At 66.2% G+C, this 56,790-nt stretch carries 51 protein-coding genes, 1 tRNA gene and 1 riboswitch (2 of these 53 cut by a window edge); of the genes, 23 read left to right on the top strand and 29 right to left on the bottom strand.

Annotated features, from left to right (window positions below; all coding sequences use genetic code 11):
• The 4 genes in view from ABIC17_RS15635 to ABIC17_RS15620 are tightly spaced (at most 3 nt apart) and all read right to left on the bottom strand, a layout consistent with a single transcriptional unit that may run on beyond the window.
• On the bottom strand, positions 1–472 hold the 5' portion of the coding sequence (locus tag ABIC17_RS15635) for an ABC transporter substrate-binding protein (protein WP_354283304.1). Its footprint begins 338 nt before the window's first position; 472 of the gene's 810 nt are visible here — the first part of the coding sequence; its start codon is at positions 470–472; the stop codon falls past the left edge of the window.
• Positions 469–1,083, bottom strand: coding sequence for a cob(I)yrinic acid a,c-diamide adenosyltransferase (cobO, locus tag ABIC17_RS15630; RefSeq protein ID WP_354283302.1), 615 nt, complete (start codon positions 1,081–1,083; stop codon positions 469–471). The genes ABIC17_RS15635 and cobO overlap by 4 nt, the downstream gene beginning before the upstream one ends.
• Positions 1,080–2,093, bottom strand: coding sequence for an aminotransferase class I/II-fold pyridoxal phosphate-dependent enzyme (locus ABIC17_RS15625; RefSeq protein WP_354283300.1), 1,014 nt, complete (start codon positions 2,091–2,093; stop codon positions 1,080–1,082). The genes cobO and ABIC17_RS15625 overlap by 4 nt, the downstream gene beginning before the upstream one ends.
• 3 nt (positions 2,094–2,096) lie before the next feature.
• Positions 2,097–4,031, bottom strand: coding sequence for a TonB-dependent receptor plug domain-containing protein (locus ABIC17_RS15620; RefSeq protein ID WP_354283298.1), 1,935 nt, complete (start codon positions 4,029–4,031; stop codon positions 2,097–2,099).
• Between the two features lie 133 nt (positions 4,032–4,164).
• Positions 4,165–4,369, bottom strand: a riboswitch (cobalamin riboswitch).
• Between the two features lie 27 nt (positions 4,370–4,396).
• Here ABIC17_RS15620 and cobU point away from each other — a divergent pair.
• On the top strand, positions 4,397–4,912 hold the full coding sequence (cobU, locus tag ABIC17_RS15615) for a bifunctional adenosylcobinamide kinase/adenosylcobinamide-phosphate guanylyltransferase (RefSeq protein WP_354283296.1): 516 nt from the start codon (positions 4,397–4,399) through the stop codon (positions 4,910–4,912).
• Between the two features lie 193 nt (positions 4,913–5,105).
• Here the strand turns inward: cobU and ABIC17_RS15610 are convergent, their stop codons facing one another.
• Positions 5,106–7,208: a TonB-dependent siderophore receptor gene (locus ABIC17_RS15610; RefSeq protein ID WP_354283295.1), complete on the bottom strand. Its 2,103-nt coding sequence runs from the start codon at positions 7,206–7,208 to the stop codon at positions 5,106–5,108.
• Positions 7,209–7,247: 39 nt separating this feature from the next.
• On the opposite strand from ABIC17_RS15610, the gene ABIC17_RS15605 reads away from it, so the two are divergent.
• Entirely contained in the window at positions 7,248–8,450 is a 1,203-nt protein-coding gene (locus ABIC17_RS15605; RefSeq protein ID WP_354283293.1) for an acetyltransferase domain-containing protein, read from the top strand.
• A 66-nt stretch (positions 8,451–8,516) separates the two neighbouring features.
• Positions 8,517–9,362, top strand: a complete 846-nt coding sequence (locus tag ABIC17_RS15600; RefSeq protein WP_354283291.1) for an amidohydrolase family protein — start codon at positions 8,517–8,519, stop codon at positions 9,360–9,362.
• A 125-nt stretch (positions 9,363–9,487) separates the two neighbouring features.
• Here ABIC17_RS15600 and rlmN read toward each other — a convergent pair whose 3' ends face one another.
• The 3 genes from rlmN to ABIC17_RS15585 all read right to left on the bottom strand — a co-directional run bounded on the left by rlmN (position 9,488) and on the right by ABIC17_RS15585 (position 13,919).
• Entirely contained in the window at positions 9,488–10,696 is a 1,209-nt protein-coding gene (rlmN, locus tag ABIC17_RS15595) for a dual-specificity RNA methyltransferase RlmN (RefSeq protein ID WP_354283289.1), read from the bottom strand.
• Positions 10,697–11,319: 623 nt separating this feature from the next.
• A complete protein-coding gene (gene opgC / locus ABIC17_RS15590) occupies positions 11,320–12,432 on the bottom strand; it encodes an OpgC domain-containing protein (protein ID WP_354283287.1) in 1,113 nt (370 codons plus the stop codon).
• A gap of 725 nt (positions 12,433–13,157) precedes the next feature.
• A complete protein-coding gene (locus ABIC17_RS15585; RefSeq protein ID WP_354283286.1) occupies positions 13,158–13,919 on the bottom strand; it encodes a PEPxxWA-CTERM sorting domain-containing protein in 762 nt (253 codons plus the stop codon).
• Positions 13,920–14,117: 198 nt separating this feature from the next.
• Here ABIC17_RS15585 and ABIC17_RS15580 point away from each other — a divergent pair, with 198 nt between their 5' ends.
• On the top strand, positions 14,118–14,366 hold the full coding sequence (locus ABIC17_RS15580; RefSeq protein ID WP_354283284.1) for a hypothetical protein: 249 nt from the start codon (positions 14,118–14,120) through the stop codon (positions 14,364–14,366).
• Positions 14,367–14,570: 204 nt separating this feature from the next.
• Here the strand turns inward: ABIC17_RS15580 and ABIC17_RS15575 are convergent, their stop codons facing one another.
• Positions 14,571–15,116, bottom strand: coding sequence for a hypothetical protein (locus tag ABIC17_RS15575; RefSeq protein WP_354283282.1), 546 nt, complete (start codon positions 15,114–15,116; stop codon positions 14,571–14,573).
• Positions 15,113–15,787, bottom strand: coding sequence for a histidine phosphatase family protein (locus ABIC17_RS15570; RefSeq protein ID WP_354283279.1), 675 nt, complete (start codon positions 15,785–15,787; stop codon positions 15,113–15,115). Before ABIC17_RS15570 ends, ABIC17_RS15575 begins: the two co-directional genes overlap by 4 nt.
• Positions 15,788–15,938: 151 nt before the next feature.
• On the opposite strand from ABIC17_RS15570, the gene ABIC17_RS15565 reads away from it, so the two are divergent.
• Both ABIC17_RS15565 and dnaN read left to right on the top strand, forming a co-directional pair.
• Complete coding sequence (locus tag ABIC17_RS15565) at positions 15,939–16,613, top strand: outer membrane protein (protein ID WP_354283277.1); 675 nt, start codon at positions 15,939–15,941, stop codon at positions 16,611–16,613.
• A 172-nt stretch (positions 16,614–16,785) separates the two neighbouring features.
• Entirely contained in the window at positions 16,786–17,898 is a 1,113-nt protein-coding gene (gene dnaN, locus ABIC17_RS15560) for a DNA polymerase III subunit beta (protein WP_131530146.1), read from the top strand.
• A 34-nt stretch (positions 17,899–17,932) separates the two neighbouring features.
• Here dnaN and ABIC17_RS15555 read toward each other — a convergent pair whose 3' ends face one another.
• Genes ABIC17_RS15555 through ABIC17_RS15545 form a run of 3 tightly spaced genes read right to left on the bottom strand, consistent with a single transcriptional unit; the run spans position 17,933 to position 21,323 of the window.
• Positions 17,933–18,247, bottom strand: a complete 315-nt coding sequence (locus ABIC17_RS15555) for a hypothetical protein (protein ID WP_354283275.1) — start codon at positions 18,245–18,247, stop codon at positions 17,933–17,935.
• Entirely contained in the window at positions 18,244–20,694 is a 2,451-nt protein-coding gene (ctaD, locus tag ABIC17_RS15550; protein WP_354283273.1) for a cytochrome c oxidase subunit I, read from the bottom strand. Before ctaD ends, ABIC17_RS15555 begins: the two co-directional genes overlap by 4 nt.
• Entirely contained in the window at positions 20,691–21,323 is a 633-nt protein-coding gene (locus ABIC17_RS15545; RefSeq protein ID WP_354283271.1) for a cytochrome c oxidase subunit II, read from the bottom strand. The genes ctaD and ABIC17_RS15545 overlap by 4 nt, the downstream gene beginning before the upstream one ends.
• 42 nt (positions 21,324–21,365) lie before the next feature.
• Here ABIC17_RS15545 and ABIC17_RS15540 point away from each other — a divergent pair, with 42 nt between their 5' ends.
• Positions 21,366–21,881: a DUF2231 domain-containing protein gene (locus tag ABIC17_RS15540; RefSeq protein ID WP_354283270.1), complete on the top strand. Its 516-nt coding sequence runs from the start codon at positions 21,366–21,368 to the stop codon at positions 21,879–21,881.
• Here ABIC17_RS15540 and ABIC17_RS15535 read toward each other — a convergent pair.
• Both ABIC17_RS15535 and ABIC17_RS15530 read right to left on the bottom strand, forming a co-directional pair.
• Positions 21,851–22,342: a CopD family protein gene (locus ABIC17_RS15535; protein ID WP_354283268.1), complete on the bottom strand. Its 492-nt coding sequence runs from the start codon at positions 22,340–22,342 to the stop codon at positions 21,851–21,853. The two genes, ABIC17_RS15540 and ABIC17_RS15535, sit on opposite strands and share 31 nt — an antisense overlap.
• Positions 22,339–23,028, bottom strand: coding sequence for a cytochrome c oxidase assembly protein (locus tag ABIC17_RS15530; RefSeq protein ID WP_354283266.1), 690 nt, complete (start codon positions 23,026–23,028; stop codon positions 22,339–22,341). Before ABIC17_RS15530 ends, ABIC17_RS15535 begins: the two co-directional genes overlap by 4 nt.
• 64 nt (positions 23,029–23,092) lie before the next feature.
• Here ABIC17_RS15530 and ABIC17_RS15525 point away from each other — a divergent pair, with 64 nt between their 5' ends.
• Positions 23,093–24,025, top strand: a complete 933-nt coding sequence (locus tag ABIC17_RS15525; RefSeq protein ID WP_354283264.1) for a sulfite exporter TauE/SafE family protein — start codon at positions 23,093–23,095, stop codon at positions 24,023–24,025.
• On the opposite strand, the gene ABIC17_RS15520 is transcribed toward ABIC17_RS15525, so the two are convergent.
• Genes ABIC17_RS15520 through ABIC17_RS15510 form a run of 3 tightly spaced genes read right to left on the bottom strand, consistent with a single transcriptional unit; the run spans position 24,016 to position 26,175 of the window.
• On the bottom strand, positions 24,016–24,366 hold the full coding sequence (locus ABIC17_RS15520; protein WP_354283262.1) for a cytochrome C nitrite reductase: 351 nt from the start codon (positions 24,364–24,366) through the stop codon (positions 24,016–24,018). The two genes, ABIC17_RS15525 and ABIC17_RS15520, sit on opposite strands and share 10 nt — an antisense overlap.
• Positions 24,363–25,592 (bottom strand): molybdopterin-dependent oxidoreductase, encoded by a 1,230-nt coding sequence (locus ABIC17_RS15515; protein ID WP_354283260.1) that lies wholly within the window; start codon positions 25,590–25,592, stop codon positions 24,363–24,365. Before ABIC17_RS15515 ends, ABIC17_RS15520 begins: the two co-directional genes overlap by 4 nt.
• Positions 25,585–26,175: an NADPH-dependent FMN reductase gene (locus ABIC17_RS15510; protein WP_354283258.1), complete on the bottom strand. Its 591-nt coding sequence runs from the start codon at positions 26,173–26,175 to the stop codon at positions 25,585–25,587. The genes ABIC17_RS15515 and ABIC17_RS15510 overlap by 8 nt, the downstream gene beginning before the upstream one ends.
• Positions 26,176–26,412: 237 nt before the next feature.
• Here ABIC17_RS15510 and ABIC17_RS15505 point away from each other — a divergent pair, with 237 nt between their 5' ends.
• Positions 26,413–28,551, top strand: a complete 2,139-nt coding sequence (locus tag ABIC17_RS15505; RefSeq protein ID WP_354283256.1) for a transglycosylase domain-containing protein — start codon at positions 26,413–26,415, stop codon at positions 28,549–28,551.
• Positions 28,552–28,766: 215 nt separating this feature from the next.
• Positions 28,767–29,678 (top strand): GTPase Era, encoded by a 912-nt coding sequence (gene era / locus ABIC17_RS15500; RefSeq protein ID WP_354283254.1) that lies wholly within the window; start codon positions 28,767–28,769, stop codon positions 29,676–29,678.
• Positions 29,679–29,820: 142 nt separating this feature from the next.
• Here the strand turns inward: era and ABIC17_RS15495 are convergent, their stop codons facing one another.
• Positions 29,821–30,519 carry an NAD-dependent deacylase gene (locus ABIC17_RS15495; RefSeq protein WP_354283252.1) on the bottom strand — a complete coding sequence of 233 codons (699 nt, stop codon included), beginning with the start codon at positions 30,517–30,519 and terminating at the stop codon, positions 29,821–29,823.
• Positions 30,520–30,577: 58 nt separating this feature from the next.
• Between ABIC17_RS15495 and dapB the strand changes: the two genes are divergently transcribed.
• The 8 genes from dapB (at position 30,578) to gyrB (ending at position 38,030) form a co-directional block, all read left to right on the top strand.
• On the top strand, positions 30,578–31,306 hold the full coding sequence (gene dapB, locus ABIC17_RS15490; protein WP_354283250.1) for a 4-hydroxy-tetrahydrodipicolinate reductase: 729 nt from the start codon (positions 30,578–30,580) through the stop codon (positions 31,304–31,306).
• Entirely contained in the window at positions 31,303–31,989 is a 687-nt protein-coding gene (gene nth, locus ABIC17_RS15485; protein WP_354283248.1) for an endonuclease III, read from the top strand. Before dapB ends, nth begins: the two co-directional genes overlap by 4 nt.
• Positions 31,990–31,992: 3 nt before the next feature.
• The gene (locus ABIC17_RS15480) at positions 31,993–32,361 is read left to right on the top strand and encodes a hypothetical protein (RefSeq protein WP_354283246.1); all 369 of its coding nucleotides are present in this window, start codon (positions 31,993–31,995) and stop codon (positions 32,359–32,361) included.
• 73 nt (positions 32,362–32,434) lie between these two features.
• Positions 32,435–32,511, top strand: a tRNA-Arg gene (locus ABIC17_RS15475).
• 96 nt (positions 32,512–32,607) lie between these two features.
• On the top strand, positions 32,608–33,393 hold the full coding sequence (locus ABIC17_RS15470; RefSeq protein ID WP_354283244.1) for a Coq4 family protein: 786 nt from the start codon (positions 32,608–32,610) through the stop codon (positions 33,391–33,393).
• Positions 33,394–33,486: 93 nt separating this feature from the next.
• On the top strand, positions 33,487–34,545 hold the full coding sequence (gene recF, locus ABIC17_RS15465) for a DNA replication/repair protein RecF (RefSeq protein ID WP_354283242.1): 1,059 nt from the start codon (positions 33,487–33,489) through the stop codon (positions 34,543–34,545).
• An 84-nt stretch (positions 34,546–34,629) separates the two neighbouring features.
• Entirely contained in the window at positions 34,630–35,415 is a 786-nt protein-coding gene (locus tag ABIC17_RS15460; protein WP_354283240.1) for an OmpA family protein, read from the top strand.
• Positions 35,416–35,510: 95 nt separating this feature from the next.
• The gene (gene gyrB, locus ABIC17_RS15455) at positions 35,511–38,030 is read left to right on the top strand and encodes a DNA topoisomerase (ATP-hydrolyzing) subunit B (protein ID WP_354283238.1); all 2,520 of its coding nucleotides are present in this window, start codon (positions 35,511–35,513) and stop codon (positions 38,028–38,030) included.
• A gap of 111 nt (positions 38,031–38,141) precedes the next feature.
• On the opposite strand, the gene ABIC17_RS15450 is transcribed toward gyrB, so the two are convergent.
• From ABIC17_RS15450 to ABIC17_RS15440, 3 genes are read right to left on the bottom strand one after another with little or no spacing between them, the layout of a single operon-like run.
• Positions 38,142–39,182, bottom strand: a complete 1,041-nt coding sequence (locus ABIC17_RS15450; protein ID WP_354283236.1) for a glycoside hydrolase family 43 protein — start codon at positions 39,180–39,182, stop codon at positions 38,142–38,144.
• Positions 39,164–40,645, bottom strand: coding sequence for a glycoside hydrolase (locus tag ABIC17_RS15445; protein ID WP_354283234.1), 1,482 nt, complete (start codon positions 40,643–40,645; stop codon positions 39,164–39,166). Before ABIC17_RS15445 ends, ABIC17_RS15450 begins: the two co-directional genes overlap by 19 nt.
• A complete protein-coding gene (locus ABIC17_RS15440) occupies positions 40,642–41,583 on the bottom strand; it encodes a Gfo/Idh/MocA family protein (RefSeq protein WP_354283232.1) in 942 nt (313 codons plus the stop codon). The genes ABIC17_RS15445 and ABIC17_RS15440 overlap by 4 nt, the downstream gene beginning before the upstream one ends.
• Before the next feature lie 558 nt (positions 41,584–42,141).
• Between ABIC17_RS15440 and ABIC17_RS15435 the strand changes: the two genes are divergently transcribed.
• Genes ABIC17_RS15435 through ABIC17_RS15425 form a run of 3 tightly spaced genes read left to right on the top strand, consistent with a single transcriptional unit; the run spans position 42,142 to position 45,377 of the window.
• The gene (locus ABIC17_RS15435; RefSeq protein ID WP_354283230.1) at positions 42,142–43,317 is read left to right on the top strand and encodes a glycoside hydrolase family 43 protein; all 1,176 of its coding nucleotides are present in this window, start codon (positions 42,142–42,144) and stop codon (positions 43,315–43,317) included.
• A complete protein-coding gene (locus tag ABIC17_RS15430) occupies positions 43,314–44,333 on the top strand; it encodes an arabinan endo-1,5-alpha-L-arabinosidase (protein ID WP_502958475.1) in 1,020 nt (339 codons plus the stop codon). Before ABIC17_RS15435 ends, ABIC17_RS15430 begins: the two co-directional genes overlap by 4 nt.
• A gap of 12 nt (positions 44,334–44,345) precedes the next feature.
• On the top strand, positions 44,346–45,377 hold the full coding sequence (locus ABIC17_RS15425) for a glycoside hydrolase family 43 protein (RefSeq protein WP_354283228.1): 1,032 nt from the start codon (positions 44,346–44,348) through the stop codon (positions 45,375–45,377).
• Here ABIC17_RS15425 and ABIC17_RS15420 read toward each other — a convergent pair.
• A complete protein-coding gene (locus ABIC17_RS15420) occupies positions 45,366–45,893 on the bottom strand; it encodes a hypothetical protein (protein WP_354283226.1) in 528 nt (175 codons plus the stop codon). The two genes, ABIC17_RS15425 and ABIC17_RS15420, sit on opposite strands and share 12 nt — an antisense overlap.
• Positions 45,894–46,124: 231 nt before the next feature.
• On the opposite strand from ABIC17_RS15420, the gene ABIC17_RS15415 reads away from it, so the two are divergent.
• Positions 46,125–49,136, top strand: coding sequence for a TonB-dependent receptor (locus ABIC17_RS15415; RefSeq protein WP_354283224.1), 3,012 nt, complete (start codon positions 46,125–46,127; stop codon positions 49,134–49,136).
• 86 nt (positions 49,137–49,222) lie between these two features.
• Positions 49,223–50,329, top strand: a complete 1,107-nt coding sequence (locus ABIC17_RS15410) for a cellulase family glycosylhydrolase (protein WP_354283222.1) — start codon at positions 49,223–49,225, stop codon at positions 50,327–50,329.
• 78 nt (positions 50,330–50,407) lie between these two features.
• Here ABIC17_RS15410 and ABIC17_RS15405 read toward each other — a convergent pair whose 3' ends face one another.
• The 6 genes from ABIC17_RS15405 to ABIC17_RS15380 form a co-directional block, all read right to left on the bottom strand.
• On the bottom strand, positions 50,408–51,199 hold the full coding sequence (locus tag ABIC17_RS15405) for a ThuA domain-containing protein (RefSeq protein ID WP_354283220.1): 792 nt from the start codon (positions 51,197–51,199) through the stop codon (positions 50,408–50,410).
• Positions 51,200–51,373: 174 nt separating this feature from the next.
• On the bottom strand, positions 51,374–51,646 hold the full coding sequence (locus ABIC17_RS15400; protein WP_354283218.1) for a hypothetical protein: 273 nt from the start codon (positions 51,644–51,646) through the stop codon (positions 51,374–51,376).
• 99 nt (positions 51,647–51,745) lie between these two features.
• Positions 51,746–53,566: a methyl-accepting chemotaxis protein gene (locus tag ABIC17_RS15395; protein ID WP_354283215.1), complete on the bottom strand. Its 1,821-nt coding sequence runs from the start codon at positions 53,564–53,566 to the stop codon at positions 51,746–51,748.
• On the bottom strand, positions 53,556–55,595 hold the full coding sequence (locus ABIC17_RS15390; protein ID WP_354283213.1) for a TonB-dependent receptor plug domain-containing protein: 2,040 nt from the start codon (positions 55,593–55,595) through the stop codon (positions 53,556–53,558). Before ABIC17_RS15390 ends, ABIC17_RS15395 begins: the two co-directional genes overlap by 11 nt.
• A gap of 1 nt (position 55,596) precedes the next feature.
• Positions 55,597–56,094 (bottom strand): YfiR/HmsC family protein, encoded by a 498-nt coding sequence (locus ABIC17_RS15385; RefSeq protein WP_354283211.1) that lies wholly within the window; start codon positions 56,092–56,094, stop codon positions 55,597–55,599.
• 186 nt (positions 56,095–56,280) lie between these two features.
• Positions 56,281–56,790, bottom strand: partial view of an ATP-binding protein gene (locus ABIC17_RS15380; protein ID WP_354283209.1) — the 3' portion only. It continues 306 nt past the right edge of the window; only the last 510 of its 816 coding nucleotides appear in the window; its start codon lies beyond the right edge, outside the window; the stop codon is at positions 56,281–56,283.

The raw sequence follows: 56,790 nt of genomic DNA, 5'->3' as shown, positions 1-56,790 counted from the left end.
ACGCCGAGACCGGCGTAGCGCGCGATGGCGTCGCCGCCGCCGCGATCCGCGCCGCCAGCGCCGCCCCGCGCTCCGGATGCCGCACGGCGGCGGCGATGTCGCGCACTTGCGTGATGCTCTCCGCCACGCTCTCGGGCACCTTATATTGCACCAGCGTAATGTGCAGCCGCTTGAGCGCGGCGACGGTCGCGGGCTCGGTATGCGGGCCGGTCAGCACCATGTCGGGGCGCAGCGCGACGACCTCTTCCGCGGTTCCCGAGGTCGCATGGAAGCGATTGGCGATGCCGAGCGGGATCGAGGTCGCGCGCGGGTCCTGCGAATAGTGGCTGATTCCGGCGATCTGCGCGGGATCGGCGACGCGCACCAGCACCGCATCGATACACGGGTTGATCGACACGATCCGCGGCGGGCGCACCGGCGCGGCGGAGGTCAGCAGCGCCGCCGCAATAGGCAGAGCGAGCAGACGGATCAAAACTCGACGCCCTTCTGCGCCTTGAACCCGGCGTTATAGGGGTGCTTCACTTCGGTGAAATCGGTGACGAGGTCGGCGATCTCGAGCAATTCGGGCTTCGCGCCGCGCCCGGTGATGCAGATATGCTTGGTCAGCGGGCGATCCTTCAGGAACGCGACGATCTCGGCGATCGGCAACGTATCGTCGCGCAGCACGATGTTGAGTTCGTCGAGGATCACGAACTCGATTCCCGGATCGAGGATCATTTCCTTCGACCGCTCCCATGCGGCGCGCGCGGCGGCGATGTCGAGTTCTCGGTCCTGCGTGTCCCAGGTGAAGCCTTCGCCCATCACCTCGAAGGTCGCGAGATCGGGGTAGGCTTCGAAGAAGTTGCGCTCGCCCGTCTCCCACTTGCCCTTCACATATTGCAGGATCGCGACCTTCATCCCCCAGCCGATGCTGCGGATCGCCATCCCGAACGCGGACGAGGACTTGCCCTTGCCGTTGCCGGTGTGGACGATCAGCAGCCCGCGTTCGAGCGTGCGGCGCGCCTGCATCCGCTCGCGCGCGGCGGCGATGCGCTTGCTGCGCGCGTTGTGGCGGGCGAAATCTTCCGGGGTTTCGGTCGTCATCGGGGGAACTCCTCGAGCGCGGTGGCGAGACGGACGAGACCTGCCGCACCGCGCGGCAGGCCGATGCGCAGCCGGTCGGGCTGGTCGGCGAAGGGACGAGTCAGGATGGCATGATGCGCGAGCGTTTCGAACAGCTTTGTCGCACCGTCGCATGCAATCAACCGGAACAGCGGCGCGCTGCCGACGACAGGGAGGCCCGCATCGCGCAAGACTTCGTCGAGCAAGCCGCCCGTCTCGGTGATGCGCGCCTGTTGTCCGCGGTGCCAGTGCTGGTCGCGATACGCCGCAGTGCCGATCGCGACTGCCGCGGACGACACCGGCCAGTCGCCGAGCAACGCGCGCAGTTGCGGGGCAAGATCGGTTCCTGCGATGACGAACCCGAGGCGGACCCCGGGGAGGCCGTAGAACTTCCCGAACGAACGCAACACGACGAGGCGGTCGTCGGCATCCGGGCACAGGCCCGGCGCGGGGTCGGCATAGGCTTCGTCCACCACCACGGTCATCCGCCCCGCGAGCATGCGCAGCAGCGCGGGATCGGTGACGCGTCCATCCGGGTTGGCCGGGCTGGCGAGGACGAGCATGTCGGCGTCCGCCACGCCGCCATGCTCCTGCGCGGGGGAACCGCTCGCAAGGCCACGCATGGCATCCGGTGCCACGGCAACCGCGTCAGGCCATGCCGCGAGATGCCCCGCATAGCCCGGCCGCACCACGCACGGTCGCCGCGCAGCGATCACCCGCGCGAGCAGCCGCATCGCGAGGTCGCTCCCCGGCACCGCGACGACCCGCGCGGGATCCGTCACCCCGAACGCCTCCGCCGCCGCGGCCTCGAGCGCCGCGATCGCGCCCGGCTCGGGAAGCTGCTCCCACCCGAGCGGCACGCCCGCGACCGGCCACGCCCAGGGCGCGATCCCGGTCGACAGGTCGATCCAGTCATCCCCGCCGAACGTCGCACGCGCGGCGTCCACGCGCCCGCCGTGCGCGTGGAACAGGGCAAGATCGCGCGCGTGCAACGCTCAATACGTCAGGCGGACGCCGCCAAAGGCAGCGCGGCCGGGCTGACCATATTGGTAGATCGTCTGGTATTTCGTATCGAACACGTTCTCGACCCGCCCGAACACCTCGACCTTCTTCGTAACCGGGAAGGACGCGCGCACGTCACCCAGCACATAACCATCGAGCCGCCGCGCGTTCGATGCGTTGTCGAAACTGTCCCCGACCGACGTCAGCGTCGCGCCGGTCGTCAGCCCGAAGCTCCAGCGGTAATCGGCGTTGACCGTGATGCTCTGGTCCGGCCGCCGTGCCAGCTTGCGCCCGAAGGTGGCGGTGCCGGCGGAACGGTCGACCGCATCGAGATAGGTGTAGCTCGCACTCACCGTCAGCGGCTCGACCGGACGCAGCAGCAGCGTCAGCTCCACCCCCTGCGCGCGAGTCCGCGCGATATTGTCATAGGTGCCGAACGGGCGATCGGCACAAATTCCCGTGAGCGGTCCGTCGCACGACACGAAGGTGATGAGATCGGACGAGTTGCGGTGGAAGTAGGTCGCGCTCGCTTCGACCGCGCCGTTCAGCGCCTTTTGCGTGACCCCCGCATCCCAGCCGTGCGAGCGTTCCGGGCTCAGCGCCGTGTTCCCGTATTCGCTCTGCAACTGGTACAGCGTCGGCGCCTTGAAGCCTTCCGAATAGCTCGCGCGCAGCGTGGTCGCGCCGCCATTGGGCGAATAGACGCCGCTGCCCGAAAAGGTCGTCGCGCCGCCGAACACATTGTGATCGTCATGCCGCACGCCGCCGGTCGCGGTCAGCCCGGTGACGGGCGTGACGGCCAACTGGCCATAGACGCTGAACAGCCGCGCCCGGCCCCGCGTGACCGGCCCGCCGTAGCTCGACGAGGAAAAGCGCGACACTTCCCGCTCCGCGCCGAAGGTCGCGAACACCGCCGAGGTGACGTTCGCGGTCCCCTGATATTCCAGCCGGTCGTTGCGCCCGATCCCCCGGAACGTCTCGGTCGGGTCGCCATCGGGGTCGATGTTGCGCCGGTCGGTGTCGGTATGCGCGTAACCAAAGCGATTGCGCAGACGCCCGTCGAACAAGGCGGCGTTGAGCCCGGCATAGCCGAGCCATTGCTCCACATCGCCATATTCGCGCGTGTCGCCGAAGGTGAAGTTGGGGGGCGGGAAACCGTCGATGTCGGTCCGGCTGTTGGTATAGAAACCGCGCAGGTCGACCGAGACGTCGCGGGCCAGTGCGATCCCCAGGCTGCCGTTCGCGGCATAGTTGCGGTACCCGTCGCGCTCGGTGCCGGGGGCGTAGGCCGAGATCCCGTCGGTGCCGTAATAGCCGCCGCCGATGCTCGCCGAGACCGGCCCGACCTTGCCCGAGACGTTGGCGAAGCCCTGCGCGGTGCCATAGCCGCCGCCCTCGGCGCGCGCGTTGATCGCGATCTGCTCGGTCGGCTGGCGGGTGATGAGGTTGACGACGCCGCCGATCGCCTGGCTGCCCCACAGCACCGATTGCGCGCCGCGCAGCACTTCGATCCGCTGGATGTTGCCGATCAGCAGATTGCCGAAGTTGAACCCGCCACCGGGAGCGGAGGGATCGTTGAGCTTGATCCCGTCGATCAGTGCGACGGTCTGGTCACTGTCCGCGCCGCGGATGCTGACCGAGGTGGTGGTGCCGATCCCGCCGTTGCGCACCACGGTGACGCCGGGCGTCTGGCGCAGCAGGTCGGACACGACGACCGCCTGGCGCTCGGTGATCGTCGCAGTGTCGAGCACCGTGACCGACTGGCCGACGGTATCCGCCGGGCGTGCCGCGCGGTTGGCGGTGACGACGATATCCTGCGATGCAGCGGCGGCTTGCTCCAGCGTGGCGGTGGATTGCGCGCTTTCGGCGAACACGGGCGCGGCGGCGACAATGCTCGGCAGCAGGATCAGATAGGCACAGGTCTTCACGGAATTCCCCTTCGCAACAGCTACGGGGGCACGCACGACGCTGACTCGGAATTCCGCTTTCCGCCCCGCGCACGACCCCAACCACGTCGTCTCACGAGGAAAACCCCGATCGCGCGGCACACCCCGGCCGGACGAAGGACAACCGCGACAGGCAGGTCTCCTGGCTCCCGGGTCGTCGTCTGGCTCGGCCTTCCCGGATCCGGGGATCCAGTGGCACACGAATGGAGCAAGACTCGCCGGTCACAGTTGCGGGGACAGCCCCGGATGACGCGCGTGCCCGCGCGCTTCCGGGTTCCCTTTTCATCCCATCTCTGGGAACCTGTCGCATCGGCGCGTCTAGAGCGCGCTTTGGGCAAGGGCAAGATGTGACACGGACGACACTATTCCTGGGCGGTGCCCGCTCGGGCAAGAGCCGCCTCGCGCAGCAAACTGCCGAGGCCTGCGCGGGCCCGCTCGCCTATCTCGCAACCGCCGAGTGCCGCGACGGCGAGATGGAGGACCGGATCGCGCGGCATCGCGCGGACCGTGGCGAACGCTGGCGCACGGTGGAGTGCCCGCTCGCGCTGCCCGCGGCGATCGCTTCGGTCGAGACGGGCGCGGTGCTGGTCGATTGCCTGACGCTGTGGCTGTCCAACCTGATGCTCGGCGAGCATGACATTGCGGGGGCTACGGAGGATCTGCTGGATGCCATCGCCGGGAGTCCGTTGCCAATCGTGATCGTGAGCAACGAGGTGGGAATGGGGATCGTCCCCGATCATCCGCTCGGCCGCACATTTCGCGATGCGGCGGGGCGGCTCAACCAGGCGGTGGCGGGGCAGGTCAATGCGAGCTATTTCGTCGCGGCGGGGCTGGTGCTTCCGTTGCAGCGGTTTCCCGGCTGAAAAGACCACTTTGGGAGTTCGGCCTCTCCCACTACCGTTCGCCCTGAGCGAAGTCGAAGGGCCTCTCGCCACGCAAACCGACTTTTGCGAGGAGAGGGGGGCTTCGACTTCGCTCAGCCCGAACGGGTAGGGCAACCGAACCGCCCCAACCGACCGAACGGCATCAAGCGACCAACCCGAAACCCAATCCCCCCTAGCCGTGGACATGCACGCTGAACCGCACCGTCCGCGGCGAACCAGGAAACACCCAGACCGGGCTATACGAACTCTGCGCATAACGCGCATCGAACAGATTGTCGGCTTCGAGCCGAAGCGAGACATGCCGCGACACGCCATATTCGGCGGACGCCTTGGCCTTAACGTAACCCGGCAGCACCAGCCCGCTCGCGTCGATCGCGCCGGCGCGATCGCCGACATAGGCCAGCCCCGCGCTTCCCGACAGGCCGAGCCCGGGCGTGGTCCCGAACCGCCCGAGCACGAACATCCCGCCGCTATGCTCGGGCACGTTGAGCACGCGGTCGGTCGCGAAGGTGGCGTCGTCGGTGCGCGCGCGAGTCCAGGCGTAATTGGCGACGATCTGCCAGCGCGGCCCCAGCTTGACCGATCCGTCGAGCTCGATGCCCTTGCTCGACAATTGCCCGACCGGCGCGAGATAGCCGGGGTCGGTCGGGTCGTTGGTGAGGATGCCGCGTTTGGTGATGTCGAACCACGTCGCCGCGACGTCGATCCCGCGCCAGGCCCCCGAGACCCCGACTTCATAGCCCTTGCCCGTTTCCGGCCCGAAACCCGTGCCGAACCGGTCGGTGCCCGAATTGAGCAGGAAGCTCTCCCCCCAATTGGCGTGGAGCGCGACATGCTCCGCGACCTGATAGCGCGCGCCGACCCGGCCGTTCACGGGCGCATCGACGCGCCGCACGGTGAGCCCGGTACGCACATTGGCGAGCCGCTGGCGGTAGGGATCGACACGAAGCCCGCCCGACAGCGTCAGCCGCTCGGTCGCTTCCCACATGTCCTGGACATAGACCGTCCCCGCCCAGCGCTTTTCGCGATTGTCGACGAAGGGAACCGGCGTGGGGGCGGGGCCGCCATAGACCGGCGCATAGACGTCGATCGCATAAGGCGCGGCGGCGGTCGGGGTGCGGCGGAGGTAGCGGTCCTGATAGTCGAGATGATAGCCCTTCACCCCGACCGCGACGCGATGCGCGCCGATCCGTCCGGACAGTTCGGCGCGGGCGGACAGGTCATCGACCGCATAGTCGCGCTGGCGGCGCTGGCGCCACAGCGTGCGGTCGTCGGGGCGGAGCTGGACGTGATCCGACGAAAACCCCGTCAGCGTTCCCGTGCGATAGGCGATCCCACCGTTTAACGACCAGCCGTCCCCAAGCCCGAACACCCCAGTCACTTGATGCCGCTGGTTGCGGAAGCGCGTCAGACCGTCGCCGGGCTCGCCATAGAAACGGGTGCGCGGCACGGCATTGGCGTCGCCGCGGATCGCGGGGATCCCGCGGTCGAACGGCGCGTCGAATCGGGTGATCTCGCCGACATAGGTCAGCTGCGCGTCGGCGGACGGCGACCAGCGCAGCGACGGCGCGATCACGCGGCGGCTGAGCGTCACGAAATCGCGCCAGCCGTCGCTATCTTCGCCCGCGACCACCAGCCGCGCCGAAAGCGTGCCGGTGAGCGGCCCGGTTGCGTCGAGTTCGACTCGCCGCGTGTCGAACGACCCGTAGGTGAAGGTCGCCGATGCGGCGGCCTTGGATTGCGGGGTCTTGCTGACGATGTTGACGCGCCCGCCCGGATCGATGTCACCGAAGATCGCGCCCGACGGGCCCTTGAGCAGCTCGATCCGTTCGGCCGTCGCGGGATCGCGCGGCGGCGCTAGGCCCCGGTTGGCGAGGAAGCCGTCGACATAATACTCCGCCCCGCCGTCGGGCGTGCCGAGAAACCCGCGGATCGCGAAATTGTCGAGGAAACCCCCGCGATTGTTCTGGTTGCTGACCCCGCTGACGAGCTCCAGCGCGTCCGCCAGCCGATAGGTGCCCGCGGCGCTCAGCAGGTCGCGTTCGATCGACCGGCTCGATGGCGACATGCGTTCGGTGATCGCGTCCGACGACAGCGCCCGGTCGACACTGGTCCGGCGCGTGCCCAGAACGACGATGTCGGCGCTGCCATCCGCGTCCGCACCGTCCCTGGTTTCGGGAACAGAGGTTTCCACCGGCGGTGCCTCGCGCGGTTCCGCTTCGGCGGGCGCGAACGGGAGCGACGACATCGCTGCCGCCAGGAGATGATAGCGCAAGGCTTGCCTTTCGGGATATGTTGTACCATCCCCTTTCGCATGAACCCTAGTCTGTCAAGCGCGTCGCGCGATCCCGCACCGATCGCGCAAGTCCCCGTACCCCAGGCGCTATCGTCTCATCGTATCGGGTCGATCGATGCGTTGCGCGGGCTGGTGATGCTGCTGATGCTGGTCGATCACACGCGTGAGTTCTTCTATTTCAACGCGCAGGTGAGCGACCCGATGACCCTTGCGACAACGCCGCCCGAGCTGTTCTTCACGCGCTTCGCCGCGCATTTCTGCGCCCCGGTGTTCCTGATGCTGACCGGGCTCGCGGCGTATCTGTACGGGGCCGCGAAAGGCGGGGCGGGCGCGGCATCGGCTTTCCTGTTCAAGCGCGGGCTGTTCCTGGTCGCGCTCGAACTGACCGTGGTCAGCTTCGCCTGGTCGTTCGATCCGACCCCCGGATTGATCTACCTCCAGGTCATCTGGGCGATCGGCGTGGCGATGATCGCGCTTTCGGGGTTGCTGCATTTGCCACGGTGGGGGCTGATCGCGCTCGGGCTGGCGATCGTGCTCGGGCACAATCTGCTCGACGGGATCGAAGCACCGGCCGGATCGGCGTGGCATGCCCCCTGGGCGATCCTGCACGATCGCGGCTTCATTGACCTGCCGTGGGGCGCACAGGCGCGGACGTCCTATCCGGTGCTGCCGTGGATCGGCGTGATCATGCTGGGTTATGCGATCGGGCCGTGGTTTGCGCGAGCGGTGACGCCTGCGATGCGCGGGCGGCGGTTGGTCGGCGTGGGGGTCGCGGCGCTCGCCTTGTTCGCGCTGCTGCGCGCCACCAACGTCTATGGCGATCCTACCCCGTGGGTGAGTGGGCAGGATGCGCTGTCCACCGCGATGAGCGTGCTCAACCTCACCAAATATCCGCCGTCTGCCGATTTTCTGCTGGTGACGCTGGGGCTGGGCTTGCCGTTGCTCGCTGGTTTCGAGCGGTGGGGCGGGGGTCTGGGCAAGGGGCTTGCGGTGTTCGGTGCCGTGCCCTTGTTCTTCTACGTGGTGCATCTGTACGCCCTCCACGGTCTCAATCGCGCGATCGGGCTGATCGTGCCGCACGACGCACCGCTGGTCAGCGTGGACAACGTCGCGAGCCTGTGGCTGATCGCGGCGGCGGTCGCGGTGCCGGGGTGGTTCGCGTGCCGCGCGTTCACGCAGGTCAAGCGGCGGAGCGGACAGGCGTGGATGCGCTATTTGTAAAGTACGCAGGGCTGGCCTCCGGGCTGCGCAAAGGGCATCCCGGCGAAGGACTTGCACGGGAACACGATGATGACGCGATGGATCGATGCGCACCAGCATTTCTGGTCGCTGACGACGCCCGGGCATGAATGGCCGACCGTCGCGGAAGCGCCGATCCACCGCGACTTCGGCCCGGACGACTTGCTGTCCTCACTCGACGGCCTCGACCTTGCGGGAAGCGTGCTGGTCCAGTCGCAGCCGACCGATGCTGATACCGACTGGATGCTCGCGCTGGCAGAGCGGACGCCGCTGGTGCGCGCGGTGGTCGGCTGGGTCGATCTTGCCGATCCCGCCGCGCCCGATCGTATCGCTGGGCTGGCGGCGAACCCGCTGTTGCGCGGCCTGCGCCCGATGCTGCAGGCGATCGAGGATAGTGACTGGTTGCTCGGCGAGGCGCTTACCCCTGCGATCGCGGCGATGCAGGCGGCGGGGTTGCGGCTCGATGCGCTGGTCCAGCCGCGTCATCTGCCGATGTTCGCGCGCTTCGTCGAGCGCTGGCCCGATCTGCCGATCGTGATCGACCATGCCGCCAAGCCGTTCGCCGCGACCGGCACGCTCGACCCGTGGCGCGGCGACATCGCGGCGCTCGCCGGGCTTGGGGTGCAGTGCAAACTGTCGGGGCTGCGGACCGAACAGGCCCCCGGCCAGCCAGCGGACGCGCTCGCGCCTTATGTCGGGCACCTCGTCGAGGCGTTCGGGCCGCGGCTGATGTGGGGGAGCGACTGGCCGGTCGTGCGGCTGTCGGGGGACGACTGGCGGCGCTGGCACGACGATGCGCTGCGGATGGCGCGCGCGGCGGGCGCGGACATCGACCGGCTGTTCCACGGTGCGGCGGTCGACTTCTATGGGCTGGAGGGGGAGGGCCCGGCCTGATCCCCCCACCCCGTTCGCCCTGAGCGCAGTCGAAGGGCCGCCTCATTAGCTGGGTCGCGTGGGGGGAGAGGGGCTTCGACTTCGCTCAGCCCGAACGGGGGGTGTTAGTCCCCCCCAGAGCAACCCTAGCCCAGCGCCGCCTGCTTCTCTTCCGCCAGCCGGTCGAGCTCGGCGCGGGTCTTCTTCTCGCTCGCGGTCTTGAGCTGCCCGCACGCCGCATCGATGTCGCGCCCGCGCGGGGTGCGGACCGGGGCGCTGATCCCGGCATCGAACACGATGTTCGAGAACGCCTTGATCCGTTCGGGCGTCGAGCATTCATAGGGCGCGCCCGGCCACGGGTTGAACGGGATCAGATTGACCTTCGCCGGCAGGTCATAGAATTTGAGCAACCGCACCAGCTCGCGCGCATCCGCGTCGCTGTCGTTCTTGTCCTTGAGCATCACATATTCGAACGTGATCCGCCGCGCATTGTTCGCGCCCGGATAGTCCGCGCACGCCTGCAGCACTTCCTCGAGCTTATACTTGCGGTTGATCGGCACGATTTCGTCGCGGATCTCGTTGGTGACGGCATGGAGCGACACCGCGAGGTTGACCGAAATCTCCTCCCCCGCGCGCGCCATCAGCGGCACCACGCCCGAGGTCGACAGCGTGATCCGCCGCCGCGACAGGCCGATCCCGTCGCCGTCCATCACGATCTTCAACCCGTCGCGGACATTGTCGAAATTATAGAGCGGCTCGCCCATCCCCATCATCACGATGTTGGTGAGCATCCGCCCCTCGGGCTGGCTCGGCCATTCGCCCAAAGCATCGCGCGCGAGCATCACCTGCCCGACGATTTCGCTCGGGCTGAGGTTGCGCACCAGCCGCATCGTGCCGGTATGGCAGAAGCGGCAATTGAGCGTGCAGCCGACCTGGCTCGACACGCACAAGGTGCCGCGGTCCGCATCGGGGATGAACACCATCTCGTAATCATTGCCGTCGTCGGTGCGGAGCAGCCACTTGCGAGTCCCGTCGGTCGACACCTGCGCTTCGACCACTTGTGGGCGGCTGATCGTGAAGCGCTGCTCGAGCCACGGCTGCATCGTCTTCGAGATGTCGGTCATCAGCGAGAAGTCGGTGACGCCGCGATTGTAGATCCAGTGCCACAATTGCTTGGCGCGCAGCTTCGCCTGCTTGGGGTCGAGCTGCGATGTTTCTAGCGCCATCCGCAGATCGAGCTTGGACAGCCCGAGTAGATCGATTCGCCCATCGCTGCGCAGCACCAGCGCGCGCGGCACGGGTACGGGGTCGATATGCCCCGGAATGGGCATGGCGTAGGCTGGTGCTGTCTGCATGGGGCTGCACATAGGGGAAAATGGCGGGATTTTCTACTCCCTGTGCGGGGGGAGGGTGATCTGGGCGTTGCGGGGGGGCTTGCAGGATGTGACGGTCTTCGGATGGCGTTGGTCCAGAGAGTGCCGTCGCGACGCTGGTTGCCCGCTGTTTCGAAAGAAAACACATCGTTCGCTAAAGTGTCGAGGTTCGACACAGTCGAAATATGGCACTTTGCGACAGCGTTGCGGCGGCTGATGCTTGCACTAGGCATTCGGTGTAGCGCTTCCCCGGCGAAGCCCGGGGCCCAGGAGAAAGGCAGAAGAGTGCGAGCGATTGCGCTTCGTTACCTCCACCTCCGCTACTGGGCCCCGGCCTTCGCCGGGGAAGCAATGCGGGGAAAGCGATGGTTGCAGCGTTCCGCCGCCACACGCTGGTGCCTCGATGACGGCTTGCATACGCTGGAGGCCAATTTCCACCTCCATGTCGGAATCAATCGCGTCGTCTCGAGATGCGCGGCCTCACGTCCTACGAATATCTTGCACGCTTTTGGACAAACGATTCCAGCCGAATTGAGATCGACCGTATCTCTACACTCCGGGACCAAACGCTTGGGTGGGCAGATCGACTAGATCCGAGCCGGAACTCAGACTCGAGCCCCCAAGGGAATCCCGTTTATGGATTCTGATCCTAGGGCCTGGGCAAACTTACGTTTGTCCCAATGTTTAGCCGCTCCCCAAGTCGCTACGATCAAAAGTACTGTTATGATCATATAGCCGAGCCAACCCAACCCGAGCTGCTGCCATATATATAGACCGATAAATGTCGCCACAGTGCTAAACAGAAACGCGTTTAGACTGTGCCGCCCTATCAAGGCGAACGATCGAAATAGCAAACTATCAAGGTGGCTTTTCAAAACTGTAACCACCCCGGCATAAAGTAAAACAACGAGTATAGCGTGTGCAGCTCTTGCTGGTCCAAGAGTCCCGTGATCGGTAAGTGGAATTCGTGGAATATCCAGAAAAGTCTTTAATGTTCCAATTGAAATAAACAGAACCAGCGTTACCCAGAATATCCATCGCTGTTTTTCCAGTATGGCGAAGGCGCGATCATGCAACCGGACGCTGCCACCCGCCATGGCGACGAAAAATATCACTTGCCATGCCAACGGGTGAAATCCCCAAGGGCTCTTTTCGAGGGGATTAGGCGAACCACCTAGTTCGGGGTAAAATCGCACGCAAACCTGGAATCCCATATATACTGTCACTGAGAATATTACCAAAAACAGTGGTGAGCGGCGAATGAGCCAAACTGCCATCGGACTTACGACAAGAAGCATGACGTACAAATGGAGAATGATCAGTAGAAAAGGACCATAGGTCATGATCAAAAAGTAAGTTGTTGCCTGTATTGGATCTGACGTTAAAGGTGTAAAGTGCGCAACCGCGTTGAAACGTTGATCTGTTACTAATGTTAATAGCGCCGCTGTGACGAAAAGCGCGAAGTTCCATGCATAGAGTTTTGCAGCTCTAGCTATCAATAGCGTTGTTGCGTTAGGTTTACTGACGTAGACCATTCCAACCATGTAGCCTGATAATGCTACAAATATTTCCGCTGCGGACGAAACCGAAAATGTAGTGGTAGTCGGTATTTGAGGGCCCGTCATTCCAAGCTCCGCCGACAGAAACGAAAAATGGTTGATAATGATGGTAACCATTGCAAAGCCGCGTATCGTATCGATCCTGCTATCGCGCGCCATGCAAAAAACACTTCCGGATCAGATGTTTATTTGAAGACGTTGGTGGCAGCATGCAATGGCCGGGTCAATATGGTTAACGTTGCGAACGCAAGCTCGGTCGACGCAGTCGTGGGACTGTTGCGGACGTTCGCCACGATGAGGAGCGTTCAGCAATGACGATCAAGCTTGCGATCGTTGCGGTGTTTACTTGCGCTGCTTGCCATGCAGGGGAGACTGAACCACCTCAGCGCGTGAATATCGAGGTGACTGGCTCTCCGCAGTGCCTTGCCAGCGTGGTAGGCCTTCTTGATCTTCCTGCCGCCACGATGCCCGTTTGGTCAGGGCGATTTGGAAGGATGGAGTTTGGACCCGTCGAGGCTACGGGGTTCTCCAGGGTGGTCGGCTTGCTCCGAACCACGAAGTGCGTTCAAGCAATCCGACAGCGGCCCTGTGCTACTAGGCTGTCCGATCTCGATACGTGTAATGCACCAAAGCGGCGCAGTTGACGTCGGCTTTGCATCACGGTGCGACGTTCAGACGATAGGAACGTGATCGCCGTGCAGGAAAAGTCACCGGCAGCCTTTGGTCACGTAAGCGGACGCACGAAAACGTCCGTAAGCGAGGCTCAATGGTTCAAGCATGTCATCGGCGTTTGTGACGAGCGCCGCATGACAAACACAGAAGGGGCCGCCAACGCCCCTCCCGGAACATTGGCGGCCTTCTCATGCGCCGAAGCGACGGACCAATCAGGCCGCGGCGAAGGAAACCGCCGTCTGGCGACGGCGATAGCGCAGGCCAGCCCCCGCGAAGCCGAAGCCGATCAGCATCATCGCCCAGGTCGCGGGCTCGGGGACGGCGGCCATGGTGCTCACGCTGAAACCGCCGAGCTTGAAGGCATCATACGCCTTGCCGCCGTCGGGCGTGGTTGCGCTGATCATCCAGACGTTGCCGAACGCCTGGTCGCCCAGCGCGATCCCGCGCGATCCGCTCGCACCGGTGCCGATGGACGTCGCGGTTCCCTTGAACGCGCTCGCGAGGCTGGCATAGCTGTATCCGTCGATCGGCAGCGTGCTGTTCCAGGCGGCGGTGGTCGATCCCCAGCCGAGCAGCGCGTTATTGTCGGGCGCATAGCCGTTGAACGCATAGCTGTTGAAGACCGCCGAGGTCAGCTTCACGGCCTGGTCGAACTGCAGCAGGAAGAAATCGGTGCCACCGGAGCTGTCCGCCTGGTGGGTGCCGTTCGCGCCGGTCTCGTTCCGGTTGATGATCCCGAGGCCCGCGGTGCCGTAGGAGCCGACCGCGCTATTGTCGATCACGCCGTTAATGCTGGACCAACCGGTGACCTTGACGTTCAGCTTTCCGCTGCCGTTGGTCGCGGTATAGATGCGTCCCGAGTCGCTGCTGCCGGTATTGCCGGCGGTGGTGGTCGATACCAGGAAGCTGGTGGCATGGGCGGGGCCAGCGGCAAGCATTGCAGCGGCAAAGGCGAAGGCGATCTGTTTACGCATTACACTATCTTTCGTCGGCGGTTTGGCTGGGACCGTATTTCTCCAAAAAAGGGGGCTGATCAACTTGACAGCTTAGTTAACAGGATCCTGAATTGAGACGGAATTTGGTAAATTCGGCGTTAGCCATGTCGGTTACGTTTCCTGCTCTGTTTTGAGCGCTCCTGTGGCGCTGGTATGATCCGCCCGGAGATTCGCACGATGGCTTACCTTGGTGTCGTAATTCCGGTCGGCGTGACGACGATCGTGTCGGCAATCCTCGCAAATATGCGCTTCCGCCACGAATTGCGGCTGCCGATACAATGGTGGCTCGACGGCAAGGTCACCTGGAGCGCGCCGCGCGCTGTGGCGCTGGCGTTCATCCCGGTGCTGGCGACGGGCGTGCTGGGGGTTGTGGCGGTCCTGTCGCAGACGCTTCCGCCGCGCGCCGGGCAGGAGGCGCTCGTGTGACCGGTGATGTTCGGGAGTGGCGCGCTGTTGGTCGCGATCCAGCTCCTCCACAACAGCCTCATCGTGCGAACCCTGCGCCACTCCGACAGCTGACCTTGCGACCAGGCATTATCGTATGGTTATCAACCGCTTGGCGTAGATATCCGCCTGACGCTCCCGTCCTGCGTCTGTGCAACCATAGCGACGTTTGACCCGCCCTGCGCGCTACCGTCCGAGGCAGGCCAGCGCCGCTGCGTCGATCGCCGTCGCGGCTCCACGCAAGGCATAGACGTCGGCAAACGGCGTGCCGCTACGACCCAGCGCCTCCACGCTCATGCTGCGGCTGGCGCGGATCGCCGAGACGATCGCGGCGTCGGTGCGCGTGTCGGGGGCCCATGCGTCGGCTGCGGAGGCGACGAGGTCGAAGCGGCGTTCCCCGACCGACAGCGTGACGCGGGCCTGCGGATTGCGTGCGCGGCTGAGCCGGAGGTGGATCTGATTGCGCGCACCGCCCCCCGATCGCCGATCCGGGAAGGAGGCGATGCTCGCGAACGGGCGCCAGCGTTCCGCACCGCCGGCGGTGACCGGCTGGGCGATCGCATAGCAGCGTGGCGGGCTGGCATCCGCGAATGCGCCCCAGCGATTGAAGATGCCGATCGTCTCGCGTGCGCCACCGTTCGCCATCGGGGCGGCGGCAACGGTGGTAGCGGCGGTGATGACAACGGCGGGCGCTGCGACCAGCGCGAGCGCCGCCAGCGCCCGGCGGCTCACGCCGGGGCATGCCCCGCGCCGCGATGGACCAGCGTCTCCTGCCCGCGCTCGATCAGCACGAGCGACCCCTGCGGAAGGCCCGGGGCGGCGGGTGCGCCATAGCCGGGCAGCTCGGGTGCGCCGGTCATCACCCCGCGCAACACTCGGCTGGAGATGCCGTGCATGATAACGAGCCGGTCACCCGGATCGTCCTGCGTGTCGGCAAGCCAGCCCGACACGCGCGCCGCGATCGCGGGATAGTGTTCGCCGTTCGGGGCCGGGTGGAGCAACCCGGTCGCGCGGTCGACGACCTTCAGCCCTTCTGCCGCTAGGTCCGCATAATAGCGCCCGGCCCAGTCGCCGGTCCCGATTTCGACCAGTCGCGAGTCGGTTTTCGCGCCGTGCCAGTCGAGTTCGAGGTGTTCCGCGATCACCGCGAGCGTCTGCAACGCGCGTCCGGTCGGCGATGCCCATAGCGTCAGCACAGGTTTCGCGCCTAATTTTGTCCGAAGCGCACGTCCCATCTCCTCGGCCTGCGCGAAACCCGCGCGGGTGAGCGGGGTGTGCGGGTGCTCGCCCTGTAACCGTCCGGCCGCATTGAAGACCGTTTCGCCGTGCCGCGCGATGTAATCGCGGCCGCTCCGTGGCGAGATGTTGGCGGTTTGCGACAGCTTCTGGGCGTTGGAATCCATGGCCGCGTCTTCAACCCCGTGTGGCCCAAAAGCAACGGATTTCCGCGTTTATCTGAGGTTCATGCAAGCCCCCGGCGGAGCGCCTATCTGAGCCTTCCCCGCCGCACACAGGCTCACACAGCGGCGGGCGAACACCATTGGAGTACCCCCTATGCGCAAGATCGTCCTCACCGCCGCCGCAGCCGCTTTCGGTCTCGGCATGGCAGCCCCCGCACTGGCCCAGGACGGCCCGCCCCCTTCCGACCGCGCGTTCAACGGCCCCCGTGCCGGCGTCCTGCTCGGCTACGACAATCTCAAGCCCGGCAGCACCGAGGATTCGAGCATCCGCGGCGACCGCGGTGCCGACGGCCTGACCTACGGCGGCGACATCGGCTATGATTTCGATAACGGCAGCCGGATCGTCTACGGCATCGAAGGCGAAGTCACCGGGTCGACCAGCAAGGTCACCAACAATCCGGTCGACGCCGCGGCGCTCGGCTATGGCCGCGTCAAGGCCGGTCGCGACTTCTACGTCGGTGGTCGCGTCGGCTACAAGCTGACCCCGGCGACGCTGCTGTACGCAAAGGGTGGCTACACCAACGCCCGCCTCGACCTGACCGCGAACAACGGCACGGTCACCACCGGCGAGCATTACACGCTCGACGGCTACCGCGTCGGTGCGGGCCTCGAGCAGGCGATCACGCCGCGCACCTATGCCAAGGTCGAGTATCGCTATTCGAACTACGGCAATGCGCGTCTCGAGTTCGCGAATGGCGCGAACACCAACAACTTCGGCGTCGACACAGACCGTCACCAGGTCCTCGCAGGCGTCGGCTTCCGCTTCTGATTCGGTCGGTTACGACTGGAAACGAGACGGCCCACGGCGGATTTAGCTGTGGGAAAGAGGGGTCGGGGCGCTTGCTCCGGCCCCTTTTATGTTTAAGGAAAGGCACACGGCGAATTGCCCCCGGTGCGCACCGGAACGGGCTGAAAATGGGGCATCGGCCCGGGGGAACGGCATGAAGGCGACGATCGAACGCGCAACCTTGTTGAAGGGGCTCAGCCACGTCCAGTCGGTGGTCGAGCGGCGCAATACCATTCCAATCCTGTCCAACGTGCTGATCGAGGCGACAGCCGAGGGCGGGTTGAAGCTGATGGCGACCGATCTGGATCTTCAGATCAACGAGACGATCGCTGCCGCGGTCGACCAGCCCGGCTCGACCACCGTGTCGGCGCACACGCTGTTCGACATCGCGCGCAAGCTGCCCGAGGGCAGCCAGGTCTCCCTGAGCGCGGCCGAGGGCAAGATGACGATCATGGCGGGGCGCGCCAAGTTCCAGCTCGGCACGCTGCCGCGCGACGATTTCCCGGTAATCGCCGAGGGCGAGCTCCCGGTCAGCTTCGAGCTGCCCGCCGAGACGCTCAAGCAGATCATCGACAAGACGCGCTTCGCGATCTCGACCGAGGAAACGCGCTATTATCTGAACGGTATCTTCTGGCACGTATCGGAGGATCCGCTCCCCGTGCTCAAGGCCGCCGCGACCGACGGCCACCGCCTTGCGCGCGTCACGATGCCGCGGCCCGACGGTGCCGAATCGATGCCGGACATCATCATCCCGCGCAAATGCATCGCCGAGCTGCGCAAGCTGCTCGACGAGATCGACGGGTCGGTCGGCGTGTCGATGTCGCCGACCAAGATCCGCTTCGATCTGGGGCAGGCGCTACTGACCTCCAAGCTGATCGACGGCACCTTCCCGGATTACAGCCGCGTGATCCCGACCGGCAACGACAAGATCCTCAAGATCGACCCGCGCAGCTTCGAGGAAGGCGTCGACCGCGTCTCGACGATCGCGACCGAGAAGACCCGTGCGGTCAAGATGGCGCTCGATCGCGACAAGATCATCCTGTCGGTGAGCTCGCCCGAAAACGGCACCGCGGCGGAGGAAGTCCCCGGCGACTACACCGCGCTCGGCTTCGAGATCGGGTTCAACAGCCGCTATCTGCTCGACATCCTCGGGCAGCTCGATGGCGACACGATCGAGGTCCACTTGGCGGATGCCGCCGCCCCGACGCTGATCCGCGAGAATGACAAGTCCGCGGCGCTGTACGTGCTCATGCCGATGCGCGTCTGAACCTTGGGCGGGAGCGCGGCTCCCGCCAGTTTCGCTAGAGGCAGGTCGGGACGAGCACGATCGGCAGGCCGGTCACGATCGTCGCCAACAGCCCGACCACGGCAAGCGTCCAGGACGTCTTGTCGATCATGCTGTCGCCGTGTCGCCGCAGCGCGACGCAAACCCCACTCGCCGCGGCGATGCAAGCGAGCCATGCCGCGAGCATCGCTGCGTGGTGGACGCTAAGGCCTCCAATCGCACGCGCCGACGCCCATCCTGCCGCGCAGCCGATGCCGCTCAGGCCGTACAGCGCGCAAAAGGCGATCGCCCAGACGATCAGCCCCGCGGTCATCCGCAACAGCGCGATCATGCCAGCCATCCCGGGATCGCCAGCACCAGCATCGTCACCACGCCCGACCCCGCGGCATGGTCGCTCCACAACCGTGCGATCCGGCGTTCGCCCTGCCGCGCACCAGCGACGAACCCCGAGCCGATCCGGGCGCGCAGGAACGCCAGGATTATCGCCGCAATGCCGGCATGGAACAGCGAATAACCCGCCACCGTCACGCTCGTCGCGGCATAGGCATGGCTGGCGGGCGCGGGCAGCGCGAACGCGATGACCCCTATCAGCGCGAAGATGATTGCGGCTTGCCCGACGAGCGCCAGCGTGACCGCATCACGCCGTGCGGCAATCAGTGCGATGACAGCGCCGCCGATCGCAAGCAATGGTTGCCACAGCATCGCCGCGACCAGCACCGGTGGTGGCCAGTTGGGCGCGACGGTCCACAAGAAGGCGTAACCGAACAGCAGCGAGGTAAAGAGCGTCGCGCTCGCCGCCAGTGCGAAGACGCTTCCCCAATAACCGACCGTCCCCTCGACCTCGAACGCGGTCGGCAGCGAGCGGTCGTGCCCGGCCGTGACCGGCCCGACATCGTCGCGCCGCCCGTGCGTCCAGCCCCAGCGCCAGGCGAGGACGATCACGCCGACCAGAAAGAGCGGCGCGACCGGATACAGCCCTGCGAGCATTGACAGGAAGAACCCGCCGAGCGTCGCGGCCATGCCGATCGGATACCAGCTGTTCTGCGGGAGGATCACGACATGTTCGGGCGCGCCGGTCACCATGTCGACCGCAAGCGTCTCGCGCCAGCCGTGCCGCGCTTCGCCGAGCCACCCCTCGCCGCGCGCCAGCGCCAGCGCCATGTCAGGTTCGCCTTCAAGCGGGTCCTGCCCCGAGACGGTGGGGAGGCTTGCGAAGTTATACGACGGCGCTGGCATCATCATCGCCCATTCGAGCGTGCCTGCATTCCACGGATTGCGGCGGCGGTGGCGGCCGAGCCAGATCTGCAGCCCGACATCGATCGCGAACAGCGCGAAGCCGAACGCCATGATGAAGCTGCCGACCGAGGATGTCAGGTTGAGCCAGGTCCAGCCCATGCCCTCGGGATAGGTGTCGACCCGGCGTGGCATGCCCAACAGCCCGGTCAAATGCATCGCGAAGAACGTGACGTTGAACCCGACGAAGATTAGCCAGAAGGCCGCCTCGCCCAATTGCAGCACGCGGCCCCGCCCGGTGAAATGCGGCAACCAGTAATAGGCCGCCGCGAGCATCGGGAAGACGAACCCGCCGACCAGGACGTAATGCAGATGCGCGGTGACGAAGGCGGTGTCGTGCGCCTGCGCATCGAACGGCACCACCGCGAGCATCACGCCCGTCAGGCCGCCGAGCACGAACACGATGAAGAAACCGATCAGATACAGCATCGGCAGCTTCATCTGTGGGCGTCCGCTCCACAGCGTGCCGAGCCAGGCGAAGATCTGCACCGCGGTCGGAATCGCCACCAGCGTGGATGCGGCGGAGAAGAAGCCGAGCGCCATATGCGGGATGCCGGTGGTGAACATGTGATGGACCCACAGCCCGAAGCTGAGGAACGCGAGCGCCATCACCGCCGCGACGATCGCGCCATATCCAAGGATCCGGGTCCGCGCCATGACCGGGAGGATCGTCGATACCGCGCCCGCTGCGGGGAGGAAGATGATGTACACCTCGGGATGGCCGAACAGCCAGAACAGATGCTGCCACAACAACGGCGATCCGCCGAGCGCGGGGGTGTAGAACGGCCAGCCGAATGCGCGTTCGACCTCGAGCAGGATCGACCCCAGAATCAGCGGCGGGAAGCCGAACAGCATCATTGCGGCGGTCGCGAGCAGATACCAGGCGAACAGCGGCATCCGGTCGAGCCGCATGTGCGCCGCGCGCAGTTTGAGGATCGACACCGCGATCTCGATCGCCGCGCACATCGCGGACACCTCGACGAAGGTGATGCCGAGCAGCCAGACGTCGCTGTTGATCCCCGGCGTCCACTCCTTGCCCGACAGCGGCGGATACAGGAACCAGCCCGCGTCGGGTGCGACGCCCGCGAGCATCGCGACGATCAGGATGCTGCCGCCGAACAGGTAACACCACCAGCCGAGCGCGGAGAGCCGCGGAAACGCCATGTCGCGCGCGCCGAGCATCTTGGGCAGGAGGTACATCGCCAACCCCTCGAACATCGGGATCGCGAACAGGAACATCATGATGCTGCCGTGCATCGTGAACAGCTGGTTATAGACTTCGGGACCCACGAACGCGCTGTTCGGCGTCGCCAGTTGCGCGCGGATCAGCATCGCGAGGATGCCGCCGATCGCGAAGAACACGAAGGCGGCGACGATGAAGCGCTTGCCGATGTCGCTGTGGTTGACCGATCGCAGCATGCCCCGCCAGCCGGGCTCGGTCCGCCAGATCGCATCCATCGCGCGATGCCGCTTGAGCGCGTTCATCGTGTTCCTCCAACGAAGGCGGCCCAGCCCGCCGCATCATGCGCGACGACGGTGAAGCCGTGGTCCTTGTGGCCGGTGCCGCAATATTCGGCGCATTCGCCGCGATATGTTCCGGGGCGCGTGGCGACGATCCGGAGCACGTTGGTATGCCCCGGTATCGCGTCCATCTTCCCCGCGAGGCGCGGCACCCAGAAGCTGTGGATCACGTCGGTCGCGGTGATCGACGCATCGACCGGGCGACCCGCCGGAATATGCAGGACGCCTTGCGTCTCGCGTCCGCCGGGGTGGCGGAACACCCAGGCATAGCGCCGCGCCTCGACCCCCACCGTGACCGTATCGGGGGCGGGCGTGGGCAGGGTGCGCGCGCCGAGGATCAGCGCGTAGGTGAGCAGCGCCGACAGCACCACGACCGGCATCGCGAGCCCGAGCCATCCGATCCAGACGGTCGCGCGCGGCGCGGAATCATCTCGATCCCGCCGGAGCATCGCGATCGCCAGCAGACCGAAGACCAGCGCCGCCAGCACCGCCGCACCGCCAAGCATCACCCACCACAGCGTCGCCACGTCGGCCGCGTGTGGGCCGGCGGGATCGAGCGTGGACAGCGATCCGGCGCAACCTGTGGTCGTCATGACCGTTACGACCGGGAGCGCCACCCGGGAAAACACCGACCGATGACCGATTCCAGCCGCACCACGGACACGCGCCTGCGCGACCCGATCGCCGACAGCCCGGCGTTCGCACGCACCGAGTCCAAGGTCGCGCTGGCCGGGCATCCGATCCATGCAGTGCTGGTCGCCTTTCCGATTGCGTTGACGACCTGCACCTTCGCCGCCGATGTGCTCTACTGGTGGACGGGCGATGCGTTCTGGGCGCGTGCCGGGTTGTGGGCGTCGGGCGCAGGGTTCCTGCTCGGCGTGCTCGCGGGGATCGCGGGGACGGTCGAACTGCTGATGGTCCCGGGCATCCGCGCGCGTGCCGCAAGCTGGACGCACTTCATCATCGCGGTGATGCTGCTGTCGATCCTCGGCGCGAACTGGGGGTATCGGCTGACCGGCTACGAGCAGGCGATCCTGCCCTACGGCCTGCTGCTGTCGACGTTCGCGGTCGCTTTCACGGGCTTCACGGGCTGGCATGGCGGCAAGTTGGTGTTTGAGTATCAAGTCGGGGTCGCTTCCAACGGCAAATGATTGTTTTGCGGCGTTTCGAGCCAGTCGGGGGTGAGATCCGGCATAACCGGCTTGGCCAGCACGAGCAGCAGCACGCCGGTCATCGTGGCGATCATCGCACAGACGAGCGGGAGGGGGGACGGCGGGATGTAGTCCCCGCGGCGTTCGCTCATCTGGACGACGGTATGGCCGATCAGCGCGTGGAGCGCGACCAGCAGGCCGACCGCGACGAGCTTGGCGAACATCCAGGGGACGAAGACTTCTCGCAGGAATATCAACGCCGTACCCGCGGAAACCGCGATCACGGCGGCGGGCGTGACGATGCGCGTATAGCCATAGTTGGTGATGCGCCGGAGCCGCGCATAATCGGCCTGTTCCTCGCCCGCCTCATGCTTGCCGAGCACCAGCGGCAGGGCGATCAGGCCTGCGCTCCACAGGATCAAAGCAGCAATATGTAGCGCTTTTACGAGCGTCAGGATCATGTTGCGGCACCGGTTTGTGTCATTTGTCGCCAGCTATGGTGCGCAATCCAGCCGATTGCAGCGGCATAAGGGAGCATCCCCGGCACCCACATGATCAGCCCGGCGAGTTGCTGGTCGGCGATCGGCCCGATCCCGAACGGCACCGTGCTGGTCGCATGGACCGCATAGAGCGGTCGCGTGGCGAAGGTGAGCAACGCGCCGAGGAAGCCCATCTGGACCGCACCGCCGACGATCCCCGTCACCGCCTGCGCGGGTGAGGCCGTACCGACCGCAGTCCAGAACGCCCACCCCGCCGACAGCAACGCGAGCTGCATGACCCAGTAGAGCGCGACATTGCCGAGCGCGGCGTCATAGGCGACCGGCCAGTGCCACGCCCACAGCATCACGGTCGACCCGAACAGCACGGCGGGAACGCGCTTGCCCAGCCACGGCGCGGGAAAGGCGATCGCGAGCAACGGGGCGGCCAGCGTGAACAGCAACAAATGGTGCACCGCGCGCGCCGCGAACAGCGCGGTCGTCAGCGCACAGAGCGGCGACACAAAGGCGAGCGCAAGCACCGCCAACGCAAGCAAACCGGCCTGGCGGCGAGGCCCGGACAAGCGCCACATCATCAGTGCGCCCGCGACGAGTATCGCCGCGATCAGCACGGGATCACTGTTCCACTGGTCTGCCCAGGTCGCCGGCACGGGGGCCGGCCCGCAATAGCGTTGCTGCCAATCGATGATACGTCCCCGTTTTTTGGTGGTTCCTGTGACCACCATCCAAAGCGAACGCACCAAGCGGCGGAGGGTTCAGGCGGCGTGCGCAACCTTTCGGGCGATCGTGCGTGCGCTTGCCGCCCGCGGCAGCTTCCGCCAAAGCATGCGCGGTGGCGGAAGGAACGGCGCAATGGATGCCGGATCGATGGCCAAGCTGATGGAATCCCGCGTGACTTTGACGACAATCGCGCTGTCCGGCGGCGCGGGGATCTTGGGCGGCGCGATGAATGCGCTGGCCGGCGGCGGGACGTTCGCGACGCTGCCCGCGCTGATCGCGCTCGGGCTGCCCGCGAATACCGCCAATGCGACCTCGAACGTCGCGCTGCTACCCGGTGCCGCAACGAGCAGTTGGGCATTCCGCCGCGAACTGGCACCCGTCGGGGGCGTCAACGTGGGGTTGCTCGCGGGGATCACCTTCGTCGGCGGGCTGGCCGGGAGTGCGCTGCTGGTGGTCACGCCGACGCGGGTGTTCGACCTGCTGATCCCGTGGCTGTTGCTGATGGCGCTGGTCGTGATCGCGTTCGGCAGCCGCGCGGCGGAGGCGCTCCACGCCCGCGTCACGATCGGGCCGCGCGCGTTGATCGCCGCACAGACGCTCCTGGGGATCTACGGCGGCTATTTCGGCGGCGGGGTGGGGTTGATGATGACCGCGGTCTACGGGTTGCTCGCGAGCGTCTCCCCTCGCGCGCTGTTCGCGCCGCGCACGTTGATGCTCGGGGTCGCCAATGCCGCGGCGGCGGTGGTGTTCATCTCGACCGGACTGGTCGCCTGGGCGGCGGCGGTGCCGATGCTGTTCGGCGCGATCGTCGGCGGGTGGATCGGCGCGGTGATCGGCAAGCGCCTGTCGCCCGGGGTGGTGCGCGGCTGGACGCTGTTCGTCACCGCCGCGACCACGATCGTGTTCTTCGTCCGCGCCTATTTCTGATTGGGAAGCGTGAGGAGTGCGGCGACAAGCTTCGGGTCGTCCTTGGGGTCGATCGCTGCCTTGTAGACGGACCGCATCTTGGCGACCTCGGCGGTCCAGGTCTTCGCGTCGAGTTTGGGCTGAGTCAGCAGCATCTCGGGCGAATGGCAGGCGGTGCAATTCGTCGTGAGGATCTCGGCGCTCGCCGGGAGCATCGTCGTCTCGTCGGGAAGCGCGATCGTCTGCGACGTCAGCGCGATCGGGGCGGCCTGACCGGCGGGGGCGGTATCGGCGGGTGCCGCAGTGCGGCTGCACGCGCCGAGTAGCAGCAGCAGCAGCGCGGCGAGCGATGCGCGGCTCATGCCACCACCACGCGCGCGGTTTCGATGCTGCTGCGCATATAGCCTCCGGGGTTCCAGATCGGCGCGGGCTTCTGCCCTTCGCCGCGCGTATTGATGGTGCGCACGGCAAGCTCGTGCGGGCCCCGCGCCAGACCCGTCAGTGGCATCGCCCAACGGCGGAAGCTGTATGGCCCGTGGTCGGGGCCGAGTTGCGCCTGTTGCCAGTGCGCGCCGCCGTCGAGCGAGACCTCGACCTTGGCGACGCCCGCATCCCCGCCCATCGCGATCCCGCGCGCTTCCTGCGGGGTGGTGCGGGTGAAGAAGGCGCGCGGCGGCATCCGGCTGATCGGCACGGTCGGGAAACCGGTTGCGCCGGGCTTGACCCCGGCATCCTCGGTCTCGGGGATCTGGTACGCCTTCGCCATCCAGAAACCGGTGTCGGGGCCGGTCAGCAATTCGATCGAATCGAGCGCCTTGACCCAATAGGTCGAATACCAGCCCGGCACGATCAGCCGGAGCGGGAAGCCGTTGAGCAGCGGAAGCGCCGCGCCGTTAATCCCATAGGCGACGATCACGTCGTCGTCCTCGGCATGATCGAGCGCGAGCGACTTGGCGAAATGCGGGGCATCGCCGGGGGGCTGGTCGAGCCCGGCGCATTTGACCTGCACCACGCCCGGCGCGGTTCCGGCGCGCGCGATCAGGTCGCGCAGCCGGACGCCGGTCCAGCGCGCGTTGCCCATCGCGCCATTGCCCCATTGCGCGCCGGGGACGCGCGGGCCGAACAATCCACGCGAATTGCCCGAGCATTGGTTGACCGCAGTGACCGTGACTTGCGGCATCGCCTGGATCTCGGCGAGCGAGAGCGACACCGCACGCTTGACCGCACCACCGATGCGGAGCCGGAACGCGGCGGCGTCCACCGACAGCGGAATGTCGGCATAATGCCAGCGCACGAAGAATCGGTCGTTGGGGGTGACGGGATCGTCCTGGAGCGCGCCGTCGAACGCCGCCATCGGGGTTTCGAGCAGCGGCGCACGGCTGCGCTGGAGGATCATCCCCTTCTTGCCGGGGAAGGCATCGGTCAGCGGGCGTTGCCCGGTGCCCTCGTACAGGCCGAGATCGACCATCGCCTGCGCGCCCATCGCCTGCGCCCCCATCCCCTTTGCCCAAAGCGGCGCGCTGGCGAGGGCGCCGACGCCGAGGCCCCCGAGCGCGAGCGCGGCGCGACGATCCACGGAGTCAGCCATGCTGGATCGCCACCGGCACGAATCGCGCGACCTGCTTGCCGACGAGCGAGAGCTGCTCGATCACCGCGGCGTCGCTCGCCCCGCCGTCTTCGTCGAACTTGGTCAGCTGCGTGTTGACCGCCGCGGCGAACGGCGTCGGCCAGCCGCGCAGCGCATGGACGATCGAGCGCAGCGCCGCGATCGTGCTGCCCGTCGCCTGCCAGCCATAAGCGGTCGCGATCAGCCCGACCGGCATGTCCGCCAAATACGGGCGGTGCGGATCGCGCGCGGTTTCCTCGAGCAGGTCGAGCGCATTCTTGACAACGCCCGAGATGCTGCCGTGATAGCCGGGCGAGGCGATGATGACCGCGGACGCCTGCCGCATCGTCTCGACGAATTCGTTTTCCTCGGGCGTGCGCGTCGTCGCCCGCGGGTCGTAGAGCGGGAGCCGCGCCATGTCCGCGCCGCCGAACATCCGCGTGCGGAAGCCTTCGCGCCCCGCTGCGTCGAGCGCGATCCGCAGCGCGCGTTCGGTGGAGGAAACGCCACCGATCGTCCCGCCAATACCGACGACGAGGGGCTGATCGGGCTGGGTTTCGGCCATCGGTTGGGGCTTTCGGCTGGGCCGCCAGGCGACCGGGAGCGGGTTCAATAGCCCGACCCGCGCTTTGCCTCAATGCTTTGCGCTGCGCCGCGGCAGATGCTTTTGGACGGCTGTGCAACATCGCTCGCTCCGCGCCCCCTGCGCTGCTAGATGCCCGGAAATGCCTGTTCCCTGCTTGCGCGGTCTGTCCTATACAGATAACACACTAATCCGTCCGGCTTTCGGGATCTGGTGAGCATGCGCCGTTACCCTTTTGACGCATCCGATCGTGACGATCCGCGCAACCCGCTGGACCTGACGAACGGCGTGCCCCCGCCCGAGCGCTATTTGCGCGAAGCCCCGTACGAGCCCGAGGACGATGACCGTCCGAATGGGCGTCCGCGCGGGACGCGGCAGCGGATCAACTGGACACGCTGGATCATGCGCGGGTTTGCGGCGGGGATCGTGCTGTTCGTGCTTGCGGTCGCGTGGCTTGCGGTGACCGCGCCCTTGTCCAAGTCGCTCCAGCCGCCGACGCCGCCGAGTGTCACGCTGCTCGCGGACGACGGCACGCCGATCGCGCGGCGTGGGGCGATCGTGGGGTCGTCGGTCGATGCGGCGAAGTTGCCGAAGAATGTCACCAACGCGTTCCTCGCGATCGAGGACCGGCGGTTCCGCTCGCATTGGGGGATCGACCCGCAGGGAATCGCGCGCGCGTTCGTCCACAATGTCCGCTCGACCGGGCGCGACCAGGGTGGGAGCACGATCACGCAGCAGCTGGCGAAGAACGCGTTCCTCGATTCGGACCGGACCGCCGCGCGGAAAATCCGCGAAGTGCTGATCGCCTTCTGGCTCGAGGCATGGCTGACCAAGGACCAGATCCTGTCGCGCTATCTGTCGACGGTCTATTTTGGCGACAACACCTATGGTCTGCGCGCCGCCGCGAAGCATTATTTCGGGCGGACGCCGGAGAATCTGTCGATCGCGCAAGGCGCGATGCTCGCCGGGCTGGTCAAGGCGCCGTCGCGACTGGCACCGACGATCAACCTGTCCGGCGCGCGGGCCCGCGGTGCGCTGGTGCTGCGCGCGATGGTCGAGGGCGGGTTCCTCGACAAGGAAACCGCGGCTTCGGTGCGTCCCGCACGGCTCGCGACCGACCGCGTCGCGCCGCTCCCCAACGGGACCTATTTCGCGGATTGGGTGCTCCCGGCTGCACGCGACCAGGCGGGTGATCTGGCGCGCGAGAGCAAGGTCCGCACGACGCTCGACCGCCGGCTGCAAAGTGCGGCGGAACGCTCGGTCAAGCGCGCGGGATTGCGGCAGGCGCAGGTCGCGCTGGTCGCGATGCGCCCCGATGGCCGCGTGGTCGCGATGGTCGGAGGCAAATCCTATGCCGACAGCCCGTTCAACCGCGCGACCCAGGCGATGCGGCAGCCGGGATCGGCGTTCAAGCTGTTCGTCTATCTGGCGGCGATGCGGCACGGGATGACGCCGGATTCGATCGTCGACGACAAGCCGATCACGATCGCCAACTGGAGCCCGCGCAATTCGGACGGGCGCTATCTTGGCCCGATTACGCTGCGGCAGGCGTTCGCACGCTCGTCCAACGTGGCGGCGGCGCGGATCACGCAGGAAGTGGGCGTCGCCAACGTCATCAAGGCGGCGCGCGACCTAGGTGTGACGACGCCGATCCCGAACGAAGCGACGATCGCGCTGGGGACGGCGAGCATGTCGCTGCTCGAACTGACGCAGGCCTATGCCGCGATCGCCGCCGAGCAATATCCGGTGCGCGCACGCGGGCTGGAGGATCCGCCCGAGCGTGGGATGCTCGCGAGCCTGACCAATCGCCCCAAGGCATTGTCGGGGACGATCCGCGACGAAATGCTCGACCTGTTGTCCGCCTCGGCGGAAGCGGGGACGGGGCGTGCGGCGGCATTGTCGGTCAAGACCTACGGCAAGACGGGTACGACGCAGGACAGCCGCGACGCGCTGTTCGTCGGCTTCGCCAATGGGCTGGTCGTGGGCGTGTGGGTCGGTAACGACGACAACACCCCCAACGCGGGGCTGTCGGGTGGCGGCGTGCCCGCGCGGGTGTGGCGCGATTTCATGCAGCAGGCGCTCGGCGTCGGCGCGGCGTTCGTGCCCGAGGCTGAGCCCGAGGTGATCGATCCCGACGCCAATGGCTATGAGGAGACGATCGAGAACTTCCTCGATCCGCAGAATATTCCGCCGGTCGAGGGGGAGATTCCGGGAATCGGGCGGGTGCGGTTGCGCAACGGGCAGTTCGATTTCGAGCCCAATCGCGAAGGGGGACGCGAGGACGACCGCGGTCGCCGTCGCCGCAATGAGGACGAGGATCGCGCCCCGCCGCCCGAGGGGTATGAGGACGAGCAATAGCGCGGCTGGTGCAATGGCGCGGCTTTGGGTACACGCGCCTTGAAACCATGAGCGCTTCCCCGGCGAAGGCCGGGGCCCAGTCGCGATGGCGGATGTAACGGAGCACAGCCCGCGGCAATGTCCGGCCCGCTGCTGGGCCCCGGCCTTCGCCGGGGAAGCGCATCAGGACTATATGCATTTTATCGGCGTGACGCCGCGTTGTTCCAAGGATACCCATGACCGACCAGAAAAGCGACAGCCAGAAATGCGGACTCGTCGCCGTCCTCGGCGCCCCTAACGCGGGCAAGTCGACGCTCGTCAACGCGCTGGTCGGGCAGAAGGTCGCGATCGTCAGCCCCAAGGCGCAGACCACGCGCGTGCGGCTGATGGGCGTCGCGATCGAGGGTGACACGCAGTTGCTGCTGGTCGACACGCCCGGCATCTTCGAGCCCAAGCGCCGGTTCGACCGCGCGATGGTGCAGGCGGCGTGGGGCGGCGCGGAAGGTGCCGACGTGCTCGCTTTGGTGGTCGACGCCAAGGGCGGGTTGCCGACCAAGGTCACCGACATCGCGACCGCGATCAAGGATCGGCCCGAACCCAAGTACCTGATCCTCAACAAGGTCGATCTGGCCGACAAGGCGAAGCTCTTGCTGCATGCCGAGCGGCTCAATGGCTTGGTCACGTTCGACGAGACGTTCTTCGTCAGCGCCTCGACCGGGGACGGGCTGCCCGAGTTGAAGGCGCATCTCGCGGCGCGGATGCCCGCCGAGCCGTGGCATTTCCCCGAGGACCAGGTCTCCGACGCGACCGAGCGCAGCCTTGCGTCGGAAGTGACACGCGAGCAGATCTTTCTCCAGCTCCACGCCGAACTGCCCTACGCCTCGGCGGTCGAGACCGAGCAGTATCTCGAGCGCGAGGACGGGTCGGTCGAGATCCACCAGCAGATCCTGGTCGAACGCCCGACCCAGCGCGCGATCGTGCTCGGCAAGGGCGGCACGCGGATCAAGGAAATCGGGGCGCGCGCGCGGACCGAGCTCAGCCACATCATGGGGCGGCCGGTGCATCTGTACCTGCACGTCAAGGTCCGGCCCGGCTGGGATGACGAGCGCGACGTGTACCGCGACATGGGGCTTGATTGGGTGGAGTGAAACTGGGCTTTCGTCCCCCTCTTCACTTCCCCGGCGAAGGCCGGGGCCCAGTCGTGATGTCCGGGGTAACGAAGCGCACCGCCCGACATTCTGGCGTTCCTCTCCTGGGCCCCGGCCTTCGCCGGGGAAGCGCTGGAGGGGGTTAGGCGAGCATCTCCTCCACCCATTCCGGCACCAGCACCCCCGCCGCACCGAGCCGTGTCTCGTGGAAATACCCGCTCCCCGCCGACCGCTCCAGATTGAGTTCCAGTGTCTGCGCGCCGGCATAGCGCGCGCCCTGGACGAACCCCGCGGCGGGATAGACCGCGCCCGACGTCCCGATCGAGACGAACAGGTCTGCGTCCGCCAGCGCGCGTTCGATCCGCTCCATCTGGTACGGCATCTCGCCGAAGAACACGATGTCGGGCCGCAGGTCGGGCGCGCCGCAAGTCGTACAGACCGACCCCGGCGGCAACGCCGCGTCCCATGCCACCCGCGCGTCGCACGCCGCGCACAATGCCGAGCGCAATTCGCCGTGCATGTGGAGCAGCCGTTTCGCGCCGGCGCGTTCGTGCAGGTCATCGACGTTCTGCGTGACGATCAGCAAGTCGCCCTGCCACGCCGCATCCAGCCGGGCGAGCGCCGCGTGCGCCGCATTGGGCGCGACCCCCGCCAGCGCCGCGCGCCGTGCGTCGTAGAAGCGATGGACCAGTTGCGAGTCCGCCGCGAGCGCCTCGGGCGTGCAGACATCCTCGACGCGGTGCCCCTCCCACAATCCGCCGGGGCCGCGGAAGGTCGCGATCCCGCTCTCCGCTGAAATACCGGCTCCGGTCAGAACCACGATGTTTTCCGTTCCTCGCATGGTATCTCTGTACGCGAGGCTCTAGAGGCCCGGGAGAGGAATTTACGGAGCAAGTGGGATGACCGCGATCGGCATTATCGGGAGCGCGGGGCGCATGGGGCAGGCGCTTGCCGCGGCGGTGCCTGATCTGGGCGCGACGCTCGCGGGCGGGATCGACGCAAGCGGCGATCCGGCGACGCTCGCGCATGACGCCGACGTGCTGATCGATTTCTCCGCGCCGTCCGCGCTCGAGCGCAATCTCGCCGTCGCGCGACTGACCGGGACGCCGATCCTGATCGGCACGACCGGGCTCAGCCCGACGCATCACGCCTTGGTCGACGCCGCCGCGCAAGAGATCGCGGTGCTGCAGACCGGCAACGTCTCGCTCGGCGTGACATTGCTCGCCAAGCTGGTGCGCGAAGCGGCGGCGCGGCTCGGGCCCGACTGGGACATCGAGATCGTCGAGATGCATCACCGCCACAAGGTCGACGCACCCTCGGGGACCGCGTTGCTGCTCGGCGAGGCGGCGGCGGCGGGGCGGGGCGCGCCGCTCGCCGAGCTGCGCGTGTCGGATCGCGCGGGTCTGGTCGGTGCGCGCTCGGAAGGGACGATCGGCTTCGCATCGCTCCGTGGCGGATCGGTCGCGGGCGACCATCTCGTCGTGTTCGCGGGCGAAGGCGAGCGGATCGAGCTCGGCCATCGTGCGGAGAATCGCGCAATCTTCGCGCGCGGCGCGATCACCGCGGCGCTGTGGCTCGCGGGCAAACCGGCTGGCCGGTACGCGATGGAAGAGGTGGTCGGGGTGTGAAAAAGGCCGACGTCGTCGACTTCTACGCGCGGCTCGCGGCGGACAACCCGCATCCCGAGACCGAGCTCGAGGCGGGCAACCCGTTCCAGCTAGTCGTCGCGGTCGCTTTGTCCGCGCAGGCGACCGACGTGGGTGTCAACAAGGCCACGCGCCGCCTGTTCGCCGAAGTGACCACGCCCGAGCAGATGGTCGCGCTCGGCGAGGACGGGCTGAAGGCGCACATCAAGTCGATCGGGCTGTTCAACACCAAGGCGAAGAACGTCATCGCGCTGTCGGAGCGACTGATCGCGGAGCATGGCGGTGTCGTCCCGAATGATCGTGCCGCGCTCGAACAGCTGCCGGGCGTCGGGCGCAAGACCGCCAACGTCGTGCTCAACGTCGCGTTCGGCGCGGAGACCTTCGCGGTCGACACGCATATCTTCCGCGTGGGCAATCGCACCGGCCTGGCGCGCGGCAAGACCCCGCTTGCGGTCGAGCTCAAGCTCGACAAGGCGACGCCGCAGCCGTTCCGGCTCCACGCGCATCACTGGCTGATCCTGCACGGGCGGTATGTCTGCAAGGCACGGACGCCGGAATGCTGGCGCTGCGTCGTCGCGGATCTCTGCGCGTTCAAGCCCAAGACGCCCCCGCTGAAATCGCGCGCAGCGCAAACGCCGGGGGAGCCGCGTCGAGCCGAGGAATAGTCCATGCGCCTTACCCTGATCGCCACCGCCCTGCTGTCCGTGACAACCGCCGCGGTCGCGCGCGAGAAGATTCCGGAGGCGACACCCAATGGGGCGGCGGTCAGCTGCATTCCGCTCGCCCAGATCCGCGAGACACGCGTTCGCGACGACCGCACGATCGATTTCATGATGACCGGCCGCAAGGTCTATCGCAACACCTTGCCCAGCGCCTGTCCCAGCCTAAGGTTCGAACAGCGCTTCAGCTATGCGACGAGCCTCAGCCGATTGTGTTCGACCGACATCATCACCGTGCTGTACCAGGCGCCGTATCTGACGCCCGGTGCGAGTTGCGGACTGGGCCAATTCCAGCCGGTGACATTGGCCGCGCGGTGAATCGCGGACGGCGACCGGGAATCGTCGATCGGGGCTGGCGTCGCACCGCGTGCTTTGCTAGGCGAGGGCTCAGGCACCCGTAGCTCAGCTGGATAGAGCGCTGCCCTCCGAAGGCAGAGGCCACTGGTTCGAATCCAGTCGGGTGCACCATTTTCCACCAATCCTCCCCGCATACGTCCTTCGACCACGCTTGACCTTTGCCTGTTCCACTCGCACTAACACAGGTGTCAGTAAGGAGCCGAGTCGATGGCCAAGCTTCCAGCGTTACCGGGCACGAGCGGTCGGCGCGATTGGCGCACCGCCTTCGACGCGATCCGCAAACTGATGGCGAATGGCGACGACACGACGCAAGTGTTCCGCATCATGCGCGCGCTCAACGTCGGTAACGGCCCCAGGAATTACGCACGTTTGATCGCGACGGTGGAGGGGGGACGCCTCGCCTCGGAACACGTCGAACTGGCCGAACGATTTTCGGATCGCGCCTTCGTCCGGCAGTTTGCCCCCGGCACGGTCGGCGCGGCATATCGCGCGTTTCTGGAGACGACCGGCTATTCCGCAGATGGGTTGGTGCAGGTCAGCAAGATCGACAGCGAACATCAGGTCGCGCATCCCTATGCGTGGTTCGGGCGGCGCGTTCGCGACACGCATGACATCTGGCATGTGTTGACCGGCTACAAGGCGGACGAATCGCTGGGCGAGGCCTGTCTGGTCGCGTTCAGTTACGCGCAGGTCGGCGGGCTCGGCTGGGCGTTCATCGGCGGGGCGGCGGCGCTCAAGAGCCTTTCGGTCACGCGAAACACATTGTTCGCGCGTGCCGTTTGGGAAGGCTATCGCAACGGTCGGCGTGCGCGCTGGATTTCGGGCGAGGACTATCTGGCCTTGCTCGCCGAGCCGATCGAGACGGCGCGTGCCCGGCTCGGGATCGTCACCCCAACCGCATATTTGAAGGCGCAGCATGTGCTGGGCGCGGAGCTGGCGTCGTATCTCAGCGCGCGTCGCGATCCCGCGGCAATCCCCGAGCTCGCCGGCTGAGCAGGCTGGTCGCACCCGCCGAACCCCGTCTTGGCGGAGTGGGGATGCATCACACAAATTGCGAAACGTGGCCAAGCGGGTAGAGCGGACGCAATGCTGACGCGTCTTGTCCTCACCGATTTCCGGAATCACGCCACGCTGGCGATTGCGCCCGGTCCGGGGTTCGTCGTGCTGACGGGGGAGAATGGCGCGGGCAAGACCAATGTGCTCGAGGCGGTGTCGCTGCTGGCGCCGGGGCGCGGGTTGCGGCGCGCGGGGCTTGGCGAGATGGCGCGGCAGGACGGGCCGGGCGGGTTCGGGATCGCCAGCGACCTCGGCGGCGATGTCGCGATCGCAACCGGCGCGCAACCGAACGCGCCCGAACGGCGGATCGTCCGGGTTCAGGGGAGCGCGGTGGCGGCGACGCAATTGGCGGAATGGCTGACCGTGCTGTGGCTGACCCCGGCGATGGACCGGCTGTTCGTCGAACCCGCGGGCGAGCGGCGGCGGTTTCTCGACCGGCTCACGCTTGCGCTCAGCCCCGGCCATGCGGTCCACGCCAATCGCTACGAGGCGGCGATGCGGGCCCGCAATCGCCTGCTGGGGGAGGAGGGGCGCCCCGACCCCGAATGGCTGCGCGCATTGGAAGCGCAGATGGCGGAACACGGCATAGCGATCGATCTCGCGCGGCGCGATACGGTCGCGGCGCTCGGGCTGCGGCTGGTCGAGCAACCCGACGGACCGTTCGCGCGCGCCGGGCTCGACCTCATCGGCTGGACGGGTGCGGGGGAAACGCTCGCCGCCGATCTCGCGCAGAGCCGTACGCGTGATGCCGCCGCGGGACGTGCGCTGGTCGGGCCGCACCGCTGCGATCTGGCGGTGACGCATCTTGGCAAGGGGCAGGCCGCGTCGCTGTGTTCGACCGGCGAGCAGAAAGCGCTGCTGCTCGGCGTCATTCTCGCGCATGCCGAACTGGTCGCGGAGCGGACCGGGATGACGCCGGTGTTGTTGCTCGACGAAGTTGCGGCGCATCTCGATCCGGTACGGCGGGCGGCGCTGTTCGCGCGGCTCGGCGGGATCGGGCAGGTGTGGATGACGGGCACCGAAGATGCGTTGTTCGCCGATCTCGGGCGCGATGCGCTACGGCTTACGCTCGGGGCGGGTGCCGGCTGAACCGCGACTGTCGATCAGGCTCACGCGTTGTTAAAGGGTCGGGGGCTAGGCGAGCGGGAACGGGCGGGGGCCTGGAGACCATCGATGAGCTTCGACCGCAAATCCGTTCTTGCCGCCGCCTTTGCCACGATCGCGCTGGTGGGGGGTGCCCTTCCCGCGGCGGCACAGGACCGCTGGGACTGGGGCGGCGGACGCGCTGGCGACCGCGATTACCGATTGAGCGGCGCGGGCGTGCCGATCCTGTTCCCCGAACTGCGCCAGACCAATCGCGGCCGCGCATTCGTGCTGCGCAACTTCGACCTCAATCGTGATGGCCGGATCAACCAGCGCGAAGCGGATGCCGCCAACCGGGCCTTCGCGCAGGTCGCCGGCCCGCGCCGTGACCGCTTCGACTGGGCCGCGCGCGACCGCGTCGTCGTGGTCGAGGACCGCCGCGGACCGCCGCGGGGTGGCTGGGATCAGGGCGCGATGCGCGGCTATGGCTTCCGCCAGACCCCGCGCGGCGCGATGATGCGGCTCGACGAGGACGTGCTGTTCGCAACCGACAGCGCGGTGCTGCGCCCGGGCGCGATCGACAAGCTCAAGGGCCTGGCCGACTATCTCCGCTCGGAAGCGGGCGTGCGCGTCGCGATCGACGGCTATACCGATTCACGCGGGACCGATGCGCACAACCAGGTGCTGTCCGAACGCCGCGCGGATGCGGTGCGGACCGCGTTCGACCAGATGGGCGTGACCCGCGCGCGCTTCTCGGTCGTCGGGCATGGCGAGGCCAGTCCGGTCGCGCCCAACACCACGCCGCAGGGGATGCGCCAGAACCGCCGAGTCGAGGTGACGCTGCTCGGACAGCGCGCCGACCGCTTCGCGCGCTGACACCCGTCTGCGTCGCTCCGGATCCCGCCGGGGCGGCGCAGGACGCTCATGCCATTTCGCTTCCGTTTTCAGCCCTGAATCCCTATACGCTTGGCATGGCAGAAGACCCCAATACCAACGACTATGGCGCAGACTCGATCAAGGTGCTCAAGGGCCTCGACGCAGTGCGCAAGCGGCCCGGCATGTACATCGGCGATACCGACGACGGTTCGGGCCTCCACCACATGGTGTTCGAGGTTTCCGACAACGCGATCGACGAAGCGCTTGCCGGGCATTGCGACCGGATCGACATCACGCTTAACGCCGACGGATCGGTCACGGTCGAGGATAACGGCCGCGGGATTCCGACGGGCATCCACACCGAGGAAGGCGTCAGCGCCGCCGAGGTGATCATGACCCAGCTCCACGCGGGCGGTAAGTTCGAGAACACCTCGAACGACAATGCCTACAAGGTCTCGGGCGGGCTTCACGGCGTCGGCGTCTCGGTCGTCAACGCATTGTCCGAGTGGCTCGATCTCACGATCTTCCGCGACGAGCAGGAGCATTACATGCGCTTCGCGTTCGGCGATGCGGTGGCGCCGCTCAAGATCGTCGGCCCCGCGCCGGGCAAGAAGGGGACGCGCGTCACCTTCTTCCCCAGCCCCGCCACGTTCAAGATCACCGAATTCGATTTCGACAAGCTCGAGCATCGCTATCGCGAACTCGCGTTCCTCAATTCGGGCGTGCGGTTGTTCCTCAACGACGCGCGGCACGAGGACGTGAAGACGGTCGAGCTCTATTACGAGGGCGGGATCGCCGCGTTCGTGAAATATCTCGATCGCAACAAGGCCGCGCTGATGCCCGAGCCGGTCGCGATCTCGGGTACGCGCGACGACGTCACGATCGACGTCGCGCTCGAGTGGAACGACTCTTATTACGAGAACGTCCTCGCCTTCACCAACAATATCCCGCAGCGCGACGGCGGCACGCACATGGCGGCGTTCCGCGCGGCGATGACCCGCACCCTCAACAATTATGCCGAGAAATCGGGCATGTTGAAGAAGGAGAAGGTCAGCCTCACCGGCGACGACATGCGCGAGGGGCTCACCGCGATCGTCTCGGTCAAGCTGCCCGACCCCAAGTTCAGCAGCCAGACCAAGGACAAGCTGGTTTCGTCCGAGGTGCGCCAGCCGCTCGAATCGCTGATGGCGGACAAGCTTGCCGAATGGCTCGAGGAAAACCCCGCGCACGGCAAGGCGATCGTCCTCAAGATCATCGACGCCGCCGCCGCGCGCGAAGCCGCGAAGAAGGCGCGCGAACTGACCCGGCGCAAGGGCGTGATGGACATCGCGTCGTTGCCCGGCAAGCTCGCGGATTGCCAGGAGCGCGATCCGGCCAAGTCCGAACTGTTCCTGGTCGAGGGCGACTCGGCTGGCGGTTCGGCCAAGCAGGGGCGTGACCGCCACTTCCAGGCGATCCTCCCCTTGCGCGGCAAGATCCTCAACGTCGAGCGCGCGCGGTTCGACCGGATGCTGTCGTCGAAGGAAATCGGTACGCTGATCCAGGCGATGGGCACCGGGATCGGGCGCGACGACTTTAACGTCGAGAAATTGCGCTACCACAAGATCGTCATCATGACCGACGCAGACGTCGACGGCGCGCATATCCGCACGCTGTTGCTGACGTTCTTCTACCGCCAGATGCCGGAGATCATCACCAAGGGGCATCTCTACATCGCGCAGCCGCCGCTCTACAAAGCGACGCGCGGACGCTCCGAGGTGTATCTGAAGGACGACAGCGCGCTCGACGAATATCTGGTCGAGAATGGCGTCGCGAGCGTCGTGCTCGAGGGCGCGCAGGGGTCGCGCTCGGGCGCGGACCTGCGGACGCTGGTTGATCACGCGCGGCGGATGCGGACGCTGATGCGCTTCGTGCCCAGGCGGTATGACCCGACGATCGTCGAGGCGCTCGCGATGGGTGGCGCGCTCGATCCGGCGCTCGACATGGACGCACGGCGCGAGCGCGTGGTGCAGGTCGTCCGTGGGCTCGACGCGGCGGATCAGGACGCACGCTGGTCGGCGACGCTTGCCGAGGACGGCGGCTTCCACGTCAAGCGCGTGTGGCGCGGCGTGACGGATCATCACGTCATCGAGGCAGCGTTCCTCGGCTCGGCGGAGGCGCGCAAGCTCCATACGCTCGCGGTGGAACAGGCCGAGGCGTTCGTCGATACAGCCCGGCTCGTGTCGAACAAGGCAGCGGCGGCAGCCCAGGCGGAAGCCGATGCGGCGGCGGACGAAGCCGAGGCGACCGCGCCCGAGGGTGGCCGCGCAGGCGCGCCCGCTACGGTGAGCAAGGGCTCGACGATGGTCGCGCGCCCGTCGCAGCTGCTCGACGCGATCCTGACTGCAGGACGCAAGGGGCTTGCGATCCAGCGCTACAAAGGGCTGGGCGAGATGAACGCGGAGCAATTGTGGGAAACCACGCTCGACCCGCAGAATCGCTCGATGCTCCGCGTCGAAGTTGACCAGGCGGATGTCGCGGACGAGATCTTCACGCGCCTGATGGGCGACGTGGTCGAACCGCGCCGCGAGTTCATCCAGGAGAATGCGCTGAGCGTCGCGAACCTCGACGTCTAGCCTTCAGCCCCAACCGTTCGTTTCGAGCGAAGTCGAGAAACCTGCGCTGTGCCGGGCTTCTCGACTTCGCTCGAAGGGAACGGGTGGGACGAATCCTGTGCTCGCAAGCGACTAATCGGTCGGGTGGCGTTCGCCGTCGAGTTCGGTCGCCTCGCGCACGACCGCGATATGGTCCCCGACGTCGCGCATTTCATACAGCTTGCCGCGGGCGTTCTGGAACGGGCGGTGCAGCACCATCATCAGCGTGCCGTCGAAACGCCGGAAGATCATGCCGTGCCCGCTATCGGCGCGCACCAGCGGCGGCAATTGTTCCCATGGTCCTTCGATCGAACCGGTGCGCGACCGGGCGATGCTCTGGACATAGCCATTGGCGTCATAGCTCGACCACAGCATCAGCAGCGTGCCGGTGCGCGTGCGGATCAGTTCGGGGCCGTCGGTCACGTAGTTCGTCTCGGCCTTGCGCGGGACCCACGGCGCGTCGGACGCCTTGAACAGCAGGCGGGGCGGTCCGGCGGCGCGCAGGGTGTCGTCGAGCGGAATCGCCTCGATCGTGCCGTCACCGACCTGCACCCATTCGTGCGCGTAGACGAGCCACGGCTTGCCCGCGGGATCGACATAGAGCGTCCCGTCGAGCGACATCCGGCTCTTGTCGACCAGCGGTTCGCCGTTCCGCACGAGCGTGAACGGACCGGTCAGCGCATTGCTCACCGCCAGCAGCGTGCTCCGTCGGATCGGGCGGCGCTGGTCGGTCGCGGGGATCGGGGCGGAATCGTTGTAGAAAGTGGCGAAGAGATACCAGCGTCCGCGCCAGCGGTGGACCTCGGGTGCCCAGGCTCCGTCATTGGCCCACAGGCCCTTGGGCAGCGTGAACACGACGCGCGGCTTGGTCCAGGTTTTTAGGTCGCGGCTGGTGTACGCCATGATTCCGATGCCAGCGTCGCCGGTCATGCGGCGATCGTTCTTGGTGTAGAGATAATAGGTGCCGCTCTTCCGGTCGGCGACGATCCAGGGATCGTGCAGCGGCATGTCGGGCATGCGTAGCGTGGCGGCCTTCGACGGCTGGGCAGCGGCAGGGGTCGGGGCGGGCGGCCCGGCGACCGCAGGCGCGATCGCGAGCAGGGCCGCGAGAGCGGTCAGCGTCCGGCGGCGCATGGCGTCTTCTCGATGGTTCGTGTGAGCAGCAGCGTCGCAATCGCGCGAGCCGGGACTGTGGTCCCCGACACGCAGGAGCCCGTGTGGCTCTGGTCGGTCAGCACCATCTGCGTATGCCAGCCGCGCGGGAGGACCAGCGCACGCGGGTTGATCCCGCCGTTGACATGGACGAGCACCAGCGTCTGTCCATCGGGGGACAGCGCGCCTGCGGTGTCGAGATCGTCGACGGGCACGAGACGGTAGCCGGGCCGGATGTACCGGCTGAACTGCGCCATTGCCCAATATTTGCGCGTGACGTGGATCGCGTGCGGCCCGGCGGCGGGCACGCGGAGATCGGCTTTCACCAGTCCCCAGTTCGAACCCGGCCCGGAAAGTGCTGTATTCTCGGTTGCCTGCCAGAAGACCCAGGCAGCGGGTTCGAGCCGCTTGAGGTCGAGGACGACATGCTCGGCAAAGGCGAGCGCGGAGGGCATGCCCTCGAAGTCCTGCGGGTCCTTGTCGAGCGGGGTATCGTTCTCGCTCATCCAGAGCTTGATCCCCGAAGCGCGCGCCACATCGCGCACCCCGGTCTGGTTGACCGTGCCGTAGCTGTGGACGTTGAGCTGCCCGACCCGCGCGCGCGTTGCCTTTGGGTAGGCGGCCCAGTCCTGCAGGAACAGATGCGAGTTCGTCTCGTCGGGTGCGGCGATGACGGTCGCGAGGCCACGCGCCTTCAGCGCCGCATCCGTCGCGTCGATCATCTTGGCCTGGCGCGCGGGCGACCAATGCGCGCCTTCCTGCGTGTTCTTGGCGAACCAATAATCGGTGTTGGGCTCGTTGACGGGGGAGAGCGTGCGGAAGGTGATTCCGTGGCGATGCTGCAGCTCGTCGACGACGCGAACCATATATTCGGCGAAGGGGCGTTCGAATCCGGGGCGGAGATTGTCGTCCGTGCCCTTCTCGGCACCCGACACCCGACCCGATACGGTCATGAACCAAGGGGGCGAGTTGGAAAATGCCTCGAAGATCGGTTCGCGCACGCGGACACGGATCGCATCCAGCCACCACCGCTGGTTCGCGTCCTGCGACCAGTCCCACATCGCCGCGTCATCCGCGCGCCACCAGTCGCGACCGGTGGCACCTGCCGGTTGCCGCCAGAAGCCGGGAATCGCGGCACCCGGCCGCAGATAGGCCGGTGTATCCGCCGCATTGCCGCCGCCGATGTTATAGCGCGCGATCGTCCAGCCGAGCCCGTCCGCGCCGTAGAACAGGTCGGCGAGGCGAGCGCGATCGGCCTCGGGCCAGCTGCCGGTGACGTGCGCGAACCAGGCGAGCGCGGTGCCCCAGCCTTCGAACACCGTGGACGGACGCTCGACCGCCGGACGGATCGTGACCGATACCGTCGGTTCCTGCGCTACCGCCGAAGTGGCGAGGCATAAGGCGGCAACGCAGGCGGCGAAACGGCTGGAGCGTGGCCGCTTCATTCCACGAAGGGTTCGACGATCGTCGTCCGCCCGCGCAGGAAGATGTCGGCGACCAGCCGGAGCGGGCTGACATCGACATCGGAGACCCCCGCATGGACGATCTCGGCGAAACGGCGGTAAAGGCCGGGATATTCGCCGTGCAGATCGACCGCAGCGGTCGGCGCCGCACCGCCGTCGATCGAAAGCTCACCCCCGCCCTTCGCGAGCGTCAGCGTGCCCGCGTCGGTCTCGACGACGATGTCCCAGCTTTGCGGGCCCTCCTGGCGGAAATCCAGGTCCATCGCGATCGCCGTGCCCGCAGTGTCGCGGAACCCAACGCGCGCCGCGATCGGCGCGGCACGATTGGCGGGAACATCGAGGTCGGCTTGTTCGACGAACATCGGGTTGGGCAGGATGCGCGTCGCGATCGACAGCGCGTTGATGCCCGGATCGAACACACCGAACCCGCCCGGTTCCCAGATCCAGTCCTGTCCGGGATGCCAGACGCGGACGTCCTCGCGCCACGTGATCGTGGCACTGCGGATCGTCCGGTCGGCGAGCCACGCGCGTGCTGGCTCGACCCCATCGGCGTAGCGCGAGTGCCAGCTCGCGAACAGGCTGATGCCGCGTGCATCGGCCGCTTCACGCAACGCTTCCACTTCGGCGAGCGTCGCGCCGGGGGGCTTTTCGAGGAAGACGTGCCAGCCCTGGTCGATCGCGAATTGCGCGATGCGGCGGCGGACTTGCGGCGGGGTGCACAGGGCGACCGCGTCGATCGCCATGCCGCTGGCGGCCAAAGCTTCGATATCGTGGAAATGCGGTTTGCCGTCGGTGCTGTCGCCACTGCGGCTGACGGTGGCGACGAGATCGAAATCGGGGATCCCGGCGATTGCGGGCAGATGCTGATCCTTGGCGATCTTGCCCATGCCGACGACGGCGATGCGGATCGGCGCGCTCACAGCGAACGCCCCGCGATCATGCTGCGCTGCCCGTCGCGGTGCAGGCGTTCTCTGGTTGCGGTCATGCGAAGTCCTTGACGCTGAATTGAAAGTGCGCGGAACCACGCGCCGTGTCGGCAGCACGCATGTCCCGGGTGTCGACGATGAAAGCTGGGCTGTAGCCGTTCATGCCGACATCCCCTTGTTCCGTACCCGGTGCCGGGCAGCAAGCCCTGCGGGGGATGTATCCGGCTGACTGCACCGCAGCTCCGCTCCTCTTATTTGTTTGACAATAACCCCGACTAATGACCCGTCAAGCAGGTTTCCCATTGGCGATGGAAGGGCATGTCGTAGCCTTTGGTCGGCGGCCTAGCAGTCGCGCAGAGACGTCTATTGGATCGGCAATGTAGACTTGCAACCGATTTACCGGGGGATGCGGTTCATTGCGTGTCCCGATCATCGCGGAGATGACAATGGTCTGGAGGCGCGCGGAAAGTCTCACCCCGCTGTTGCGCAATCAAAATTGGCTGATATTGTCAGACAAGAAGCGGAATAATGCCGTGGGTGGGGAGACTGGAAGTGGCATTGGGCCGAGCATTTATCGTGACTGGCCTGATCGGTTCCGCGCTGGCGGGTACGGCTGTCGCCCAGCAGATCCCGCCGCGGGTTGATTCCGCAAAGAGCGCACCGGCCTGTTCTGCTGCGCGAAACCCCGTGGTCGCTGAGGGCGAACGGCAACTGGCGATCGTTCCCCGACTGGGACCGGCGCACGTCACGCCCGCCAGCAAACAATCCGCCTATCTGATGGTCTATTTCAAGGACGACACGCATTCGCTGTACTTCGCGACGTCGCGGGACGGGCACGCGTTCACCGATGTGAACGCGGGGCGGCCGATCCTGTCGGGCCGGTCGATCGCGGATCAGAAGGGCGTTCGCGATCCGCACATCATGCGCGGTCCCGACGGCGCCTTCTACATGGCGATGACCGACCTCCACGTGTTCGGGCAACGCGACTGCGTGCGGACGACGCAGTGGGAACGCCCGGAGCAGGACTATGGCTGGGGCAACAATCGCAACATGCTGCTGATGAAAAGCGTCGACCTGCTCCACTGGACGCTGGCCAAGGTCGATGTATCGCGGCTGTTCCCGGCGTACAGCCAGGCGGGCAACGCCTGGGCGCCCGAGACGATCTACAATCCCAGGACCCGTCGGATGATGGTCTATTTCACCACGCGGATTCGCAACGGGCCCAACTTCATGGTCTCGTCGGAGGCGAACGCCGCTTTCACTACGCTGACCACCACGCCGCGCAAGATCCTCGACTATCCCCGGCCACAGGTGAACACGATCGACGCGGACATCACGCTGATCGGCGGCAAATACCGGATGTTCTACGTCGCGCATGAAAAGCCCGGCAGCATTCGCCAGGCGATGTCGAACCAGATCGATCGCGGCTACGTCTACGATGCGCGCAAGATCGACCCGGAGACGGTCGCCGCCGAAGCGCCCAACCTGTGGCGCAGGCACGGCACGAACACGTGGGTGCTGATGTACGATGTGTTCGGCGTGACGCCCAACAACATGGGGTTTGCCGAGACGACCGATTTCGTCAGCTTCCGCAACATCGGCCGGTTCAACGATCCCGGCTCGCCGATGAAGGCAACGAACTTCGTCCAGCCCAAGCATGGTGCGGTGATGGCGGTCACGCCCGAGGAAGCTTCGCGGCTCGAACGCTATTTCGGGGTACCCCGGTGACTCGGCTCGGTCGAGCGGCGGCCTCGACGCTGGGTCTCATCCTCGCGGCAGTTCTGTGCACGAGCGCGGCCCCGCCGTCGCTTAACCAACGGTTATCGGGCGACATCGTGCCGGGGCATGACCCCGTGCTGATCCGTGAGGGCGACGCGTATTACTCCTATTCGACGGGCCAGCGCGATCGGCTGCCGATCCTTGCGCGGACCTCACGCGATCTCGTCACGTGGAGGGCGTTGCCAGGTCCGATTGCGGCGATCCCGGCCTGGGCGCTCGCGGCGGTGCCGGGCGCGAAGGATATCTGGGCACCCGATATCTCCTACGCGAACGGGCGGTACCGGCTCTATTATTCGGTCTCGACCTTCGGCAAGCAGAGGTCGGTGATCGGCTTGCTCACCAGCCCGACGCTCGACCCGGCCAAACCCGGCTATGGCTGGCGCGACGAGGGGCTGGTCATCGCATCGAAGCCCGGCGACGATTATAATGCGATCGATCCCAATTTCGTAAGCGACCGGGAGGGCGGGGCGTGGCTGGCGCTGGGCAGCTATTGGACCGGCCTCAAGCTCGCAAGACTCGATCCCGCGACCGGCAAGCTCGCCGACCCCGCCGCGCCGCTGACCCCGATCGCGCGCCGCGCGCCCGGGCCCAATACGGCGATCGAGGCGGCGTTCATCATCGATCATGGCGGCTGGTATTGGTTGATCGCGTCGTTCGATCGATGCTGTCAGGGCGCCAGGAGCGACTATCACCTCGTCATCGGACGGTCGCGCGCGATCACCGGGCCTTATGTCGACGGCGCCGGAACCCCGATGCGCGATGGCGGCGGGACGGTGCTGTTGCAGGCCGATGCCGCCGGCAAGGACCGCTTCCGCGGCCCCGGCCATGCCGGTTTCCTGCACGACCGCGATGGTCGCGATTACCTGATCTACCACGCCTATGACCGCGACCGGCGCGGTGTCCCGACGCTGCGTCTGGCGCGCATGCGCTGGGCGCGGGACGGATGGCCGGTGCTCGACAGCTGAAGGACGAAGCCGATGACTATCTTGACCCGCCGCAGTTTCGTCGCCGGTGCCGCCACCGTCGGGCTCGCGCAGCCGCTGCTGGCGCGGCAGTCGCGTGGCGAGACGATCGTCAACCCGCTGGTCCGCCAGCGCGCCGATGCGCAGATCGCGCTCCAGGCCGACGGCTTCTACACCTTCACCGCGTCGGTTCCCGAATATGACCGCGTGATCCTGCGGCGGGCGAAAACGATCGCCGGGCTTGCCACCGCGCCGGAGACGGTGCTGTGGCGTCGGCCCGCCTCGGGCAAGATGGCGGGGCATATCTGGGCGCCCGAGATTCACCAGATCGACGGCCGCTGGTATGTCTATGTCGCGGCGGGGAATGGCGGGGACGTGTTTCACATCCGCACCTACGTCCTGCAGTGCGACGGCAAGGATCCGGTGACGGGCAAATGGTCGGTGCTGGGGCAGCTTGAGACGCCGTGGGATACGTTCACGCTCGATTCGACGACCTTCGTCCACCGCGGGACGCGCTATCTTTGCTGGGCGCAGCAGGAGCCGGGGATCGAGACCAACTCCAACCTGTATCTTGCACCGCTCGCGACGCCGACGACGCTGGGGGCCAAGCCGACCCGGCTGACCGTCCCGACGCTTCCGTGGGAGGTCCGGGGGTTCAAGGTCGCCGAGGGGCCGGCACCGCTGATCCGCAACGGACGCGTGTTCGTGACCTATTCGGCGAGCGCGACCGACTCGCGCTACTGCCTCGGTATGCTGACTGCGCGCGACGACGCCGATCTGGTGGATCCGGCGGCGTGGACGAAATCGCCCGAACCGGTGTTCAAGACCGCGCCCGAACGCCGCATCTACGGCCCCGGCCACAACAGCTTCACCGTCGACGGGCGCGGGCGCGACGTGCTGGTTTATCATGCGCGCGATTACGACAAGATCACCGGCGATCCGCTGTACGACCCCAACCGGCATACGCGCGTCCAGGGCTTCCGCTATCGTGCGGACGGCACCCCCGACTTCGGAATGCCGGCAGCCAATGGGCCGCTATCGATCTGATCGTGCCGCCGGGGCGATGCCGGGGTGGACCGACTGTGCCTCCAGGACCACTGGGTCGCTCGCCAAGGCGTGGAGATAGGCGTGTCGCTCGGGCGTGCCGACGCCCAGGCGGCCCAGCCTACGGTTTTGGTCGCGGGTGAGGGTAAACTGCCGATAGCCCAACCGCGTCAGGCACTGCTCGGTGGTGTTGAGCATCACGACCTGGACCTCGGACAGCCGCTTCTCGGGGCGTAACCGCCGGACCATCAGCGCCTGTTCTGTCGCGAGTTCGGTGTCGGAAAGCTGCATCGTGAGGTTGCGCTCCGCGAACCGTTCGGCGGCGGCGAAGGCTTTGGTCGCGGGTTCGCCGGCAATGTCCGCATTCGCGCCGAGCCTGCCGCACTGAACCGCGTCGGCGCGATATTGGGTAAGCGGAACGCCGGCGCGTCCCCAACTCGTGCTTGGCGCAGATGCCGAAGCCGATGCGGAAACCGCAAGCAGCATCACAAGGCAGAGGCTGTTCGATGTGGAAGGCACGCGCGGTGATCCCTTCAAAAACCGTGGTGAGCCCGAACAGAACCGCAACGCTGGCTCGCGCAAATCCTATTTGCCTAACAATTGAAGTCTAGCAAAATATTGATCTGTTCAGGATGCAGTAATCCATTCTGACAGGAACGGCTTGACCACGATCAGTTAGTCGGACAAATAGGCTGGGAGAGTGAGTCCGACGGCAACAGCCGGACCGCTTGATGAGGAGAGGGGAAAATCATGAAGCGCTTCGCACTGTTCGTTTCCGCAGCACCGTTCGCATTGATCGCGGGGGCCGCCTGGGGGCAAACCGCACCGGTTGCGGAGCAGCAACAGACACCGGCTCCGAGCGCGCAGCCCGGCGTGCCATCGGTCGCACAGACGGAGGCCACGCAGGCGGCGGAAGGCAAGAGCCCCGGTACCCAAGCCACCGAGAATCTGTCGCCCGAGGACGCCGGTGCACAATCGGCAGACACCCAGGCTCCGGTCGCGGGCCCGCCGACGCCGGCTGTCCCGGCGGGTGATATCGTCGTCACCGGCTATCGCGGCAGCCTCGGCAGCGCGCAGGCGATCAAGCGGAACTCCGATGCCATTCTCGATGCCGTCGTGGCGCAGGATATCGGCAAACTCCCCGACAATACCGCCGCTGAATCGATTGCGCGCGTTACCGGCGTGCAGGTCAACCGGTACAGCGACGAAGTCAGCCAGGTGATCGTGCGCGGTCTTCCCGACGTTGCCACGACGTTCAACGGTCGCGATATCTTCACCGCCGAACTCCGCCGGTCGCAGCTGCAGGATTTCCCGGCTGGCGCGCTCGCTGGCCTCGAAGTCTACAAGTCGGGAACGGCGGATCTGCTCGAGCCGGGTCTTGCCGGTCTGATCAACGTCCGCTCGCGGCGGCCGTTCGATTTCACCGAGAAGTTCGTCGTCGCCGGCGGGATCCGTGGCACGTACAACGACCAGAGCAAGAAATACGACCCGCTGGGCAATATCCTGGTCAGCGCGCGGACCGACACGGCGATCGGTGAGATCGGCCTGTTGGTCAACGCATCCTACGCTCAGTCGCAATATCGAAACGCCGTGCGCTTCGCGAGCGGCAACGTTCCGACCACAATCCCCGACAATGTGACGGTGAGCCCCAACTCGGTCGGACGCGCCTTCCGTATTCCGGAACGCGTCGGCGTGTTCAACGACAGCGGCAAGCGCTGGCGCCCCGCGTTCAACGCCGCTGCGCAGTGGAAGCCGGCGGCTAACCTCGAATTCTACTCCGACTTCCTGTACCAGGGGTATCGCGGCCGTGGTGCCAACGACCTGTACGAATCATCGCTGCTCAACAGCAGCGCTGCGTTGTCCAACGTCGTCCTGCGCGAGGGCAATCCCGATCAGGTCCAGTCGCTGACCAAGACGGGCGGCGAACGCGGGCAGGCGTATCGCAGCACCAACGTCAACAACACGGATACCTATCAGGGGGCCGGCGGCTTCAAGTGGAACACCGGCCGCGCGCGTATTTCGAGCGATCTTGCCTATACGACCAGCCATTACGATTCGAACGAATATAGTTTCGACATGGCGCAAACCACCGCGCCGACGATGGACGTGAATTTCTTCGTCAATGGCGGCAGCGCCTTCAGCCTGCCGGGCTACACCGCCGACAACCCTGCCAACTACCTTTGGCGCGGCTATTACGAGAGCGTCTACCGGGTGAAGGGATCCGGCTGGCAGTGGCGTGGCGACATCGATCTCGACACCAATATCTCGCTGTTGCCGAAGCTGCAGTTCGGCGTGCGCTACACGGATCGCGATGCGTCGCTGCGCCGTGGCAGCCGCTACGCCTATACCGAGAATTTGCGCATTCCGCTGGCCGACACGCCCGCTGGCGAGCCTGAACTCACCGCAAACGCGTTCCGCGGGCAGACACAGGGCTGGACCAGCTGGCTGATGCCGACCCGTTCCGGGATCGAAGGCAATGCCGTGGCGCTCCGGCAGTTTTCGCAGCAACAGCTCCAGACCCTCGTCGCGGCCAATCCGAATGACGTCGGATATCGTGATGCGCTCCGCCTGTTCTCCACGCCGGAGGTGCAGCTCGATCCGTTGCAGGCCTTCCTCGCGAAGGAGCGGACCTACGCTTTCTATGGTCAGACCAAATATGAGTTCAACCTCGGTTCGGTCCGGGTGGACGGCTTGATCGGCGCGCGCGTCGTCAACACGGTCGGGCGGTATAGCGGTCAGGGAACGGTGCCGGTCGTGGTCAACGGCGTCATTCAGCGCGACGCCGGCGGCAACGTCGTCACCGCGGCACAAGCGATCTCGACCAAGGCCAATTATGTCGACATCCTGCCCAATGTGAGCTTGCGGTTCCGACCGGACGACAAGCTGCAGATCCGGTTCGCCTTCACCGAGACGCGGACCAAGCCGGAATTCAGCGCGCTCAACCCTGCGGTAACGTTGACTCCGAACGTATCGCCGACCGTGAACGCCGATGGCACGCCGGTCACGATCCTGAATGATCCGCGCTTCCCCGCCAACCTGCAGGGCCGTCCGAACTATTACGGCAATGGCGGCAACCCGAACCTCGTTCCGCTGACGTCGAAGAACTATGACGCCACCATCGAATATTACTTCACCAAGAACGCATCGCTGACCGCATCGTTCTTCTATCGCGATCTGTTCGGCTTCCTGTCGGGGTACACGCAGCGTTTCCAGGATCCGCTGTACGGCCTGATCGAAGTCAACGCGCAGGCGAATGCCGGCGCTGGCAAGATCAAGGGCATCGAGGTCGGCGGACAGACGTTCCTCGATTTCCTGCCCGGCATCTTCGGCGGGTTCGGCGTCCAGGGGAACATCACCTATCTCGATGGCAAACAGCGTTTCCCGGTGGATTTGAGCCCCGCCAACACGACGCCACCGCTCGTGGGTATTCCGGGTCTGTCCAAGTGGAGCTACAATGCGGCGCTCTTCTACGAGAAAGACGAGATCTCGACTCGCCTGTCGTATAACGGCCGGTCGCGGTTCCTGAACGGAAACCAGGTCGTCGACGGCGCCTATTTCGGCGAAGGAACCGAAAGCATCACGCGCATCGACTTCTCGTTCAACTATACGCCGGTCAAAGCGATCACGTTGACGTTCGACGCGTCCAATCTGCTGGCGAGACCATTCCGGAACTATGCGCAATATGGCGCGAACCGTTCCTACCCGCGCGACGTGCGCGACGAGGGACGCTATTACGGCCTGGGCGCGCGGTTCCGCTTCTAAGCATGCCTGATGCGGCGGAAGGGCGTGGACCCTCCGCCGCGATTTGCCGGTCGGTCCGGAAGGGGAGTCCAACGATGCGCTTCGTCATGACGTTTTTGGCTATCGCGGGCACGCTGGCCGTGCCGGCGGCGGCCGATGCCCGCGACCTCTGGACGAAACAGGCGGCCAACACCTGGTATGCGCGTCAGGCCTGGCCGGTCGGGGCGAATTACGTGCCGGCGAACGCGATCAACCAGCTCGAGATGTGGCAGGCCGAGACGTTCGATCCCGCCGTCATCGACAAGGAACTGGGCTGGGCCGAAGGCCTCGGCATGAACACGATGCGCGTGTTCGTCCACAATCTGCTGTGGGAGGCGGATCCCGAGGGTCTGAAGCGCCGGATGGACGCGTTCCTGAAGATTGCCGCGCGGCATCACATCCGGCCGGTCTTCGTCCTGTTCGACAGCTGCTGGGATCCCAACCCGGTCGCCGGGCCGCAACATCCCCCGATCCCGGGCGTCCACAATTCCGGCTGGGTACAAGGTCCGGGCGCGGCCAGGCTCGCCGACCGGCAGGGGCATCCGAAACTCATCGCTTATGTGAAGGACATCGTTGGCCGGTTCGCGAAGGACGACCGCGTGCTGGCGTGGGACGTGTGGAACGAACCCAATAACGAGGGCGGCGGAAACTACGTGCCGACACCCGACAAGAAGGCGCTTGTGGCCGAATTGATCGCGCAGGTTTTCCAGGCGGCGCGTGCGACCGATCCGGTGCAGCCGCTGACCAGCGGGCTGTGGACCGGCGAGCATTGGGACGAGGCCGCGACGCTCGATCCGGTCGAACGCATTCAGGTCGAGAATTCGGACGTGATGAGCTTCCACGACTATAGCTGGCCCGAGAAGTTCGCAGCGCGCGCACGGCAGATGCAGAGCTATGGCCGTCCTGTCTTCTGCACCGAATATATGGCGCGAGGGGCAGGCTCGACGTTCGACGGTTCGCTGCCGATCGGCAAGCAAGGCAAGATCGCGATGATCAACTGGGGCTTTGTCGACGGGAAGAGCCAGACGCGACTGCCGTGGGACAGCTGGAAGAAGCCTTACACCTTCGACGAGCCGCCGGTGTGGTTCCACGAGGTGTTGCGCAGCGATGGGACGCCCTATCGTGCGGCGGAGGCCACGCAGCTTCGCACATTGACGGGGCGCGGGCAGAAATAGTCAGCCCGGATCACAGCCCGGCGGGGACGCCGGGCGACGCGGCGCATCCCGCCGAGCGTTACCCAATACCCCGGGCCGTTACTGTGCCGCCCAGCGGATCGCGTTGGTAAGCATCCGGTGATAGTTGGGATCGTCGTAGCTCTCAGGCGAATGGCCGAGCGCGGAATAGACGACGCGGCCTTTCGTCGTGGGATTGATCCACACGACCGGGTGCGCGCCCATCATCAGCTTGGCACCGGGGCGATACGACGCCTCGTCGATCCGCGCGAGCACGGTCATGCCCGCCGCCGCAGGGTTGGCGTCGAACGAATACCATTCGTCGACGGGTGACCAGGGCAGCTTGACGCCGGCCATGACCGGATGGCGCGGCTGATCCACGACGATCCGCGCGGGCTGGAACTGGTCCGGGCCGCCGGGATGGCCGATGAACTTCGTCCCGATGATCGTCTTGGTATACCAGGGTCCGGTATGGCTGTTGTCGCCTGCGGCATGCAGCGCCACGATCCCGCCACCGCGGGCGACGAAGCGTTCCAGGGCGGCGCTCTGGTCGGGCGTCATGAAGTCGCCGCTCGCGCTGTTGAGCACGACGACCGAGAAATGGCGAAGCTGATCGTCGTTGAAGACGGCCGCATTCTCGGTGACATAGCTCTTGCGGTCGAGGCCACGGGCGATGTCGGCGAGGACGACGTTGGAATGCGGGATATGTTCAAGGTGCCGCCAGCCGTTGGTCTTGGAAACGATCAGGACCGCACGGTTCAGATTTTCGGGCAGGACGGGTGCCACCGTATCGTACGTCTTGGTCGGCAAATGCGGGTTGGGCGCGGCCTGACCCATCGTGAGCAGCGCAACTATCGCCAGCATCTTGGACATCGTACGCCCTTCCTCTCATCGTTCCGGCGTCGTCGGCGATGCAGCGAAGACCTCGGGTCTTCGCATGGCATCATCGCTACTGTTGCTCAACGACTTGGCGCATCTGCGCGCCGAATGCCAGAGCATCGCGCACGGCCCCAGCGTCATTCGTGGCGCAGGGGCCGTGCGGACCGACTATTCGAGGTCGTTTTCGCTGATGACGATCGTTGCCTGATCGCTGTTGCGCGCCAGCGCGACGAGGCCCGCCTCGGCGACGGTATCTTCGAAGCGGTTGAACTGCTCGACCGCATCGCCGTCCGGCGCATCGCCGCTCAGCGCTTCGAGGACGGCATATTGCACCGCGAACTGATATTCGTCGCCATCGACCTCGCCGATGAACTCGACCAGTTTCTCGTCCTCATTGTCCATCACGGACGATTGAGAGATATCCATCTTGTCGGCAGCCATGCATTCACTCCAGTCTGTGTAGAGTCCACGGTGTGCGTTCGGCCGCAGCGGATCAAGATGTCGGTCGAAAACTTTTGTTGCTGCGCGCAGACCGAGGGCTCAGGCCGCCTGCTGCGTGTCGGCCTGTCCAGTGTCGCCATTGACGACGAAATGCGCGGTGAAGCGCTGTGCATCGTTGGCCAGCGACTGCAATGTCAGCTTCAGCATCGCACCGGTTTGCTGCACTTCGTTGATCGACGCGAGATTCTGGTCGACCGACGAGGAGATCTGACGGCTGGCTTCGGCGAGCGTCTGGCTGCGGTCCTCGACCGCGGTGATGCGGCCGTTCAATTGCTCGATCGCGCGGGTCTGGCCGCGTGACATGGTGGCGACGCGGCCGGCCCCGTCGTCGAGGCTGTGGATCAGGGCACCGAGGCTCTCGGTCGTCTTCACCACCGACTGGATCTGCCCCTGGACCGCTTCGATCTTCGAGCGGACGTCGCGGGCGCTCGCACCGGTGCGCGACGCGAGCATTTTGACTTCGCCCGCCACCACCGCGAATCCGGCACCCGCCGGACCCGCGCGTGCCGCCTCGATCGAGGCGTTGAGCGCGAGCAAATTGGTCTGCTTGGAAATCGCGGTGATGACGTCGACGATCTGTTCGATGCTTGCGGCCTGCTGCTGCGACAGCGCGACCGTCTCGTTCGCGCTGCGGGCATGTTCGGTGATCGACTTGGCGGCGAGGCTGGTACCGGCGACTTCACGGTCGATATCGTCGAAGGCGCGCGCGAGCGACTGCGTTTCCTTCCCCGCTTCGAACATCTCGGTCGCGAACATGTCCGCAATGACGTCCAGGTCGTGCGCCAGCCGGCGATTGCCGTTGATCGCACCCTGCAGGCTAGCGGCATTGGCCTCGAGCTGGATCATCGCGCCTTGCGCCTTGCGGATGATTCCGGTGACCTGGCGGTCGAATGCTACCGCCAGCTGCTGCAGCGTGCGTTCGCGCTCCTGCCGGGTCTGCGCTTCGAGGGCAGCGATCGCGTCGGACTGGCGTTGCTTTTCCTCCTGCGCGCGCAGTCGCAGGGTTTCCGCGCGCACCGCGAGCGTCTTTGCCTCCGCACGGTGGGCCTGGAAGGATTCAAGCGCGGTTACCACCAGCCCGAGTTCGTCGCGCCGTTTCAGCGTGGTGAAATCGATCTCGCGCTCGTTCATCACCGCTTCAGTCGCCGCCGCGATCCCGGTAATCGAAGTGACGATCGAGCGACCGACGAGATAGGCCATGATCAGGCTGATCGCGGTGCTGACGACGAGCGCCAGCAACAGGATGAGAATCGTGATCCGGGTGATCATCAGCGCACCGCCGGCCCCGCGATCCGCGCGCCGGATACCCGCGGCAGTGACTTGCCGGATCTGCACGTTGATACGCTGCGCGTTGGTACGGAACGGCTCGATCATCGCGGACGTGCTGGCGAAGTCGATCGCGAGCATCGAGGTCAGCACGTCGACGGTCGCGATATACTGGTCGAGTTCCCCGACGACGGGCTTCAACGCATCCGCCTGGTTCGGATGCGTCTGGCGGAACTGGACCAGCCGCAACCGGACATCGCGCAACTCGGCGCGGATCACGCCGACCTGCGGATCGATCGTCACGGTCGGGTTTGCCGCCTTGAGCACGAGCAGGTGATAGACGTCGAGGTTGGCGGTATCGAACCGCTGGGTGATCGCGTTGAGGCGATTGATGTCCTGCATGTCGTGATTGACGATGTGGTCGACGCTGCGACCGGTCAGCAACAGCGCGGTGGTGCTCGCGATCGCCATTGCCATGAACAGCACCAGCATGATCGCGGGTGTCGCCGCGACCTTCGTCCTGATCGAACGGTTGGGTAGTCTCAACCGCTCCTCGAGCCGCTGGACCAGCCGTGGGATTGCGTCAAAGCGCAAGGCGTACCCCCGCCCGGACACGCCGATCCGCCGGGATCGGCGAGACCGCAGCACCGCCCGCGAGCGCCAGATTCTCGCCCGCGGCGAACAGCTCGACCGCCTTCGTCACGCGGTAGCCGACGCGGGCGTCGAGCGCGACCGCATCGCTGACCCGGTACAGCAGCAACTGTGGCGTGGGTGAGAAGGCAAGCTGGCGCGTCGCAGAGGTGTAGCGCGCCACTCCGCTGAGCGTCACCGGGCCGATGTCATACCCAAGCACGACATTGGCCTTGTGGAGCGGCGTGGTCGACCGCGGCGCGAGCGCATAGGGAATCGGCAACGTTACCGGGGGCAATCGGTCATCGGTGTGCGTCCAGGTATAGTTCGCGCGCCACGTCAGCTTCGCGAGCGACCCCGACGCCGCCAGTTCGACGCCGTAGGTGGTATAGTCGCCGACCGCGCGGAACCGTGCGACCAGCGAGGGCAGCGGTGACAGGAACAGCTCGGTCTGCAGACCGTCCCCCGGCGATGCGATCGCGTCGCGGGTCCAGGTCGCGAACCCGGTCGCCTCCAGTTTCACGCCACCGAGCGGGTGGGTGTAGCCGATCTCACCGCTCCATACCGTGACGGGATCGATCTGCGGCGACCCTGCGACGAAGATCGGCACGGGGGAAGGAGTGATAATCGGAATGCGGATGCCGAAATTCACGAGAGAGGGAAGCTGATAAGCGCGACCGCCGTTGATCCGCAGCAAACCGTCGGCGCCGGTGTGGATCAGCAATGCCGCGTTGAAGCTGAACCGCGTGAAGGCGCGGTCGAACGCGGCGGGATCGTCATAGACCGGCTGCGGCATCGCACCCGACTGGTGGAGCCAGAGCCGGTCCAGCCGCCCGGCAACCGTGAACGACACTTGCTCCTGCGGGTGCAGGTCGAGCATCGCATTGGCCGAGGCGACATCATAGGAGATGCGCTGTGCGAACTGATATTCGGACTCGAGCCGGTTGTTGCGATATTCGGCCCCGAGCCGCAGCGTATTCGTCATGTCGAGCCGGATCAGCGACGACGCTTGGCCGACGATGATACGGTTCTTGTACTCGATCGGATCGGTCGCACCCGGCCCGGCACCGACGCCATACTGCGCATCCAGCCAGTTGACGTAGCCGTTGACGGTCACGCCGCCCCAGCTGGTGTCGCGGGTCGCCGATCCGTGAATCGTGTCGCTCGTATAGTCCTGGTTCGACAGCAGCTGGCTCGGCAGATATTCGACCTGACGATTGGTCGAATGGCCGCCGCCAAGCGCAACCTGCAGCGCGCCGAACGTGCCGTCGACATCGGCGGACAGTTGATCGCTCGCGACATCGAAGACCATGTCGGGGCGGAGCAGCGTCGACGGGATGCGGCGTTCGTCCTCGCGCGCGCGGGCGGCGGCGAGCTTGATCCCGATGGAAGGCGTGACCGGCAGCAGCACTGACGCCGCCAGCTTGCTGATGTCGTGGTTGCCAAGCTCGGCGGTCGCGGTCGCCGAGGGGGCGGACGTGCCCCGCCGGGTGATGATATTGACGACGCCGCTCGCGGCATTGAAGCCGTACAGCGCGTTCGCCGGGCCGCGGACCAGCTCGATCTGCTGGATTTCCTCGAGCTGGACGCCGAGCAGGTTCCAGTCGGTCATGCCGTAATGGTCGAGATAGACCTGCCGGCCGTCGACCAGGACGAGCAGCTTGGCATTGTAGGTCTGAACCCCACCGCGCACCGCGACGTCGGTCTGCCCAGCGGTCCAGCGGTTGACGTCGATTCCCGCGAACGTCTTGAGCAGCCCGGGCACATCGCGCGCCGGCGAGCGCGCGATGTCGTCGCGCGTGATGATCGTCGCGGAGGCGGGCAGTTCGGACGCGCGTTGCGGCGTGCCCGTAACGCTGGTCGTGACCGGCTCGCCGACGGTTGCCTGCAACGCCTGGTAATCGACCGCCTGGGCAAAGGCGGCAGCCGGGCTCAGCGCGGCGCCGATCGTGAGGACCGTGCGCAAGCTATGGATACGCAAAGGAGCAAACATCTCAGATTTCCTTGACCAGCATCAGGAATGCCGAGCCGAAGCAGATTTTGGAGGCGCGCGCGGCGGCGCGGTTGACGATGATCTGGGTCTTGGGCGCCGAGGTGATTCCGACCACGCACCGGCTCGCCTGGACACAGGCCGTATCGGACGAGATCGTCAGGACCGACGATCTGGCAGCCGCGGCGGCGATTCCGCCCTGTTCGGCGCGCAACCCCGTGGTGACGAAGGCGATGTCGAAGCCGCTCAACGAGCCCATCGTGCCGATCGGCAGACGGCGGGCGCGAATCGCACTGCGTCCGGCGGCGAGACCCGATCCGATCGAGCGTTCGATCGCATTGGCTTCCGCTTCCGAGGCCGCATTGTCGGGATCGAACAGGATCGCCGCCGCGACCGTTCCGCTGGGCGGCGGCTGAAGGAAGGAGACGACTCGCGCCGCGATTGGCACGTTGAGTTCCGCGCTCGACGGCGCGGCCACGACCAGCACCATAACGGCGCACATGGATGACCAGGATTTGAACACGCTACCCCCTACACGACGATCAGCGTCATCGCAGGCGGGCGTCTCCAATCGGTTAACACGGCGGTTAAGTGACGGTTAGGTAGGCAATATTCTGGACCTGCGGTCGCTGTGCGCATTCAGCACGAGGGGCTTTCCTCGTCATGCTTCAGGCGATTTCGCTGCGCGTCAGACCTCGAGCGTGCGGCCGTGGCGACCGGCGAGGTCGACGATGTAATGCCATGCGACGCGTCCAGAACGACTGCCGCGGCGAGTCGTCCAGCCTACTGCATCCGTGGGGTCGAACGGCAGGTCGTGCACGGTCGCATAAGCGCGGACGATCGCCAGATAGCCGTCCTGATCGACGACATGGAACCCGAGGCTCAGTCCGAATCGGTCCGCCAGCGCAAGGCCGTCATCGGCAGCGTCGCGCGGGTTGACCGCGTTCGGCTGGTCGATCAGGTCGCGCGGGACGAGATGGCGGCGGTTCGACGTGACCACGAGCCGCGCATTGGCCGGCCGCGCCTCCGCGCCGCCATCCAGCATAGAGCGCAGCGCGCGCCCGTCGGCGGCGGCATCGAACCCGAGATCGTCGAGGAACAGCAGGAATGCCCGCGGCACGTCCGCGATCAGGCGGAACAGCGCGGGCAAAGTATCGAGCTGCGGCGTGACGATCTCGATCAGCGCGAGGTTTCCGCC

It is taken from the genome of Sphingomonas sp. PvP056, from assembly GCF_040549155.1.
In the GTDB taxonomy this organism is placed as follows: Bacteria; Pseudomonadota; Alphaproteobacteria; order Sphingomonadales; family Sphingomonadaceae; genus Sphingomonas.
The sequence above is the reverse complement of the archived record's forward strand: the minus strand, read 5'-3'. Positions and strand labels throughout refer to the sequence as shown.

What these genes read in the sequence shown, in the direction of transcription:
- cobO (WP_354283302.1), bottom strand. Translation starts at nt 1,083, where the DNA reads ATGACGACCGAAACCCCGGAAGATTTCGCCCGCCACAACGCGCGCAGC.
- ABIC17_RS15605 (WP_354283293.1), top strand. Translation starts at nt 7,248, where the DNA reads ATGAACCCTAGTCTGTCAAGCGCGTCGCGCGATCCCGCACCGATCGCG.
- ABIC17_RS15600 (WP_354283291.1), top strand. Translation starts at nt 8,517, where the DNA reads ATGATGACGCGATGGATCGATGCGCACCAGCATTTCTGGTCGCTGACG.
- rlmN (WP_354283289.1), bottom strand. Translation starts at nt 10,696, where the DNA reads ATGCAGACAGCACCAGCCTACGCCATGCCCATTCCGGGGCATATCGAC.
- opgC (WP_354283287.1), bottom strand. Translation starts at nt 12,432, where the DNA reads ATGGCGCGCGATAGCAGGATCGATACGATACGCGGCTTTGCAATGGTT.
- ABIC17_RS15585 (WP_354283286.1), bottom strand. Translation starts at nt 13,919, where the DNA reads ATGCGTAAACAGATCGCCTTCGCCTTTGCCGCTGCAATGCTTGCCGCT.
- ABIC17_RS15580 (WP_354283284.1), top strand. Translation starts at nt 14,118, where the DNA reads ATGGCTTACCTTGGTGTCGTAATTCCGGTCGGCGTGACGACGATCGTG.
- ABIC17_RS15570 (WP_354283279.1), bottom strand. Translation starts at nt 15,787, where the DNA reads ATGGATTCCAACGCCCAGAAGCTGTCGCAAACCGCCAACATCTCGCCA.
- ABIC17_RS15565 (WP_354283277.1), top strand. Translation starts at nt 15,939, where the DNA reads ATGCGCAAGATCGTCCTCACCGCCGCCGCAGCCGCTTTCGGTCTCGGC.
- dnaN (WP_131530146.1), top strand. Translation starts at nt 16,786, where the DNA reads ATGAAGGCGACGATCGAACGCGCAACCTTGTTGAAGGGGCTCAGCCAC.
- ABIC17_RS15555 (WP_354283275.1), bottom strand. Translation starts at nt 18,247, where the DNA reads ATGATCGCGCTGTTGCGGATGACCGCGGGGCTGATCGTCTGGGCGATC.
- ctaD (WP_354283273.1), bottom strand. Translation starts at nt 20,694, where the DNA reads ATGAACGCGCTCAAGCGGCATCGCGCGATGGATGCGATCTGGCGGACC.
- ABIC17_RS15545 (WP_354283271.1), bottom strand. Translation starts at nt 21,323, where the DNA reads ATGACGACCACAGGTTGCGCCGGATCGCTGTCCACGCTCGATCCCGCC.
- ABIC17_RS15540 (WP_354283270.1), top strand. Translation starts at nt 21,366, where the DNA reads ATGACCGATTCCAGCCGCACCACGGACACGCGCCTGCGCGACCCGATC.
- ABIC17_RS15535 (WP_354283268.1), bottom strand. Translation starts at nt 22,342, where the DNA reads ATGATCCTGACGCTCGTAAAAGCGCTACATATTGCTGCTTTGATCCTG.
- ABIC17_RS15520 (WP_354283262.1), bottom strand. Translation starts at nt 24,366, where the DNA reads ATGAGCCGCGCATCGCTCGCCGCGCTGCTGCTGCTGCTACTCGGCGCG.
- ABIC17_RS15515 (WP_354283260.1), bottom strand. Translation starts at nt 25,592, where the DNA reads ATGGCTGACTCCGTGGATCGTCGCGCCGCGCTCGCGCTCGGGGGCCTC.
- ABIC17_RS15510 (WP_354283258.1), bottom strand. Translation starts at nt 26,175, where the DNA reads ATGGCCGAAACCCAGCCCGATCAGCCCCTCGTCGTCGGTATTGGCGGG.
- ABIC17_RS15505 (WP_354283256.1), top strand. Translation starts at nt 26,413, where the DNA reads ATGCGCCGTTACCCTTTTGACGCATCCGATCGTGACGATCCGCGCAAC.
- era (WP_354283254.1), top strand. Translation starts at nt 28,767, where the DNA reads ATGACCGACCAGAAAAGCGACAGCCAGAAATGCGGACTCGTCGCCGTC.
- ABIC17_RS15495 (WP_354283252.1), bottom strand. Translation starts at nt 30,519, where the DNA reads ATGCGAGGAACGGAAAACATCGTGGTTCTGACCGGAGCCGGTATTTCA.
- dapB (WP_354283250.1), top strand. Translation starts at nt 30,578, where the DNA reads ATGACCGCGATCGGCATTATCGGGAGCGCGGGGCGCATGGGGCAGGCG.
- ABIC17_RS15480 (WP_354283246.1), top strand. Translation starts at nt 31,993, where the DNA reads ATGCGCCTTACCCTGATCGCCACCGCCCTGCTGTCCGTGACAACCGCC.
- ABIC17_RS15470 (WP_354283244.1), top strand. Translation starts at nt 32,608, where the DNA reads ATGGCCAAGCTTCCAGCGTTACCGGGCACGAGCGGTCGGCGCGATTGG.
- recF (WP_354283242.1), top strand. Translation starts at nt 33,487, where the DNA reads ATGCTGACGCGTCTTGTCCTCACCGATTTCCGGAATCACGCCACGCTG.
- ABIC17_RS15460 (WP_354283240.1), top strand. Translation starts at nt 34,630, where the DNA reads ATGAGCTTCGACCGCAAATCCGTTCTTGCCGCCGCCTTTGCCACGATC.
- gyrB (WP_354283238.1), top strand. Translation starts at nt 35,511, where the DNA reads ATGGCAGAAGACCCCAATACCAACGACTATGGCGCAGACTCGATCAAG.
- ABIC17_RS15450 (WP_354283236.1), bottom strand. Translation starts at nt 39,182, where the DNA reads ATGCGCCGCCGGACGCTGACCGCTCTCGCGGCCCTGCTCGCGATCGCG.
- ABIC17_RS15445 (WP_354283234.1), bottom strand. Translation starts at nt 40,645, where the DNA reads ATGAAGCGGCCACGCTCCAGCCGTTTCGCCGCCTGCGTTGCCGCCTTA.
- ABIC17_RS15425 (WP_354283228.1), top strand. Translation starts at nt 44,346, where the DNA reads ATGACTATCTTGACCCGCCGCAGTTTCGTCGCCGGTGCCGCCACCGTC.
- ABIC17_RS15415 (WP_354283224.1), top strand. Translation starts at nt 46,125, where the DNA reads ATGAAGCGCTTCGCACTGTTCGTTTCCGCAGCACCGTTCGCATTGATC.
- ABIC17_RS15410 (WP_354283222.1), top strand. Translation starts at nt 49,223, where the DNA reads ATGACGTTTTTGGCTATCGCGGGCACGCTGGCCGTGCCGGCGGCGGCC.
- ABIC17_RS15405 (WP_354283220.1), bottom strand. Translation starts at nt 51,199, where the DNA reads ATGTCCAAGATGCTGGCGATAGTTGCGCTGCTCACGATGGGTCAGGCC.
- ABIC17_RS15400 (WP_354283218.1), bottom strand. Translation starts at nt 51,646, where the DNA reads ATGGCTGCCGACAAGATGGATATCTCTCAATCGTCCGTGATGGACAAT.
- ABIC17_RS15390 (WP_354283213.1), bottom strand. Translation starts at nt 55,595, where the DNA reads ATGTTTGCTCCTTTGCGTATCCATAGCTTGCGCACGGTCCTCACGATC.
- ABIC17_RS15385 (WP_354283211.1), bottom strand. Translation starts at nt 56,094, where the DNA reads ATGTGCGCCGTTATGGTGCTGGTCGTGGCCGCGCCGTCGAGCGCGGAA.